This window comes from Sphingosinicella sp. (assembly GCF_052388015.1).
Taxonomy (GTDB): Bacteria; Pseudomonadota; Alphaproteobacteria; order Sphingomonadales; family Sphingomonadaceae; genus Allosphingosinicella.
On the sequence record NZ_JBQTIN010000118.1, the window covers coordinates 1 to 53,723 of the forward strand.

57 protein-coding genes, 1 tRNA gene and 1 pseudogene (1 of these 59 running past the window's edge) are annotated in these 53,723 nt (G+C 68.8%); 24 read left to right on the forward strand and 35 right to left on the reverse strand.

Annotation, left to right across the window (positions count from 1 at the left end; genetic code table 11):
• Positions 1-38: 38 nt before the first annotated feature.
• Together ACT4N3_RS09765 and ACT4N3_RS09770 are read right to left on the reverse strand one after the other, a co-directional pair.
• The gene (locus ACT4N3_RS09765; protein WP_444855029.1) at positions 39-446 is read right to left on the reverse strand and encodes a VOC family protein; all 408 of its coding nucleotides are present in this window, start codon (positions 444-446) and stop codon (positions 39-41) included.
• On the reverse strand, positions 443-958 hold the full coding sequence (locus ACT4N3_RS09770; protein ID WP_444855030.1) for a helix-turn-helix domain-containing protein: 516 nt from the start codon (positions 956-958) through the stop codon (positions 443-445). The genes ACT4N3_RS09765 and ACT4N3_RS09770 overlap by 4 nt, the downstream gene beginning before the upstream one ends.
• A gap of 190 nt (positions 959-1,148) precedes the next feature.
• Here ACT4N3_RS09770 and ACT4N3_RS09775 point away from each other — a divergent pair, with 190 nt between their 5' ends.
• Positions 1,149-1,688, forward strand: coding sequence for a 2'-5' RNA ligase family protein (locus tag ACT4N3_RS09775; RefSeq protein WP_444855031.1), 540 nt, complete (start codon positions 1,149-1,151; stop codon positions 1,686-1,688).
• Here the strand turns inward: ACT4N3_RS09775 and ung are convergent.
• The gene (gene ung, locus ACT4N3_RS09780; RefSeq protein ID WP_444855032.1) at positions 1,677-2,369 is read right to left on the reverse strand and encodes a uracil-DNA glycosylase; all 693 of its coding nucleotides are present in this window, start codon (positions 2,367-2,369) and stop codon (positions 1,677-1,679) included. The genes ACT4N3_RS09775 and ung overlap by 12 nt on opposite strands.
• A complete protein-coding gene (locus tag ACT4N3_RS09785; RefSeq protein WP_444855033.1) occupies positions 2,369-3,013 on the reverse strand; it encodes a peptidylprolyl isomerase in 645 nt (214 codons plus the stop codon). Before ACT4N3_RS09785 ends, ung begins: the two co-directional genes overlap by 1 nt.
• A gap of 103 nt (positions 3,014-3,116) precedes the next feature.
• On the opposite strand from ACT4N3_RS09785, the gene ACT4N3_RS09790 reads away from it, so the two are divergent.
• Positions 3,117-3,959 (forward strand): TIGR00266 family protein, encoded by an 843-nt coding sequence (locus tag ACT4N3_RS09790; RefSeq protein ID WP_444855034.1) that lies wholly within the window; start codon positions 3,117-3,119, stop codon positions 3,957-3,959.
• Between the two features lie 11 nt (positions 3,960-3,970).
• On the opposite strand, the gene ACT4N3_RS09795 is transcribed toward ACT4N3_RS09790, so the two are convergent.
• Positions 3,971-5,410 (reverse strand): S41 family peptidase, encoded by a 1,440-nt coding sequence (locus ACT4N3_RS09795; RefSeq protein WP_444855035.1) that lies wholly within the window; start codon positions 5,408-5,410, stop codon positions 3,971-3,973.
• 114 nt (positions 5,411-5,524) lie between these two features.
• On the opposite strand from ACT4N3_RS09795, the gene ACT4N3_RS09800 reads away from it, so the two are divergent.
• Both ACT4N3_RS09800 and ACT4N3_RS09805 read left to right on the forward strand, forming a co-directional pair.
• Complete coding sequence (locus ACT4N3_RS09800; RefSeq protein WP_444855036.1) at positions 5,525-6,043, forward strand: hypothetical protein; 519 nt, start codon at positions 5,525-5,527, stop codon at positions 6,041-6,043.
• 7 nt (positions 6,044-6,050) lie between these two features.
• Positions 6,051-6,656, forward strand: a complete 606-nt coding sequence (locus tag ACT4N3_RS09805) for a DUF6445 family protein (protein WP_444855037.1) — start codon at positions 6,051-6,053, stop codon at positions 6,654-6,656.
• Between the two features lie 52 nt (positions 6,657-6,708).
• On the opposite strand, the gene ACT4N3_RS09810 is transcribed toward ACT4N3_RS09805, so the two are convergent.
• Positions 6,709-6,996 carry a hypothetical protein gene (locus ACT4N3_RS09810; RefSeq protein WP_444855038.1) on the reverse strand — a complete coding sequence of 96 codons (288 nt, stop codon included), beginning with the start codon at positions 6,994-6,996 and terminating at the stop codon, positions 6,709-6,711.
• Between the two features lie 110 nt (positions 6,997-7,106).
• Entirely contained in the window at positions 7,107-7,652 is a 546-nt protein-coding gene (locus ACT4N3_RS09815) for a peroxiredoxin (RefSeq protein WP_444855039.1), read from the reverse strand.
• Between the two features lie 171 nt (positions 7,653-7,823).
• Between ACT4N3_RS09815 and ACT4N3_RS09820 the strand changes: the two genes are divergently transcribed.
• From ACT4N3_RS09820 to ACT4N3_RS09830, 3 genes are all read left to right on the forward strand, one after another.
• Complete coding sequence (locus ACT4N3_RS09820) at positions 7,824-9,206, forward strand: glycosyl transferase family protein (RefSeq protein WP_444855040.1); 1,383 nt, start codon at positions 7,824-7,826, stop codon at positions 9,204-9,206.
• Positions 9,203-10,252, forward strand: coding sequence for a hypothetical protein (locus ACT4N3_RS09825; RefSeq protein WP_444855041.1), 1,050 nt, complete (start codon positions 9,203-9,205; stop codon positions 10,250-10,252). Before ACT4N3_RS09820 ends, ACT4N3_RS09825 begins: the two co-directional genes overlap by 4 nt.
• 62 nt (positions 10,253-10,314) lie before the next feature.
• Positions 10,315-12,093, forward strand: coding sequence for an ABC transporter transmembrane domain-containing protein (locus tag ACT4N3_RS09830; protein ID WP_444855042.1), 1,779 nt, complete (start codon positions 10,315-10,317; stop codon positions 12,091-12,093).
• Positions 12,094-12,318: 225 nt separating this feature from the next.
• On the opposite strand, the gene ACT4N3_RS09835 is transcribed toward ACT4N3_RS09830, so the two are convergent.
• From ACT4N3_RS09835 to ACT4N3_RS09850, 4 genes are all read right to left on the reverse strand, one after another.
• Entirely contained in the window at positions 12,319-12,747 is a 429-nt protein-coding gene (locus ACT4N3_RS09835; RefSeq protein ID WP_444855043.1) for an ExbD/TolR family protein, read from the reverse strand.
• 29 nt (positions 12,748-12,776) lie between these two features.
• On the reverse strand, positions 12,777-13,259 hold the full coding sequence (locus ACT4N3_RS09840; protein ID WP_444855044.1) for an ExbD/TolR family protein: 483 nt from the start codon (positions 13,257-13,259) through the stop codon (positions 12,777-12,779).
• Between the two features lie 95 nt (positions 13,260-13,354).
• Positions 13,355-14,146 (reverse strand): MotA/TolQ/ExbB proton channel family protein, encoded by a 792-nt coding sequence (locus ACT4N3_RS09845; RefSeq protein WP_444855045.1) that lies wholly within the window; start codon positions 14,144-14,146, stop codon positions 13,355-13,357.
• Between the two features lie 38 nt (positions 14,147-14,184).
• Complete coding sequence (locus tag ACT4N3_RS09850; protein WP_444855046.1) at positions 14,185-14,835, reverse strand: energy transducer TonB; 651 nt, start codon at positions 14,833-14,835, stop codon at positions 14,185-14,187.
• 235 nt (positions 14,836-15,070) lie between these two features.
• Here ACT4N3_RS09850 and ACT4N3_RS09855 point away from each other — a divergent pair, with 235 nt between their 5' ends.
• A complete protein-coding gene (locus tag ACT4N3_RS09855; protein ID WP_444855047.1) occupies positions 15,071-15,910 on the forward strand; it encodes a hypothetical protein in 840 nt (279 codons plus the stop codon).
• Here the strand turns inward: ACT4N3_RS09855 and ACT4N3_RS09860 are convergent.
• The gene (locus tag ACT4N3_RS09860) at positions 15,907-16,311 is read right to left on the reverse strand and encodes a dihydroneopterin aldolase (RefSeq protein ID WP_444855048.1); all 405 of its coding nucleotides are present in this window, start codon (positions 16,309-16,311) and stop codon (positions 15,907-15,909) included. The genes ACT4N3_RS09855 and ACT4N3_RS09860 overlap by 4 nt on opposite strands.
• Complete coding sequence (locus tag ACT4N3_RS09865) at positions 16,308-17,057, reverse strand: SDR family NAD(P)-dependent oxidoreductase (protein ID WP_444855049.1); 750 nt, start codon at positions 17,055-17,057, stop codon at positions 16,308-16,310. The genes ACT4N3_RS09860 and ACT4N3_RS09865 overlap by 4 nt, the downstream gene beginning before the upstream one ends.
• A gap of 55 nt (positions 17,058-17,112) precedes the next feature.
• On the opposite strand from ACT4N3_RS09865, the gene ACT4N3_RS09870 reads away from it, so the two are divergent.
• The 3 genes from ACT4N3_RS09870 to ACT4N3_RS09880 are packed head-to-tail and all read left to right on the forward strand — an operon-like array spanning position 17,113 to position 19,489.
• On the forward strand, positions 17,113-17,685 hold the full coding sequence (locus tag ACT4N3_RS09870; RefSeq protein ID WP_444855050.1) for a DUF1285 domain-containing protein: 573 nt from the start codon (positions 17,113-17,115) through the stop codon (positions 17,683-17,685).
• Complete coding sequence (locus tag ACT4N3_RS09875; RefSeq protein ID WP_444855051.1) at positions 17,682-18,284, forward strand: CoA pyrophosphatase; 603 nt, start codon at positions 17,682-17,684, stop codon at positions 18,282-18,284. The genes ACT4N3_RS09870 and ACT4N3_RS09875 overlap by 4 nt, the downstream gene beginning before the upstream one ends.
• Positions 18,281-19,489, forward strand: coding sequence for a CCA tRNA nucleotidyltransferase (locus tag ACT4N3_RS09880; RefSeq protein ID WP_444855052.1), 1,209 nt, complete (start codon positions 18,281-18,283; stop codon positions 19,487-19,489). The genes ACT4N3_RS09875 and ACT4N3_RS09880 overlap by 4 nt, the downstream gene beginning before the upstream one ends.
• Here the strand turns inward: ACT4N3_RS09880 and ACT4N3_RS09885 are convergent.
• From ACT4N3_RS09885 to ACT4N3_RS09895, 3 genes are read right to left on the reverse strand one after another with little or no spacing between them, the layout of a single operon-like run.
• A complete protein-coding gene (locus tag ACT4N3_RS09885; RefSeq protein ID WP_444855053.1) occupies positions 19,465-21,234 on the reverse strand; it encodes a putative bifunctional diguanylate cyclase/phosphodiesterase in 1,770 nt (589 codons plus the stop codon). The two genes, ACT4N3_RS09880 and ACT4N3_RS09885, sit on opposite strands and share 25 nt — an antisense overlap.
• Before the next feature lie 60 nt (positions 21,235-21,294).
• The gene (parC, locus tag ACT4N3_RS09890) at positions 21,295-23,547 is read right to left on the reverse strand and encodes a DNA topoisomerase IV subunit A (RefSeq protein WP_444855054.1); all 2,253 of its coding nucleotides are present in this window, start codon (positions 23,545-23,547) and stop codon (positions 21,295-21,297) included.
• A gap of 41 nt (positions 23,548-23,588) precedes the next feature.
• Complete coding sequence (locus ACT4N3_RS09895; protein WP_444855055.1) at positions 23,589-24,143, reverse strand: hypothetical protein; 555 nt, start codon at positions 24,141-24,143, stop codon at positions 23,589-23,591.
• Between the two features lie 97 nt (positions 24,144-24,240).
• On the opposite strand from ACT4N3_RS09895, the gene ACT4N3_RS09900 reads away from it, so the two are divergent.
• Complete coding sequence (locus ACT4N3_RS09900; protein WP_444855056.1) at positions 24,241-25,152, forward strand: hypothetical protein; 912 nt, start codon at positions 24,241-24,243, stop codon at positions 25,150-25,152.
• On the opposite strand, the gene ACT4N3_RS09905 is transcribed toward ACT4N3_RS09900, so the two are convergent.
• Positions 25,085-26,041, reverse strand: a complete 957-nt coding sequence (locus ACT4N3_RS09905; protein WP_444855057.1) for a LysR substrate-binding domain-containing protein — start codon at positions 26,039-26,041, stop codon at positions 25,085-25,087. The two genes, ACT4N3_RS09900 and ACT4N3_RS09905, sit on opposite strands and share 68 nt — an antisense overlap.
• Before the next feature lie 117 nt (positions 26,042-26,158).
• Between ACT4N3_RS09905 and ACT4N3_RS09910 the strand changes: the two genes are divergently transcribed.
• The 3 genes from ACT4N3_RS09910 (at position 26,159) to kynU (ending at position 28,695) form a co-directional block, all read left to right on the forward strand.
• Positions 26,159-26,353, forward strand: coding sequence for a hypothetical protein (locus tag ACT4N3_RS09910; RefSeq protein WP_444855058.1), 195 nt, complete (start codon positions 26,159-26,161; stop codon positions 26,351-26,353).
• Between the two features lie 195 nt (positions 26,354-26,548).
• Positions 26,549-27,472, forward strand: coding sequence for an alpha/beta hydrolase family protein (locus ACT4N3_RS09915; RefSeq protein ID WP_444855059.1), 924 nt, complete (start codon positions 26,549-26,551; stop codon positions 27,470-27,472).
• Complete coding sequence (gene kynU / locus ACT4N3_RS09920; RefSeq protein WP_444855060.1) at positions 27,469-28,695, forward strand: kynureninase; 1,227 nt, start codon at positions 27,469-27,471, stop codon at positions 28,693-28,695. The genes ACT4N3_RS09915 and kynU overlap by 4 nt, the downstream gene beginning before the upstream one ends.
• Here the strand turns inward: kynU and ACT4N3_RS09925 are convergent.
• Positions 28,688-29,035 (reverse strand): hypothetical protein, encoded by a 348-nt coding sequence (locus tag ACT4N3_RS09925; protein ID WP_444855061.1) that lies wholly within the window; start codon positions 29,033-29,035, stop codon positions 28,688-28,690. The two genes, kynU and ACT4N3_RS09925, sit on opposite strands and share 8 nt — an antisense overlap.
• 111 nt (positions 29,036-29,146) lie before the next feature.
• On the opposite strand from ACT4N3_RS09925, the gene purC reads away from it, so the two are divergent.
• Together purC and ACT4N3_RS09935 are read left to right on the forward strand one after the other, a co-directional pair.
• Positions 29,147-29,926 (forward strand): phosphoribosylaminoimidazolesuccinocarboxamide synthase, encoded by a 780-nt coding sequence (gene purC / locus ACT4N3_RS09930; RefSeq protein ID WP_444855062.1) that lies wholly within the window; start codon positions 29,147-29,149, stop codon positions 29,924-29,926.
• 17 nt (positions 29,927-29,943) lie between these two features.
• Positions 29,944-30,876 carry a cation diffusion facilitator family transporter gene (locus tag ACT4N3_RS09935; protein WP_444855063.1) on the forward strand — a complete coding sequence of 311 codons (933 nt, stop codon included), beginning with the start codon at positions 29,944-29,946 and terminating at the stop codon, positions 30,874-30,876.
• A 12-nt stretch (positions 30,877-30,888) separates the two neighbouring features.
• Here the strand turns inward: ACT4N3_RS09935 and ACT4N3_RS09940 are convergent, their stop codons facing one another.
• Positions 30,889-31,416: a dihydrofolate reductase family protein gene (locus tag ACT4N3_RS09940; protein WP_444855064.1), complete on the reverse strand. Its 528-nt coding sequence runs from the start codon at positions 31,414-31,416 to the stop codon at positions 30,889-30,891.
• An 89-nt stretch (positions 31,417-31,505) separates the two neighbouring features.
• Between ACT4N3_RS09940 and ACT4N3_RS09945 the strand changes: the two genes are divergently transcribed.
• A complete protein-coding gene (locus ACT4N3_RS09945; RefSeq protein ID WP_444855065.1) occupies positions 31,506-32,093 on the forward strand; it encodes a TetR/AcrR family transcriptional regulator in 588 nt (195 codons plus the stop codon).
• Positions 32,094-32,173: 80 nt separating this feature from the next.
• Here the strand turns inward: ACT4N3_RS09945 and ACT4N3_RS09950 are convergent, their stop codons facing one another.
• Positions 32,174-33,313 (reverse strand): M23 family metallopeptidase, encoded by a 1,140-nt coding sequence (locus ACT4N3_RS09950; protein ID WP_444855066.1) that lies wholly within the window; start codon positions 33,311-33,313, stop codon positions 32,174-32,176.
• Positions 33,314-33,451: 138 nt separating this feature from the next.
• A complete protein-coding gene (locus tag ACT4N3_RS09955; RefSeq protein WP_444855067.1) occupies positions 33,452-34,255 on the reverse strand; it encodes a ferritin-like domain-containing protein in 804 nt (267 codons plus the stop codon).
• A gap of 116 nt (positions 34,256-34,371) precedes the next feature.
• On the opposite strand from ACT4N3_RS09955, the gene ACT4N3_RS09960 reads away from it, so the two are divergent.
• The gene (locus tag ACT4N3_RS09960; protein WP_444855068.1) at positions 34,372-34,758 is read left to right on the forward strand and encodes a hypothetical protein; all 387 of its coding nucleotides are present in this window, start codon (positions 34,372-34,374) and stop codon (positions 34,756-34,758) included.
• A gap of 2 nt (positions 34,759-34,760) precedes the next feature.
• Here the strand turns inward: ACT4N3_RS09960 and ACT4N3_RS09965 are convergent, their stop codons facing one another.
• From ACT4N3_RS09965 to ACT4N3_RS09975, 3 genes and pseudogenes are all read right to left on the reverse strand, one after another.
• Positions 34,761-35,411, reverse strand: coding sequence for a hypothetical protein (locus ACT4N3_RS09965; protein ID WP_444855069.1), 651 nt, complete (start codon positions 35,409-35,411; stop codon positions 34,761-34,763).
• Positions 35,371-35,835 (reverse strand): annotated as a pseudogene (locus ACT4N3_RS09970) (peroxiredoxin). Before ACT4N3_RS09970 ends, ACT4N3_RS09965 begins: the two are co-directional and overlap by 41 nt.
• Positions 35,836-35,845: 10 nt before the next feature.
• On the reverse strand, positions 35,846-38,524 hold the full coding sequence (locus ACT4N3_RS09975) for a bifunctional [glutamine synthetase] adenylyltransferase/[glutamine synthetase]-adenylyl-L-tyrosine phosphorylase (protein WP_444855070.1): 2,679 nt from the start codon (positions 38,522-38,524) through the stop codon (positions 35,846-35,848).
• Positions 38,525-38,612: 88 nt separating this feature from the next.
• On the opposite strand from ACT4N3_RS09975, the gene ACT4N3_RS09980 reads away from it, so the two are divergent.
• Positions 38,613-38,780 (forward strand): hypothetical protein, encoded by a 168-nt coding sequence (locus tag ACT4N3_RS09980; protein ID WP_444855071.1) that lies wholly within the window; start codon positions 38,613-38,615, stop codon positions 38,778-38,780.
• 16 nt (positions 38,781-38,796) lie between these two features.
• Here the strand turns inward: ACT4N3_RS09980 and ACT4N3_RS09985 are convergent, their stop codons facing one another.
• The 3 genes from ACT4N3_RS09985 to ACT4N3_RS09995 form a co-directional block, all read right to left on the reverse strand.
• Positions 38,797-39,465, reverse strand: a complete 669-nt coding sequence (locus ACT4N3_RS09985) for a sigma-70 family RNA polymerase sigma factor (protein WP_444855072.1) — start codon at positions 39,463-39,465, stop codon at positions 38,797-38,799.
• A 66-nt stretch (positions 39,466-39,531) separates the two neighbouring features.
• Complete coding sequence (locus ACT4N3_RS09990; RefSeq protein ID WP_444855073.1) at positions 39,532-39,672, reverse strand: hypothetical protein; 141 nt, start codon at positions 39,670-39,672, stop codon at positions 39,532-39,534.
• A 66-nt stretch (positions 39,673-39,738) separates the two neighbouring features.
• Positions 39,739-40,530: a response regulator gene (locus ACT4N3_RS09995; protein ID WP_444855074.1), complete on the reverse strand. Its 792-nt coding sequence runs from the start codon at positions 40,528-40,530 to the stop codon at positions 39,739-39,741.
• 294 nt (positions 40,531-40,824) lie between these two features.
• On the opposite strand from ACT4N3_RS09995, the gene ACT4N3_RS10000 reads away from it, so the two are divergent.
• The gene (locus tag ACT4N3_RS10000) at positions 40,825-40,980 is read left to right on the forward strand and encodes a NepR family anti-sigma factor (RefSeq protein WP_444855075.1); all 156 of its coding nucleotides are present in this window, start codon (positions 40,825-40,827) and stop codon (positions 40,978-40,980) included.
• A 29-nt stretch (positions 40,981-41,009) separates the two neighbouring features.
• Positions 41,010-42,605, forward strand: coding sequence for a sensor histidine kinase (locus tag ACT4N3_RS10005; protein ID WP_444855076.1), 1,596 nt, complete (start codon positions 41,010-41,012; stop codon positions 42,603-42,605).
• 188 nt (positions 42,606-42,793) lie between these two features.
• Here the strand turns inward: ACT4N3_RS10005 and metH are convergent, their stop codons facing one another.
• The 7 genes from metH to ACT4N3_RS10040 form a co-directional block, all read right to left on the reverse strand.
• Positions 42,794-45,454, reverse strand: a complete 2,661-nt coding sequence (gene metH / locus ACT4N3_RS10010; RefSeq protein WP_444855085.1) for a methionine synthase — start codon at positions 45,452-45,454, stop codon at positions 42,794-42,796.
• Positions 45,455-45,544: 90 nt separating this feature from the next.
• Positions 45,545-46,591, reverse strand: a complete 1,047-nt coding sequence (locus tag ACT4N3_RS10015; RefSeq protein WP_444855077.1) for a homocysteine S-methyltransferase family protein — start codon at positions 46,589-46,591, stop codon at positions 45,545-45,547.
• Positions 46,588-47,523, reverse strand: coding sequence for a methylenetetrahydrofolate reductase (metF, locus tag ACT4N3_RS10020; RefSeq protein WP_444855078.1), 936 nt, complete (start codon positions 47,521-47,523; stop codon positions 46,588-46,590). Before metF ends, ACT4N3_RS10015 begins: the two co-directional genes overlap by 4 nt.
• Positions 47,520-48,473, reverse strand: a complete 954-nt coding sequence (locus ACT4N3_RS10025; protein ID WP_444855079.1) for an ArsR/SmtB family transcription factor — start codon at positions 48,471-48,473, stop codon at positions 47,520-47,522. The genes metF and ACT4N3_RS10025 overlap by 4 nt, the downstream gene beginning before the upstream one ends.
• A gap of 47 nt (positions 48,474-48,520) precedes the next feature.
• The gene (locus tag ACT4N3_RS10030; RefSeq protein WP_444855080.1) at positions 48,521-49,252 is read right to left on the reverse strand and encodes an extensin-like domain-containing protein; all 732 of its coding nucleotides are present in this window, start codon (positions 49,250-49,252) and stop codon (positions 48,521-48,523) included.
• 1 nt (position 49,253) lies between these two features.
• Positions 49,254-50,018: an NUDIX domain-containing protein gene (locus tag ACT4N3_RS10035; RefSeq protein WP_444855081.1), complete on the reverse strand. Its 765-nt coding sequence runs from the start codon at positions 50,016-50,018 to the stop codon at positions 49,254-49,256.
• Between the two features lie 93 nt (positions 50,019-50,111).
• A tRNA-Ala gene (locus ACT4N3_RS10040) sits at positions 50,112-50,187 on the reverse strand.
• A gap of 173 nt (positions 50,188-50,360) precedes the next feature.
• Between ACT4N3_RS10040 and ACT4N3_RS10045 the strand changes: the two genes are divergently transcribed.
• Together ACT4N3_RS10045 and ACT4N3_RS10050 are read left to right on the forward strand one after the other, a co-directional pair.
• On the forward strand, positions 50,361-51,146 hold the full coding sequence (locus ACT4N3_RS10045) for a DUF2171 domain-containing protein (protein ID WP_444855082.1): 786 nt from the start codon (positions 50,361-50,363) through the stop codon (positions 51,144-51,146).
• A 152-nt stretch (positions 51,147-51,298) separates the two neighbouring features.
• Entirely contained in the window at positions 51,299-52,288 is a 990-nt protein-coding gene (locus ACT4N3_RS10050; RefSeq protein ID WP_444855083.1) for an NADP-dependent oxidoreductase, read from the forward strand.
• On the opposite strand, the gene ACT4N3_RS10055 is transcribed toward ACT4N3_RS10050, so the two are convergent.
• A protein-coding gene (locus tag ACT4N3_RS10055; RefSeq protein ID WP_444855084.1) for an amidohydrolase family protein crosses the window boundary here: on the reverse strand, positions 52,285-53,723 show its 3' portion. It continues 127 nt past the right edge of the window; 1,439 of the gene's 1,566 nt are visible here — the last part of the coding sequence; its start codon lies beyond the right edge, outside the window; the stop codon is at positions 52,285-52,287. The genes ACT4N3_RS10050 and ACT4N3_RS10055 overlap by 4 nt on opposite strands.

The window sequence follows — 53,723 nt, forward strand, 5'->3', positions numbered from 1 at the left end:
TCAACGGAACCTCCTCTCGCATGAGTGTTGCGCACCGCTCAGCGGCGCGACTGAATCATCTTCCAGCCGTTGCCCGACGGGTCGCGGAAGCCGGCGTCGACATTGCCGTAGCGATCGATCGGCTCCTGCGTGAACTCGACGCCCAGGCCGCGCATCCGCGCATAAGCGCCGCGGCAGTCGTCGACGTCGAGCACCAGCGGCGGCATCGCACCCTTCGCCACCATCTCCTTCAGGCTCTGCGCCGTCGCCGCGTCGAGCGTCGGCGGGCCCGGCGTGAACAGGCCGAGCTGGAAGCTTGGCTGGTCCGGGTGCTGCACCGTCAACCAGCGAAAGTCGCCGTTTCGCACGTCCGTGTGGACACGGAAGCCGAGCTTCTCGACATAGAAAACCAGCGCCTCGTCCGTATCGCGGACGTAGAGGCCGACCACTCCGACACCTTGAGTCATGGAACCTTCCTTCCTTTCCTTTGGTTCGGCCCCTTGATATTTGCCCCTTCCCGTCGCCGCTTCTCCAAAACTGCGATATTCAGGTCCGGCCGGTGCGCGGCGCGAAGGATGCAGGCCGGTACCGGCGCCAGCACCTGCCCGGCCACCTTCTCGCGTGCCCGCAGTTCGCTTGGGCTTTCGCCGGTCACGTCGCGGAAGATCCGTCCGAACGTGCCCAGGCTGTTCCAGCCGGTGTGGAACGCTATCTCGGTGATCGCGAGCTCGGTGTCGCGGAGCAGCGTCTTCGCCCGCTCGATCCGCCGCGTCAGCAGGTACCGGTGCGGCGGCAGGCCGAAAGCCTGCTTGAACGATCGCGCGAAATGAGCCTCGGAAACGCCGCTCACCCGCGCCAGCCGCGGGATCGGCCATTCCTCGTCCGAGGCCGCGTCCATCCGGTCCTTGGCGCGCAGCAGCCGGCGCAGCAGCGCCGGGTCCTGGCCTTTCCTTGACTCGATGGATGGTTTGTCGGGCATCGTCGCCCGACACGAATATACGCCCGCCCGGAGCGCGCAATGCCCCGGCCCTGTCGCCCGCGCGGCTAGCCACTTCGTCCGCCATTGGGCTAGGCTCGGGGCCGGCTAGCGAACCGGGCAAGTTATTTTGGCATAGACATGCACCCCAGAAGAACATAATAAGAACATTCGTGCGAGTCGGAGGCCGGCCATGGATGTTCTTCACCGCTATTTCTTCGCCTTGCAGCCGCCCGAAAGCCTTGCCCGCCGCGCCGCGACCCTGCGCGACGCCTTCGCGGAGAATGGCGGCATCGTCCGCAGCGAGCGGCTGCACGTGACGCTCGGCATCACGGACGATTATGCGGAGCGGCCGGCGCCAGTGGTCGATCGCCTGCTCGCGATCGGCGAAGCGATCGATGCGGAGCCCTTCGTGGTGGCGCTCGATCGCCTGTCCGGCTGCGGCCGCACGATCGCGCTGCGGCCGAGCCGGACGCCGCCTGGTCTGACCGCGCTGCAGCGGCAGATCGACACGCAGATGCGCTACTGGAATGTTCGCCGGCCCGGCTGGACGTTCAATCCGCACATGACGCTCGTCTATCGGCCGCATCAGGAATTCCTGCGGCCGATCGAGGCGTTGGTCTGGGAAGCGACCGAGCTGGTGCTGGTCCACAGCCTCGTCGGCCGGACGCAGCACACCGCGCTCGGCCGTTGGCCGCTGCGGCGGCGACAGATGGAGCTGTCAGGAGTCTAGAGGCGGCAGCGCCCAGTCGATCGGCGGCAGGCCGTTTCTTTCGAGGAAGGCGTTGGCCTTCGAGAAATGGCGGCACCCGAAGAAGCCGTTATGGGCCGACAGCGGCGACGGGTGGGCGCATTTGAGCACGAGGTGCTTGCGCTGATCGACGAACGCCGCCTTGCGCTGGGCGTGACTGCCCCAGAGCAGGAAGACGACCGGCTCCTCCTTCGCATTGACCAGCCGGATCACGTCGTCGGTGAAGCCTTCCCAGCCCCGGCCCTGATGCGATGCGGCGCGGCCCATCTCGACGGTCAGCACCGCGTTGAGCAGCAGCACGCCCTGCTTCGCCCAATGCTCCAGGAAACCGTGCCGTGCCGGCGGGGTGCCGAGATCGCTTTCCATCTCCTTGTAGATGTTGACGAGGCTGGGCGGCAGCCGCGTGCCGGGGCGGACCGAGAAGCAGAGGCCATGCGCCTGGCCCGGCCCGTGATAGGGGTCCTGGCCCAGGACCACCACCCGCACCTTGTCGAGGGGAGTCAGATCGAGGGCGCGGAACCACTCGCTTCCGGCCGGAAAGATGCGCTTGCCGGCCGTCTTCTCGGCGACGAGGAACTCCTTGAGCGCCTTCATCCGCGGCTGCGCGAACGTGTCGCGCAGCGGCTCCAGCCAGCTCTGCTCGAGGCGGATCGCGTCCGCCACTAATCCGCCCGCGTCGCGCGCACGATCCGGACCGGCGCCCGGATCATCTGACCGCGCATCGCGCCGCGGCCGGCATTGGGCACCGTCTCCGCCGCCAGGATACGGCGCACGACGTCCATGCCCTCGGTCACCCGGCCGAACACGGCGAAGCCGGGATTGCCGCGCCGTGCGTCCATTTGCGGCATCGGATCGGTGATGATGAAGAACTCGCCCGTCGCCTGCCCCGGCTCGGTCTGCGCCATCGAGATCGCGCCGGCGACGTGGCGCAGCCCGGTCTGGCTGGTCGGCTCATGCGCGATCGGCGGCAGCACCCGGCGAATCTGGCGCCTTACCCCGCCCTGGATGAAGCCGCGCCCGTTCGCGCCCTCGGTTCGGGCGGCACGATAGAAGCTGATGCCGTCCAGCCGGTGCTCGTCGACATAGCGGACGAAATTGGCGGTCGTGACCGGGGCATGGGCGTGATCGAGCGCCAGCACGATCGCGCCCAGTTCGGTTTCCAGCCGGACTCGCACCGCGTCGCCCAGCGGCGCGGCCTTCGGCGCTACCGTTATTCGGTTGGCGCCGGCCGCATTGTTCGCGGTCGGAGCGTCGCCGCAGCCGCAGAGCGCGGCACAAGCCGCGAGGACGATCAGGCCGCGAATCATGGCGCCAGCCTAGTCGGCGCCAGCCTTCTGCGAAACCGCGCTGGACCCCCGCTCGTCGCGCGCTAAACCTGCGCCCACATTTCGCCAGTGAAGGAACCGAGCCATGTCATCCACCCCTTGGGGCGCACCGCAGAGCCACGGCCGGCAGGCCGGCGTCGCCGACGACATCGACTATGAAATCAAGGGCCAGGACCTGCAGTTCGTCGAGATCGAGCTCGATCCCGGCGAGAGCGCGGTCGCGGAGGCGGGGTCGATGGTCTGGAAGGACGCGACGGTCGAGATGACGACGGTGTTCGGCGACGGCACCGGCCAGGAGGGCGGCTTCATGGGCAAATTGCTCGGCGCCGGCAAAAGGCTGGTGACGGGCGAGAGCCTGTTCACCACCGTCTTCACCCATCGCGGGTCCGGCAAGGCGCGGGTCGCGTTCGGCGCGCCGGTGCCAGGGGCGATCCTGCCGATCAAGCTTGCGGATTTGGGCGGCACCCTGATCTGCCAGAAGGACGCTTTCCTCGCCGCCGCCAAGGGCGTGACGATCGGCATCGCGTTCCAGCGCAAGATCCTCACCGGCCTGTTCGGCGGCGAAGGCTTCATCATGCAGAAGCTCGACGGCGACGGCTGGGTGTTCGTGCAGATGGGCGGCACGGTGATCGCCCGCGACCTCGCGCCCGGTGAGGAGCTCCACGTCGACACCGGCTGCGTCGCCGCCTTCACCCCCTCGATCAATTTCGACGTGGTCGGCGTCGGCGGCGTGAAGAGCGCTTTGTTCGGCGGCGAGGGGCTGTTCTTTGCGCGCCTCACAGGCCCTGGCCGTGTCTGGATTCAGTCCCTCCCCTTCGCCCGCCTCGCGGGAAGGATGCTGGCGGCAGCGATGCCCGCCGGCGGCGGCAATCGCGGCGAGGGCTCGATCCTGGGCCCGCTCGGCGGCCTCATTCAGGGCAACAGCTGACGCTCGCGAGCTCAAAACAGCCCCGGCACCTCGCGTTGCGCGACGGCCGGGCGCTCCGGCGTCAGCAGTGTCAGCTGGCCTTCCCGCGCCGACTGGGCGGTCAGCCCGCCTGCGGTCACCGGCGCGCAGGGCCGCCCGGCGAGGAAATCGAGCGCCCGGGCGACCGACGATTCACGCGCGTCGCCGAGCGGGAAGGCGAGATCGTCGCTCGCGGCGCAGCTCGCGCCGACGAAGCCGGCGAGGCCGTCATAATAAGCGCCCTGCCGCGCCGCATTCTCGGTCGCGAAGGCGACGACGCGCAAACGGTCGTCGCACTGGGTGCGATCGAGGCCGATCTGGCCGACCGGCTTGCCATAGGTATTGGTCCCGATCAGCGCCGCATTGGTCTGCAGATAGGGGATGAATGAATTGATCACGAGCTCGCTCGCGCTCGCGGTGCTGCCCGTGCCGATGAACGCGACCCGGGTCGGCGCGACCGATTGCGGCTGCGGCCGGAACAGACGGGTGCTGTTGTTCGACGCCTTCTCGGCCCGGAAGGTGGTGAAAGCGAAGACCTCGGAGGTCGAGCGGTTGCGGCCGAGCAGGTCGCCCATCAATTCGGCGATCGAGACCAGGCCGCCGCCATTATAGCGGAAATCGACGATGACGTCGGTGATGCCCGCGGCGCGGAACTGGGCGAAGGCGTTGCGCAGCGCCGGATCGGCGCTGTCGATGAAGGTGCGCAAATTGACATAGCCGACCTGCCGCCCGCCATCGTTGATCACCTGAGCGCCGTAGCGCGACGAGACCGGCGTCAGGCTGTAATCGGCCTTGGTAACGCTGACGTCGCGCGTCCCCGCGGCATCGCGGATGCGCAGCAGCCGGGTGACGCCGGCATTGCTCGGCCCGATCGCGTTGGTGATGCCCGCCGCCCCCTCCGCCGCGATGATCGCATCGACGGTGCGCAGGTCCGCGAGGCTGGTGCCGATGGCGAGGATCTCGGTGCCACGATCGATGCCGGCCGCGAGCGCCGGCGCCCCTTCGAACGCCTCGGCGATGAACAGGCGGCGCGCCACCGTGTCGGTCGAAAGACGAACGCCAAAACCGGCACTGGAGCCGGAGTTGAAGAACGCGTTCTCCTCGGCGATCGAGGTGATGTAGGTGAAGAAACGGTCGCGGCGCTGCGCGCGCGCGGTGGCGGTCAGCGCGTCGATATAGGCCTGGACCGTTGGATAAGGCGTTGGATCGAGGGCCGCCGGCAGCGTCTCCGGGAACAGATACCATTCGCGCATCTGCGCCGCGGCCCAGTTCTGCCGGTCGAGCAATGAGCAGGTCGCCGGCGTGGTGCCGGTGCCGGAGCCTCCTGCCGATGCGCCTCCCCCGCCGCCGCCACCCCCGCCGCCGCAACTCGCCAGCAGCGCGACGATGCCGAGCGCCGCGCCCAGCTTCCGGAAAATCCCGCTTCTTTCCATAGCGTCAGAGGCTTAACCCGATTCCATAACGCTGTCAGGCGCAAAAGCATGCGCCAAGATTGACGGCTACCCGTGACACGCATCATGTGGCTACCAGAGAACGGGAGCCGACGCATGGCCGATACGAGCACCTGCACCACGCGATCCTGCGGCACCGTCACGCCGGGGATCGTCGACAAATGCCCGACCTGCGGCGGGCGCGTGCAGACTTCGCGCCGCATCAGGATGCTCGGCTGGGCTTCGATCGCCTGCGGCCTCTTCCTCATCGGCCTCATGGGCTACATCACTTCGGCCATGTACCCGACGCTGGCCAATCCCGGCGCCCCGATCGGCGGCGACCGCTGGACCGGCACCGCCGAGCAGGCGCGGATGGCGCTGAATCTCTTCTACCTGGTGATTGGCTTCGGCGTGCTCGCGGCCGCGGCCGGCGTATGGATGGTCGTCACCGGACGGCGGCACATCGCGATCACAATCGTTACCCTGCTCACCGCCGGCGTGCTCATCTTCCAGACCTGGGAGACGACCGCGGCGCTCAAGAACAGCCAGCGGGCCGAGGAGCCGCGCCGCATCGTCCAGCCGCCGCCGATGGCGCCGGTCAATTTGGGCGCGCCCGCGCCCGACAAACCGCAATGAAGCGGCGATGCTGCCCGCCTTCCTGTTCATCGACGATTTCCTGACCGATCCGATGGCGGCGCGGCAGGCGGCGCTCGCTCTGGACTACGATCCGGCGTTCAAGGAGGGCAATTATCCCGGCCTGTTGTCGACCCAACCGCTGCCCGTTCCCGGCCTCGACGAGGCGGTCGGCGGGGTCATCGGCCGCAAGGTGATGCCGCAGCCGGGAACGACCCACCAGCATTGCCGGCTGACCCTGGCCGGCGACAAGGGTATCTCCGGGGTCCATATCGACCCCTGCTTCTATTCCGGCATCCTCTATCTTTCGCTCCCCGAACATTGTCGCGGCGGCACCGATTTCTTCCGCCACCGCCGCACCGGACTGGACCGCGCGCCGGCCGACATGATGGGCGCGCTGAAGGCCGGCTATCCCGATCCCAACGCCCTGATCGAGGATGTCGTGAACGGCGACACGCTGAAGCCCGCGCGCTGGGAGAAGAGCTTCACCGCGCCGATGCGCTACAACCGGTTGATCCTGTTCAGCCCCTGGCTGTTCCACAATTCGGCGCCCGGATTCGGCAAGACGCCCGAGACCGGGCGACTGGTCCACCTGATGTTCTTCGCCGCCGGATAGAGAAAGGGCGCCCCTCGCGGAGCGCCCTTCCGTGCTCGAAAACGCGAGCGGCTTACATGCCGTTCGTGTCGGCCGTGCCGGCACCGCCGCCCGACGGCGCGGATTCGACCCGGTCGGCGCGGTTCTCGGCCGCGGAGACGATGTTGGAGGCCTGGCTTTGCAGCGCGTTGGCCTGGTTCTGGGCCGCGCTCATCGCGTTGGCGGCCTGGTTCTGCAGCGCGGCGGCCTGGTTCTCCGCCTCCGAACGAATATTGGCGGCCTTGTTGTCGGCCGGGCCGCGCGAGCAGCCGGCAAGCGCGATCAGGCCGACGGCCGCGAAGGCCAGGTGCGAAACTCTCATGCGGATTACTCCTCCCTGTTGTCCCCGTGCCGGCCTGCAAGGCGCACGCCGACGACCGCCGCTGCTCGCGCCGATCCCCGTCTCAATCCCCGAGCGCGGCTTCGGTTCCCTCAACGCCGGCGCCGGCTCGCCTGGTAGCGGCGGACTGCGGCGAGCGTGCTGGTCACATGCTCGCGCCAGTCGAGATCGCTGTGCGCGTAGATGATCCGGCCGTTGGGCGCGATCACATAAGAGGTGCGGTTGGTCATCGTCGCTCCCTCGCGCAGGCGCACGTCATAAGCGGTGATCGTCTCCGGGGTCGCGGTCGCGACCGGGAAGGCGTTGCGGCATTCCTCGACCGAGAAGCGGCGCAGCGTCTCGTAATCGTCCGCCGACAGGCCGATCAGCCGCGCCCCGGCGCGGCGGAACTGCGCCGCCGCCTGGCTGAAGGCCCGCGCCTCCAGCGTGCAGCCCTGGGTGAAGGCGCGGGGATAGAAATAGACGACGACCGGGCCGCGGGCGAGCAGCTCGGAGAGGCGCACCCGGAACGGCCGGCCGGCGAGTGCGCCGGTGGCGGTGAACTCGGGCGCCGTCGTGCCTTCGCGCAGCGCGGGGACAGCGGCGGTTGGGGTCAAAGCGAAAGCGGCGGCGAGAACGAGAGCGGCGAGGCGGCGCATGGCGAGTCTCCTGATCGAGGCCGGCGACGTTAGTCCCGAAACCCCCGCTTCGCCAGCGTCGCGCCGTGACCGAATTCGGGACCGGAAGGCAGAAGGGTTGTCGATTCCCGGGTTGCCAAACCTATGCTCCGCAGTGGATGGAACATCCTCCGTTCCGGAGGGGGGACGCGGATGGGGGCGATCGACCTGTTGTTCGAGGCGCTGCAGCTCGTCTTGCGCGAAGCGAGCCTGTTCGCTGCCTTTGGCTTCGTGGTGCTGGGCATTGGCGATCTTGTCATCGACGCCGCCTGGCTGATGCTGGCGATCCGGCGCGCGTTCCGCCCGAACGACCGGCCACGCGTCGCCACCAACCTCCCGCCGGCGAGGCAGCCGGGCCGGTTCGCCGTCTTCGTGCCGGCCTGGGACGAGGCGGAGGTGATCGGCGGCATGCTGCGTCACGCCCTCGCGGCGTTCGGCGGCGGCGATTATCGTATCTATGTCGGCTGCTATCCCAACGATCCGGCGACGATCGCGGCGGTGCGAGCGGTCGCCGATCCGCGCGTCCGGCTGGTCGTCGGACCGAGCGCGGGGCCGACCAGCAAGGCCGACTGCCTGAACCGGCTCTGGGCGCGGATGATCGCGGACGAAACAGCCGAGGGTTTCCGCTTCAAGGCGGTGGTGCTGCACGATGCGGAAGACATCGTTCATTCGGCCGAGCTTCCGCTCTTCGACAGCCTGATCGAGCGGTTCGATCTCGTCCAGTTGCCCGTCGTGCCGCTTATCGACAGAAGGTCGCGCTGGATCGGCGGCCACTATCTCGACGAGTTCGCCGAGGCGCACGGCAAGGAAATGGTGGTGCGGGCGGCCCTTAGGGTCGGGCTGCCGTCGGCCGGCGTCGGCTGCGCGCTCGACCGCGACGCACTGGCCGCGATCGCGGCGGCGCGCGGCGCGCCGTTCGACCCCGACAGCCTCACCGAGGATTATGAGCTCGGCCTTCGCTTTCGCGAGGCAGGACGCACGGCGACCTTCGTCAGGTTGCCGGCCGCGAATGGCCGGGCGGTGGTGGCGACCAAGGGATATTTCCCCACGTCGCTCGATGCGGCGGTCGCGCAGAAGGCGCGCTGGATGAGCGGCATCGCGCTGTCGGGATGGGATCGGCTCGGCTGGCGCGGCGGACTTGCCGAGCGGTGGATGCGATTGCGCGACCGCCAATCAGTGATCGCCGCCTTGCTGCTCGCCGCCGCCTATCTCGCCATTCTGTGCGGCGGCCTGCTGGCGCTCGTCGGTCTTGGCACCGAGCGCGAGATGCAGCCGTTTTCTGATACGTTCCTGCTGCTCGCGACTTTGGCGACGGGCCTGTTGCTCTGGCGGCTGGCAGTGCGCTTCTTCTTCGTCGCGCGCGACCATGGATGGCGGGAGGCGTGGCGCTCGCCATTCCGCGCGATGGTGGGCAATGCGATCGCCATTCTCGCCGCGGTGCGTGCGCTGAGCCGCTACAACGCGCACCGCCGCACCGGCCATTCGATCTGGGACAAAACGGCCCACGCTTTCCCGGCGCAGGTGCCGGCCGAATGAAGGAAGGCGCGCCGGTCCGTTTTCTCATTCTGTTGGTCGGCGGATGGACCTGCCTTCGCATCGCGACGCTTGCCGCCGGCTGGTGGGGCGAGGCGGCCCCGCCATCCTCGTCGCCCCTCGAACTGGCCGATCCGACGGCGACGACGGCTCTCGTCGCTGCACGCGCCGCAACAGCCGACGCAGTCCCCTCCAAGTCAGACGTCCCGTCGGCGACTTCATTCCGTTTGCACCAGCACGCTGCACTCCCGCCCCCCGCCTTGGCAAGCAACCGCGCAATGAGCCTGCCGACGCGCATGCCTTTTCACCAGTCGGAAGCAGTGCCGGCCTCGCCTCCGCAACGGCGCGAAGAGCTGCATGCAGGGCGCCCGATTTCCGTCGCGCAAACGGCGCCATCCGCATCGAGCGAGGCGCCGATCCCCACCCGACGCTGGTCTGGCTCGGCCTGGCTGCTGGCCCGGCGCGAAGGCGGGGTCGCGCTCGCGCCGCGCGGGACGCTGGGCGGCAGTCAGGCCGGCGCGCGGCTGCTTTACCGGCTGAATGACGACGCATCGCGGCCGCTGGCGTTGAGCGTCCGCGCCTATGTTCCGATCCGTCGCGCCACGGGGGCCGAAGCGGCCATCGGGTTCGACTGGCGGCCGATCGCGCGCGCGCCGATCCACCTGCTCGTCGAGCGCCGCCAGCGCCTCGGTCGCGAAGGACGCTCGACATTCTCGCTCACTGTCTATGGCGGCGGCTCGGCCGACCTCGGGCGAGGCTGGCGGCTCGAGGGCTACGCCCAGACGGGCGTCGTCGGCGCGCGTTCGCGCGACGGCTTCGTGGACGGCTCGGTTCGGCTGTCGCATCGCATCGGCCCAGTCGAAGGCGGCGGCGGGCTCTGGGGGGCAGCTCAGCCTGGCGCCTCGCGGCTGGACATCGGCCCGCACGTCAGCCTGCCGATCCGCGCGCACGGCGCATCCCTCCGGCTGTCGGCCGAATATCGCTTCCGCATCGCCGGGGACGCCGTCCCTTCTTCGGGCCCGGCCCTCACCCTCGGCGCGGATTTCTAGTCCCGGACGAGGCGCTGGAGGGCGCCATTGAGCATGCCCTCCCCGGCTGCTAGGCGGGCTGCATGGCGAAGGGGTCGAGCGACGAGGCGCCGCGGGGGCGGATCGCGAACCTGCTCGTCGTCTGGCGCTACGCGCTCAAATACAAGCTCACGATCCTCGGCGCGGGCGTCGCCCTGCTCCTCGCCGCCGGCGCGACGCTCGCCATTCCGGACGGGTTCCGCCGCCTGATCGATGCGGCCTTCGCGAACGGCGACGCCGCGGCGATCAATCCGATGTTCCGCTATCTGCTCGCCATGGTGGTCCTGCTCGGGTTCGCCACCGCGCTTCGCTTCTATTTCGTCTCGATGCTGGGCGAGAAGGTCGTCGCCGACATCCGCGTGGCGGTGCACGACAATATGCTCCGGCTGGAGCCGCGCTTCTTCGAGGAGAACCGGCCGTCGGAGATCGCCTCGCGCATCACGTCCGACACCGCGGTGATCGAGATGGTGGTGGGCTCGACCGTCTCGCAGGCGCTGCGCAACCTCGTCTTGGGCATTGGCGGCATCCTCTATCTCTTCACGCTGGCGCCGGTCATGACGCTCGGCCTGATCGTCGGCATCCCGGTGATCGTCATCCCGGTCGTGCTGCTCGGCCGGCGGGTGCGCGCCATTTCGCGCCGCAGCCAGGACCGGATCGCCGATCTGGGCACGATCGTCGCCGAAACGCTCGGCGCGATGAAGATCGTCCAGGCCTTCGGCCAGGAGCAGCGCGAGAGCGGCCGCTTCCGCGACGCGGTCGCGCGCACCTTCGCCACCGCCAAGCGGCGCATCGCGTTGCGCGCGGTCATGACGGGCGTGGTGATCGCGCTCGTCTTCGGCTCGATCACCCTGCTGATGCGCCAGGCGGCGGTCGACGTCTCCCAGGGCACCCTGAGCGGCGGCACCGTCGCCGCCTTCGTGATCACCGGCGCGCTGGTGGCGAGCGCGTTCGGCTCGCTGACCGAGGTCTATGGCGAATTGCTGCGCGGCGCCGGCGCGGCCGGGCGGATCGCCGAGCTGATGGCGGAGCGGCCGGGCATCACCGCGCCGGCGCATCCCGCATCATTGCCGGTCGCCGGCCGGGGCGCGCTGGAGTTCGATCGGGTCAGCTTCCGCTACCCGACCCGGCCCGACATCAGCGCGCTGCACGAGTTCAGCCTTTCGGTCGCGCCCGGCGAGCTGCTCGCGGTCGTCGGCCCATCCGGGGCGGGCAAAACGACCCTCTTCCAGCTCGCGTTGCGCTTCTACGACCCTCAAGTGGGAAGCGTGCGGCTCGACGGCGTCGATCTGCGCAGCGCCGACCCGGCCGAGGTGCGGACGCGGATCGCGATGGTGCCGCAGGAGACGATGATCTTCGCCGCCTCGGCGCGCGACAATCTGCGCTACGGCCGCTGGGATGCGAGCGACGACGAGCTCTGGGCGGCGGCCGAGGCGGCGAACGCGGCCGAGTTCCTGCATCGCCTGCCGGAGGGGCTCGACACCTATCTCGGCGAGGGCGGCGCGCGCCTTTCCGGAGGCCAGCGGCAGCGGGTCGCGATCGCCCGGGCGCTGCTCCGCGACGCGCCGCTGCTGCTGCTCGACGAGGCGACCTCCGCGCTCGACGCCGAGAGCGAGCGGCTGGTCCAGGCTTCGCTCGAGCGTCTGTTCGAGGGCCGCACGACGATCGTCATCGCGCACCGTCTCGCCACCGTCCGACGCGCCGACCGCATCATCGTGATGGAGCAGGGCCAGATCGTCGAAGAGGGCGACCATGACGCGCTCAACCGGGGCGGCGGGCTCTATGCGCGGCTCGCCCGCCTCCAGTTCGAAGGCATAGCCGCCTAGAGAGGCTGGCCCGGGCGGACCGAAGAATTGGAGTCATCCCGGCGAAAGCCGGGATCCATGGACACCGACCTCTTTTGGAGCGCGCCGATGTGGTCGCCCAGACGGACAATCCCGAGTTTATGGGTCCCGGCTTTCGCCGGGATGACTCCGGATCGGGCGCCGGTGGTCGACACAACGAAAAAGGGCGGCCCGATGGACAGCCCCTTCGCTTCGATCCCGACGGGATCAGAAGTTGGTGTAGCGCTCGTTGCCGATGAAGCCCATCGCGGTGATGTTCGCGCGCTTGGTCACAGCGAGCACTTCGTCCACCTGCTCGTAGCGCGCTTCCGGATCGGGGGCGAGGTGGAGCTCCGGCACCGGCCGCAACGTCGTCGTGTAGTCGAGATACTGGCGCAGCCGGACCAGATCGATCGGTGTGCCGTTCCACAGCACCGCGTTGTTGGGCATGATGTTGATCGTGTTCTTGACCGGATCGATCGGCGGCGGCGGCTGGTTTTCCTGGTTCTGCGGCAGGTCCAGCTTCACCGCATGGGTCTGGACCGGGATCGTGATGATGAACATGATGAGAAGGACCAGCATGACGTCGATGAGCGGCGTCGTGTTGATGTCCATCATCGGTTCTGCCGATTCGGGATTGAGGACCGATGCGCTCATGAGAAGAAAACTCCTACCTTAATCCCGTGTCAGAAGCGGACGCCGCCGCGCGGCGGCGGCTCGGAAATGAAGGCGACCCGGGCGAAGCCGGCCCGCTGCACGGCGTTGATCGCGCCGCCGACGCAGCGCCAGGGCGTATTGATGTCGCCGCGGATATGCGCCTCCGGCAGATTGTCCGTGGTCATGTTCTGGGCGCCGCCCATGCGCTCGATCTCGGCCTCCAGGGCGAGCACCGCCCGCTGGGTCAGCGTCTCGGAAGACACCCGCGTGAGTTCCCAATAGACCTCGCACTGGCCGTTCACCGCCCGCACCGTCAGGCTGACATTCTCCGGCCGAGTGGTCGTCACCTCGAAGTCGACCTTGGGCAGGTTTACCGGGATCGTCTGCAGCACGACGGGAACGGCGATGAGGAAGATGATCAGCAGCACCAGCATGACGTCCACGAGAGGCGTCGTGTTGATGTCGGACATCGGGACATCTTCGTCTGAATGTTCGCCGACCTGCATTGCCATGATTCAGATTCCTATCGTGACAGTCTTCGCCCCGCCGGTGCGGGCGGGAGAGGCGGCGGACGCGCCCGGCAGCAGGCGCGTCCGCCGTATCAGCTTCAGGCCTTGGGAGCCGTCGTCGCCGCCGCGCCGCCGGTGGTGGCGGCGCCGGCCGCCGCCGCGGGGCGCGCCGGAGCCGCGCTGCGCGCCGGAGCGGCTGCCGCCGGCTTCACCGCGCCGCCCGAAGCCATATAACCATGGATGTCGGTGGCGAAGCGCAGCAGGTTCTCGCCGATCACCTTGTTGCGGCGCATCAGCCAGTTGTACTGCATGACCGCCGGCACCGCGACGGCGAGGCCGAGCGCGGTCATGATCAGTGCCTCGCCGACCGGGCCGGCGACGGCGTCGATCGACGCCTGGCCGGACGAGCCGATGCGGATGAGGGCGCGATAGATGCCGACGACGGTGCCGAACAGACCGACGAACGGCGCGGTCGAGCCGACGGTCGCGAGCAGCGACAGGCCGGTCGACAGCTTGGCGGTGATCGCCGCCTGGCTGCGTTGCAGGCTGGCCGCCACCCATTCATGCTGATCGACCGGGTCGGTCAGCTTGTTGTGCTGCTCTTCGGCGAGCAGGCCGTCGTCGACGACCTGGCGATAGGCGCCGTTCTTCTGCAGCTTGTTCGCGCCGTCGCGCAGATTGGGTGAGCCCCAGAAGACGCTGCGCACGCGCTTGCCCTCGTTGATGATCTTCTGCTGCTCGATCACCTTGGTGAAGAAGACGTACCACGACGCCACGGACATGATGACCATGATGCCGAAGGTGATCTGGGCGATCAGGCCGCCCTGTTCGAGCGCGGCCATCAGGCCATAAGGGTTTTCGCCCGCTGCTGCTGGTGTCGGTGCTGCCATTGTAGTTCCCTCTCAGTAGAAGTGCGTTGACGGTTCGATCAATTGCTCGGGAGCACCCAGCGGATGCGGGTGGTCGCGCTATCTGTGGTCGGGTTCCCGGAGCTGTCCCGCGCCGGCGTGAAGCGGGCCCGGCGGCGCAGGATGTTGCATGTCGCCGCATCAAGCGTTGCAGAGCCGCTGGACGACGTAACCGAGCAATCGGTGACCCGGCCGTCCGTGCCGACGGTGAGCCGCACGGCGGTCGTGCCCTGCTCCTCGTTGCGCTGCGCCGCGGCGGGATAGTCCGCATCCGAGAAATAAGAAGCGAGATTCGAGCGGGCGCGCGCCGGCTCGACCCGCACCGGCGCGGGCGGCGGAGGCGGCGCCGGCACGACGATCGGGGGCGGCGGCGCCGGCGGCAGTGGCGGCTGAATCACGACCGGCGACGGCGCCGGCGTCGGCAGGCGGACCAGCGGCGGCGGCGCGGTCACCGGCGGCGGCGGCACCTGCTTGGGCTGCTCGGGCGGCGGCTCCTCGGGCGGTGGTGCCTCTTCCTGCACCTCGAACGTCTTGAGATCCTCGGCCGCCTGCTTGACGAACTTGTAGGCGAGGCCGGTCACGAACGCGTAGCCGAGCAGCGCGTGGAGGATGGCCACCAGGATGATGGACCAAATCCGGCCGGGGGTCATTCCCTGATCAACGTATGACATTAATCAGCCGCGCTCCCTCTCACTGCCTGGCCCCGTCGTACACGACAACGCTGCGGCCGGTTTACGGTTCATCCCATGGCACACCATGGGCGAGGCCGGTTGCTCTATCGTGACGGTTCCGTCCAGGCAATCCTTCTCTCTTGCGCTTCATGGCACGGCTCGATTTGCGCCGCAATCCAAGGTTAATGCAGGCGTCGATAGCGAGCCGCCGAACGGACACGAGAGGAAGAGTTTGATGCCACGATCGGGCCAGGCGGCCATTGCAGCTCTGCTCCTTCTCCTGGGCCAAGCGGCTGAATCGCAACCGGTTTCGCCGCCCGTCGGACCAACCTACGCCGATCTTGCCGACCTTGCCGTGACGGCGCCGATCGCCGCCCACGTCCGCATCGCGCGGGTCGACCGGCTGCGCGCGGAGGAGGCGGCCAGCGCCCCGGCTGGCCATCGCCGCTTCCTCGTCGACGCCGATATCGTGGCACTGATTCGCGGCGCCCAGGGCATGCCGGCGCGAATCCGCTACCTCGTCGACCTGCCCAACGACGCGCGCGGCCGGCCGGCGGATTTGCGGCGGCGGAGCGAATGGCTGCTGCTCGCGTCGCGCTCGCCGGTGCGGCCGGAAGAGCTGCGCCTCGTCGCCCCCGACGCCCAGCTGCCGTACAGCGCCGAGCTCGCGGAGCGGCTCCGCGCTATTCTGCGCGAATCGAACGCGGCGACGGCGGCGCCGCGAATCACGGGCATCGGCCGCGCCTTCCACGTCCCCGGCTCGCTCCCCGGCGAAAGCGAGACCCAGTTCTTCCTCCAGACCGCGAACAACCGGCCGATCTCGATCTCGGTGCTGCGGCGGCCGAACGAGCCGCCGCGCTGGGGCGTTTCGCTGACCGAGGTGATCGACGAGGCGGCGCCGTCGCCGGCGCGCGACACCCTGCTCTGGTATCGGCTGGCCTGCAGCCTGCCGGCGCAGCTGCCGCGGGCCAGCCTCAGCGAGGCGAGCGCCGAGGAGGGGCGCGCGATCGAGGCGGATTATCGGTTCGTGATGGAGACTCTGGGCCGCTGTCAGCGCAACCGGCGTCCCGCCTAGAAGCTTGCCAGCTCGACGCCGACCCCGGCGCAATCGGGATAAATGTCCGGCTTGCGCGCCGCGACGCGCAGCGCCGTCACCCCGCGCCGCGCCGCGACCAGGTCGTAGATCTCCCGCACCACCGTCTCCTGCAGGTTGAAGCGACGGTCGGCGACCAACGCGCCAATCTCCGTGCGCAGGAAATCATAATCCCAGGCGCTCGTCTGGTCGTCGGCGGCGGCGAACGCGGCCTCGTCGACCCAGACCTCGACCGTGACCAGCAGCCGCTGCGGGTTGCCGATCTCGAACTCGTGAAAGCCGATATCGAGGTTGAGGGCATAATCCTCGAGCACGATCTTGCGCGTTTTCGGGCGCAGCCGGTCGGGCACAAGACCGTCGAGACGGCGGACAATATCGGTCATTTGGGCTCCAGGAACTGAACATCGCGGGCGAGCGACAGGAAGCGTTGGCCGCCATCGAGGGTGATGACCTGGCCGGTCAGGGTGGGCGTCGCGATGATGAAGCGCAAGGCAGCGACGATTTCATCAACCTCGACACCGCGGCCGAGCGCATTGAGGCCGTGGACCTCCTTGAAATTCTCCCGGCTCTGCGGCCCCGAGACCAGGGTCACCGTCGGCGCGATGCCGCAAACCCGGATGCGCGGCGCGAACGCGCGGGCCGTGAGCTCGGTGAGGCCGGCGAGGCCGAACTTGGAGACGGTGTAGCTGAAATAGTCGGGATTGGGCGCGGCGAGCTTGGCGTCCAGCATGTTGACGATCAGGCCGCGGTCGGCCCGCGCGGCGAAAGCCTGGCTGAGCAAGGCCGGCGCACGCAGGTTGACGTCGAGATGGGTGTCCCAGCTCTCCACGGTGAAATCGCCGACCTGGTCCAGCACAAAGCGCGACGCATTGTTCACCAGCAGCATCGGCGGCGGCAACCCGTCCAGCGCCGCCATGATCGTCCCAGTCGCGCCGGGGTCGGCGAGTTCAGCGGCGACCACGGAGCCGCCGATCTCGGCGGCGAGCGCCTCGGCCTCGGCGCGGCCGCGATTGTAGTGGATCAGCACGTGCCAGCCGTCGGCGGCGAGCGCGCGCGACAAGGCCGCGCCGATCCGCTTCGCGCCGCCGGTGACGATCGCCGTGCGCGGTCCTTCGAACTCGCTCGCCATGGCAGGCGGTTAGCGCGGCGCTTTGCGCAAGGCCAGCGCGCGGTTTAGATGCCCTGTGCCGGAAACCCAGCCCCCGCCCGCCGACCTCGCCGGTCTTGGTCTCGCCGAGATTGCCCGGCTCGCCGCGGAACGCCGGCTGCCGCCGGTCGAGAAGTGGCACCCGATCCATTGCGGCGACAGCGCGATGCGGATCGCGCGCGACGGCACCTGGTATCATGAAGGCAGCCCGATCGGCCGGCCGGCGATGGTGCGCCTGTTCTCGACCATCCTCAGGCGCCAGGCCGACGGCTCCCATGTGCTGGTGACGCCGATCGAAAAGCTCGACATCGCGGTCGAGGACGCACCCTTCATAGCGGTGGAGCTGAAGAGCGAAGGCTCGGGGCGGGAACGCGCTCTCGCCTTCCGTCTCAATACCGGCGATCTGGTCGTCGCCGGGCCGGACCATGAGCTGCGCTTCGAGGCGCAGGGCGACGGGCCGCATCCCTATCTCCACGTTAGGGCCGGTCTGGAGGCACTGGTCGCACGGCCGGTTTATTATGAGCTCGCGGCGCTGGCGCTCGACGAAGGCGGGAATCCGCCCGGCCTGTGGAGCGGCGGCCTGTTCTTTCCGCTGGAAGGCGACGCATGAGCCTGGTCGAGTCCTTGCGCGACGCTCTGGCCGGGCGACACGACGCGGCGCCCGAACTGATCGGCGGCGACGTGCTGGAAGGCGAGGAGCCGGGTGCCGGCCCGATCACGCCTGCGGCCGTGCTGGTCGCGATCGTCGACCGGCCCGACCCGACGGTCATCCTGACCCTGAGGCCCGAGACGATGCGCAAGCATCCCGGCCAGGTGAGCTTCCCGGGCGGCCGCATCGACCCCGGCGACGACGGACCGGTGGCGGCGGCGCTGCGCGAGGCGGAGGAGGAAATCGGCCTGCCGCCCGCCGCGGTCGAATTGATCGGCCTTGCCGACCGCTACCGCACGATCACAGGCTTCGAAGTCACGCCGGTCGTCGGCCTCGTCGCGCCGGATTTGCCGCTCAGGCCCAATCCGCACGAGGTCGCGGACCTGTTCGAAGCGCCGCTCCGCCATTTGCTCGATCCCGCCCATCACGTGATGCGCAGCGCGATGTGGCGCGGTCGCGAGCGGCATTATTATGAGATCGATTATGAGGGGCGGCGGATCTGGGGCGCGACGGCGGCGATGATCGTCAACCTGACCCGGCGGCTGGAGCCGGCGGCATGACGATGACCTTGCCCGACGCCGAATGGCGGCACTGGCCGGGGATGGACCGGCTGCTTGCCGCGCTCGATGCGTCCGCCGGCGAGACCCGCTTCGTCGGCGGCTGCGTCCGCGACGCGCTGCTCGGCATCGAGGTCAGCGACGTCGATCTCGCCACCCGTCTCGCGCCGGACGAGGTCATCGCCCGGCTGGGCAAGGCGCGGATCAAGGCGGTGCCGACCGGCATCGCCCACGGTACGGTCACCGCGGTGATCCACGGCCGGCCGGTGCAGGTGACGACGCTGCGCCGCGACATCGAGACCTTCGGCCGCCGCGCCACGGTCGCTTTCACCGACGATTGGCGCGAGGATGCGGCGAGGCGCGACTTCACGATCAATGCGCTTAGCGCCGAGCCGGAGAGCGGCGCGATTCACGATTATTTCAGCGGCCTTGCCGATATCGCGGCGCGGCGGGTGCGTTTCATCGGCGATCCCTTGCCGCGCATCGCCGAGGATCATCTGCGTATCCTGCGCTTCTTCCGCTTCCACGCCCGCTTCGGCGCGGGTACGCCAGATGCCGCCGGCACCGATGCCTGTGCCGCACGCGCCAACGATTTGATGGCCCTGTCGCGCGAGCGGATCGCGGACGAACTGCTGAAGCTGCTCGCTTTGCCCGATCCGGCGCCAACCGTCGCCCTGATGATAAAGCGCGGCATATTGAAGCCGGTCGTACCCGAAATCGCCTCCACCGACCGTCTGGCCCGCCTCGTTGCGCACGAGCGCGCCGCCGATCAGCCGCCGCACCCTATCCGTCGCCTCGCCGCTCTTCTTCCGAGCGATGCGGAAACAGCAAGCGCGATCGGGACCCGGTTGCGCCTTTCCAAGACCTATCGCGCGCGACTGATTGGCGCGCTCGCCGAATCGCCCGCCGCCCCGCGCGAAGCCGCCTATCGCTTCGGCACCGCCGTCGCGATCGACCAGCTGCTGCTGTCGGATCGAAACGCGTCAGCGATCGCCGCAGCGGTCGCGGACCTAACGGTTTGGAGCCCGCCCAAGCTGCCGATCAAAGGCGGCGCGATCGTCGCGCGCGGCATCGGCGAGGGGCCGGAGGTGGCGCGGCTGATGCGGGCAGTGGAGAAAAACTGGATCGCCGAGGGCTTCCCGGATCGAAGGCGGGTCGACGCGATCGCCGACGAGGTGGTCGCTCAGGCGCTCCGCTCGCGCCAATAAGCGAAAGCCGTGTCGGCGGTCATCGGCTCGGCATAGTGGAACCCCTGGCCATAGGTGCAGCCCATCGCGCAGAGCGCATCGGTCAAATCGGCGCTCTGGATGCCCTCGGCGGTGGTTTCCATGCCGAGCGCCGAGGCGAGCGAGAGGATCGCGCCGACGATCGCGTGGCTGTCCTGGTCCCGGAGCATGTCGGTGACGAAGCGCTGGTCGATCTTCAGCACGTCGATCGGCAATGTCTGCAGCGAGGCGAGGCTGGTGAAGCCGCTGCCGAAATCGTCCATCGCGATCCGGACGTCGAACCGCTTCAGCGCGCCGAGCGCCTGGGCGACCCGCTTCGGATCGTGGATGATCGCGCTTTCGGTGAGCTCCAGGGTAAAACGATCGCCGGTGACCCCGGCATTGGCGAGTGCCGCAGACAAGGCGGCGGCGACGTCGTCGCGACTGATCTGGATCGGCGACAGATTGACGCTCATATTGAGCGGCAATTTGGCATTGGCGGCACGATCCCAGTCCGCCAGCGTTTGCGCCGCGCGGTCCAGCGCCCAGCGGCCGAGCTGGACGATGAGTCCCGATTCCTCGGCGACGGGAATGAATTCCGAGGGAGCGATCATCTCACCGTCACGTTGCCAGCGGGCGAGCGCCTCGAAGCCGGCGATCCGTCCGCTTTTGAGCTCGATCAGAGGATGGAAGGCGAGGGTCAGCGCCTCCGCCTCGATCGCGACGCGCAATTCCGTCTCGATGCTGAACCTGCGACGCGCGACCTGAGCCTCGGTCGGCTCATACACCTGCGTCACGCCTTCCTGCTTGGATCGCTTCAAGGCGAACTGGGCGTTGCGCAGCACCTCGTCGGCGGACATGACGCCCAGCGACAGCATCGCGCAGCCGATCGCGCAATCGACCCGGATCTCCAGGTCGGAAAGGCGGAACGGCAGGGTCAGCACGGTCTTGATCCGTTCGGCGGCGCGCAGCGCGTCCGAAATGCCGCGATCGAGCCGCATCAAAATGCCGAACTCATCGCCGGAGGTGCGGGCGAGCATGTCGGTCGGGCGCAGCGCCGAGACAAGCCGGCGGGCGAAGGTGATCAGCAGTTCGTCGCCGGCCATCGCGCCCATCGATTCGTTGACCCGGCTAAAGCGGGTCATGTCGACGGCGAGCACCGCAAAAGCGCCTTCGCGGAAATTGGGGTCGGCGAGGACGGCGTCGACCTGCTCGTTGAAGGCGAAGCGGTTGGGCAGGCCGGTCAGGCTGTCGCGCAGCATCTCCGAGCGCAGGCTCTTCTCGGTCTCGACTTGCGCCGTCTTGTCGATCAACGAGAGCAGGAAGCGCTGGGGCTGCCCCTCAAGCCGCTTCAGACGGGAAAAGCGAACCGTGAAATGACGGCCGGCGACGCTGCGGCCGTCGGGCGTATCGAACTGATGCGCGGATTCGCCGCCGCGCAGGAAGGCGGCGAGGCGGATCGCGATCGGACCGGCGGCGAGGATCGGCACCTGCGCGAGCTGGCGATCACCCAGCCGCTCGTCCCACTCGGCGATCAGCCGGAAATGATCGTTCGCGCATTCGATATAGGAGCCGTTCTCCTCGTCGCGCGTGATCATCGCCGCGGCGATCGGCAGCGCGTCGAGATAGGACTGGCGGGCGCTTTCGAGGATATTTTCGAGCGCGGGCGCAATCGCGGCGGCGCCGTCCTGATCGGACTCGCCGCGAGAAGCCGTGATGTCACGCTTGGGGCGCGCGCCGGACTGCATGGACGAGGGGTTAAATGAACAGGGTTAACGAGCCGTTGAGAAATCGGCGGATGGCAGCATTCAGAACCGGTTGTCGCGTGGAAAGCCGATGGGCGCCGGCCGGCCGGCGGCGGCGCGGGCGGTCTGCCACAGCTTCATCTCGCTTTCCGTGCGGGTCCGGCCGCTCTCGCCGCCTTGTCGCCAGGACAGGCCCGCAGCGAGGTTGAAGCCGGTCGCATCGGAGAGGCCGCCCTGCCGGTAGCGCTGCAGCTGAACGCCCTGGCCGCGGCCCATTTCGGGTAGATTGTCCTCGATCGGAAAGGCGACGAGCTTGCGGTTGTCGCCGATGACCGCCACCCAATCGTCGTCCGGCGCAAGCGGACGCACGACCTTGAGCTTTTGCCCCGCCCGCAGATTGACCACCTGCTTGCCCTTGCGCGTTTCGGCGACCGCGCCCGCCGACGGGGTGAGGAAGCCGCGCCCGTCCGAAGAGGCGAGCAGCAGTTTTTCCGCCGCGCCGGCGCGGAGCAAGGCGACGACATTCCCCTCCCCTTCGATGTCGATCATAGCCTTGACCGGCTCGCCGAAGCCGCGTCCGCCGGGGAGGCGATCGGCGGCCAGCGTGTAGAAACGCCCGTCCGAAGAGGCGATCAGGATCTTGTCGGTGGTGTGGGCGTGGAGCAGCGGCAAAGCGAGGGCATCGCCTTCCTTGAACTTCAGGCCCGCCGCCTCGCCGGCTTCGACATGACCCTTCATCGCCCGGATCCAGCCGCGCTGCGACAGGATGACGGTAACCGGCTCGCGCTCGATCATCGCCTCCAGCGGGATCTCCCGCGCCGGCGCCGCTTCCTCGATGCCGGTGCGGCGGGCGCCGATCGCGGTCCATTCGCCGTAGCGCGACTTGAGCGCCTTGAGGTCCCGTTTGAGGCGACTCTTCTGCAACTGGTCCGAGCCGACCAGCGTTTCGAGATCGCGCCGCTCCGCCTCGAGATCCGCCTGCTCCTTCCTGAGCTGCATCTCCTCCAGCCGCCGCAACTGGCGCAGCCGCATGTTGAGGATCGCCTCGGCCTGGCGGTCGGTGAGGCCGAATTCGGCGGTCATCACCGGCTTGGGCTCGTCCTCGGTGCGGATGATCTCGATCACCCGGTCGAGGTTGAGGAAGGCGAGGATATAGCCTTCGACCAGCTCCAGCCGCTCGGCGATCCTGGCGAGCCGATGCTCCGAGCGGCGGACCAGCACCGCGATCTGGAACTTCAGCCATTGCCGCAGCACCGCCTTCAGCCCCAGCACCCGCGGCACGCGGTCCGCGTCCAGCACATTGAGGTTCAAGGGCACCCGCGCCTCGAGGTCGGTCAGCCTGAACAGGCTGTCCATCAGCACGCCCGGATCGACGGCGCGGCTGCGCGGCTCCAGCACGATCCGCATCTCCTCGGCGGATTCGTCGCGGACGTCGGCGAGGATCGGCAGCTTCCTCTCGCCGATCAGCGCCGCGATCTGCTCGATCAGTTTCCCTTTGGCGACCTGATAGGGGATTTCGGTGACGACAATCGTCCAGCTGCCCTGCGACCCCTTCTCGATGCTCCACCGCGCCCGCACGCGGAACGCGCCCTTGCCGCTTTCATAAGCGGCGCGGATCACTTCGGGGGGATCGACGACCACGCCGCCGGTCGGGAAGTCCGGCCCCTTCACGCACTCCAGCAATTGCTCGGTCGAAACCGGCGCGACCCGTTCCTTTTCGTCGATCAGCAGGAAGGCGGCGTCGATAAGCTCGCTGACATTGTGCGGCGGGATGCTGGTCGCCATGCCCACCGCGATGCCGCTGGCGCCGTTGGCGAGCAGGTTGGGGAACAGGCCAGGGAAGACCTCCGGCTCCTCCTCCTCGCCATTATAGGTGGGGCGAAAATCGACCGTGCCCTCGTCGAGGCCGGCCATCAGCTCGCCGGCCGCCGCGGTCAGCCGCGCCTCGGTGTAACGCATCGCCGCGGCATTATCGCCATCGACATTGCCGAAATTGCCCTGGCCGTCGACGAGCGGATAGCGGAGCGAGAAGTCCTGGGCGAGGCGGACCATCGCGTCATAGACCGATTGATCGCCATGCGGGTGGTATTTGCCGATCACGTCGCCGACGACGCGGGCGCATTTCTTGTAGGCCGAGGCGGGATCGAGCCGCAGCAGCCGCATCGCCCAGAGCAGCCGGCGGTGGACCGGCTTCAGCCCGTCGCGCAGATCGGGGAGCGACCGGGCGGTGATCGTCGAGAGGGCATAGACCAGATAACGCTGGGAGAGCGCGTCGTCGAAAGGATGATCGACGACGGCGTCGAATTCGTCACTCATGGAAAAGCGTTAGCAGCGCGGATTCGGCGAGGCGAGCGGGATCAGCGCCGCCCGTTGAGATTGCGATCGGCGAACATCGATTTCATCGCCTCGGCCTGCCCGGCCATTTCGAGATAGATGAAGACGATGTCCTCGGCTCTGTCCGGCCGCTGGCCGGTCACGCCCTGAGCCCGAACCCGGGCGACCAGCTGCTCGAACGACGGCGGCGAGCCGCCGGCCGCCACCATACCGCCGTCGAGGAAGGACAGGTCGACATTCTGGGCGGCGTAGCGGCGGCGCATGTCCTCGCGCCCCAGCTGGGCGAGGACGTAATGCTGCGCCATATCGCGCTGGGTCGCCGTCCAGCGGCCGGCGTCGGCGCAGCGCGGCAGGGCGGCCAGGATCGCATCGAGCGCCGTGCCGCCCCGTTGCTCGCCGTCGGCGGGTGCATCGGTCAGGCGCTGCGACGCGGCCGGGCCGGCAAGCGCGCGTTGCGCGGCGGTCACGCCCTCGAACAGGCAGGTGAAGGGCGCATCGGACGGCGCCGCGGCAGGTTGCGCGCGGAGCGGCGGCATCATCGTAATGGCCAGAGCCGCGACCAGGAGGAGCCGTTTCATCGGCGCAACCTAACAGCCGCTCGCGGACTTCGCGAGACGGCTCTTGCAATTCTCTACCAAACTGGTAGCGTTACATTGTTACATAGAGGAGGCCGCCATGCGCCGGGTCGTCTGTTTCGCCGCTCTGGGTCTTGCCGCCTGCGGGCAGGCGCCACAGCGATCGGAAGCGCCCTCCCCCTCGATGCGCGCGCCGCGATATGAAGGCGGCAACGCGACAGCGCCGGCGGCCGAGTCGCGGCAGGCCGGGCCCGATGTCTCCCCCACCGCCGCGCCGGGCGTCGCCTTCAACTATCGCTATTCCTTCCGCCTCCCGGCCGAGCGGATCGCCGCGGTGCAGGAGCGCCACGCCGCGACCTGCGAGGCGCTCGGCGTCCGCCGCTGCCGGATCACCGGCATGCTCTACCGCGTCGTCGGCGAGAACGACGTCGAGGCGATGCTGAGTTTCCAGCTCGATCCCGCCATCGCCCGCCGCTTCGGCCGCGCCGGCGTCGAAGCCGTCACCCAGGCGGAAGGGATGCTGACCGAGAGCCTGATCACCGGCGAAGATGTCGGCGTCCAGCGCACCAGCCGCGATCTCGCGCAGATGCGCGAGGAATTGCGCGGGCTCGAAGCGCAGCTCGGCCGCGGCGATCTCCCGCCCGACGAACGGGCGCGGATTGAGGCCGAGATGCGCGATCTGCGCGCCCAGATCGACAACGCTCAGAATGTGCGGGCCGATCAGGAGGAAATGCTGGCGACGACGCCGATGACGTTCAACTACGGCTCCGGCCAGTTCGCGCCGGGCGAGCAGCGGCCGTCGCTCAGCGTCGCGCTCGACCGCGCCGTCAACGGCTTCCTCTACGGCGGCACCCTGCTGCTGGTGATCCTGATCACGCTGCTGCCCTGGGTGGCGGCGGGCCTCATCGTCTGGGCGCTGGTTGCCTTCGTCCGGCGGCGCTGGTTCAGGCGGCCGACGCCCGCGACGGATGGCGGTGAACCTCCAGCATCGACGCCGGCATCATTGGCTTGAGCGCGGCGAGGTCGCGCCGGACCTCGGCGAGCAGCCAGTCGCGGAAGCGCTTGATCTTGGGGACGTTGCGCCGCTGCTCGGCGTAAACGAGCCAATAGCCCCAGCCGCGCGACGAAAGCTGGTCGAACGGGCAGACCAGCCGCCCCTCGGCGATATCGTTGCGCCAGAAGAAGGGGGTGAGCATCGCCATTCCCTGCCCCGCCATCGCGGCATGGCCCTCATGCGCCTGGTAGCCGAGGCGGATGCCGCGCGGCGTCTCGTCCGGGATCGTCACCCCGGCATCGCGCAGCCACACCGCCCACCACGGATCCTCCGGCCCGATCCGGGGAACCTTCAGGAGGTCTTCCGGGGTGAGCGAACCGCCGTGGCGTTCGAGGAAGGCCGGGCTGCACATCGGCGTGAAGAAGACCTGGAACAGCAGGTCGGCGCACAGGCCCGGCCATTCGCCCATGCCGGTGCGCACCCCGATATCGACCTCCTCGCCGGCGAAATCGGCAAGCCCGTCGTCGGTCAGCAGGCGGACCGCCATTTCCGGGTTGGCCATTTGGAACGCGCCGAGCCGCCAGGCGAACCAGGTGTTGGCGAATGTATAGGAGGTGGTGATGTTCAGCGCCTTCTCGTCCTCCGCCCGGAGCGACGCGAAGGCGCCGTCCAGCGTGTCGAAGGCGCGGCCGACCTCCGTCGCCACTCTTCGCCCCGGATCGGTCAGCGCCACGCGCCTTTTCTCGCGCCGGAACAGGGACACGTTCAGCCGTTCTTCCAATAGTTTTATTTGATAGCTGACCGCCGCCTGGGTCATCCCCAGCTCGGCCGCGGCCTTGGTGAAATTCTCGTGACGCGCGGCGGATTCGAACACGCGCACGGCGGTGAGGGGCGGCAATTGGCGCATCGCGCATTCATAAGCCAGTTTAATCACCGATGTCGAGACTTTGGTTGGCGGAAAACGTCCGGAGAGCGCACATCACGGGCATCGAGAACCAAGCGAAAGACACGAAAGGAGCCCGCCATGCGTGACGAAATGTTCAGCCGCGATTGGGTCGACAATCACGAGGCCTTCTCGGCCGATCTCGGCCGCGGCCTCGACGCCCTCGGCGCCCGCCTCAGCCGCTTCCTCTCCTGGGACGGCACCATCGCCCACCTCGCCGCTTTGATCCTGTCGGCGGCGATCACCACCCTCACCTTCAACGGCACCGCGGCCTGACGCGTTGCTTCAGGAGACTGTCATGACCAACAGGCTTTCACCTCTCGCCCGCTTCTGGCGCGAAGTGTCCTTCTCCCTCCGCGTGCTGAATCGCATGCAGTTCAGCGCGCCCTGGCGCCGCGACGCGAAGGGCTGCTAGGGGCCCGCTCCCTGCCCTGATTGCCCTCCCCGCGTCGCCGGTGCATGAGCGGCAGCGTGATCGGCCTCAAAGCCATTGCGCTGCCGCTCTTTGCGGGGCTAGCCGCCTTCGCGATGAACAGTGACGCCCAGCCTCCCTCACCTTCCGCGCCCGGCCGCCTGCTGACCTGGCCCGATCTGCTGGGTCGCGCGCGTCCCTCTCCATCCACGACCATCTCATACGGCGCGGACCCGCTCCAGGTCGTCGACCTTTGGCTGCCCGAAGGCCGAGGGCCGCACCCCACCGTGTTGATGGTCCATGGCGGCTGCTGGCAGACGGAGATCGCCGACCGGACGATCATGAACTGGATCGCCGACGATCTCACGCGGCACGGCTATGCGGTGTGGAACATCGACTATCGCGGCGTCGATCGCGGCGGCGGCTATCCCGGCACCTTCGAGGACGCGGCGGCGGCGGCGGATGCGTTGCGCACGAATGCGGCGCGCCACCGGCTCGACATCTCCCGCCTGGTCGCGATCGGCCACAGCGCCGGCGGCCATCTCGCGCTCTGGCTTGCCGGACGGCGCCGGCTTCCCGCTGGCTCGCCGCTGCGCACCGCCAATCCCCTGCCGATCCGTTCGGTGATCAGCCTCGGCGGCCTGCCCGACCTCGAGGAGGCCGCCCGCTCCCGCAATGGTTGCGGCAACGAGGTGGTTATCCGGCTCGTCGGCAACGCGCTGCCCGGGCGGCGCGACCCCTTCACCGACACGTCCGTTCCGCGCCTCGCCCCGCTCGGCGTCCCGCAGATACTGATCAACGGCATGCAGGACCGGATCATCCCGACGACTTATGCCGAAGGCTATGCGCGGCCGATGCGGGCGGCGGGCGACGATGTCCGGGTGCGGATGATCGACGCGACGGGCCATGTCGAGCTGGTCGCGCCCGAAACCGCCGCCTGGGCCGCCGCGGTCGAGGAGATCCGCCGGGCCTGGCGCCGGTGAGCGTCACCCTCGCCGACGCCGAGGCGCGCGACGCCGCCGATCCTTTGCTCAACCTGCGCGGCCGCTTCGACCTGCCGGAGGGCGTCATCTATCTCGACGGCAATTCGCTCGGCCCGTTGCCGAAAGGCGTGGCCGAACGCGTCGCGGCCGTGGTCAGCGAGGAATGGGGCGGCGACCTGATCCGCGGCTGGAACGCCCGCGACTGGATCGGCGCGCCGCAGCGCGTCGGGGCGATGATCGCGCCGCTGATCGGGGCGAAGCCGCATGAGGTGATCGTCGCCGACTCGACGACCGTGAATCTGTTCAAGCTCGTCACCGCCGCCGCCGCGCTGGCGCCCGAACGATCCGTCATCCTGACCGAGGCCGGCAATTTCCGCACCGACCTTTATGTCGCCGAGGGGGCCGCCAATTTGCTGGGGAGACGGTTCGAAGCGCGGGCGCGCGACGAGGTCGAGGGCGCGATCGGCCCGGGCACCAGCCTGCTCCTGCTCACCCATGTCCATTACCGGACCGGTGCCCGCTTCGACATGGCCGGACTCACCGCCCGCGCCCGCGACACCGGCGCGCTGACGCTCTGGGACTTGAGCCACAGCGCCGGCGCGGTGCCGCTCGATTTGGGCCGCGACGGCGTCGAGCTCGCGGTCGGCTGCGGCTACAAATATCTCAATGGCGGGCCCGGCGCGCCGGCCTTCCTCTACGTCGCCGAACATCTGCAGGAGCGGCTGATGCCGGCGCTGCGCGGCTGGATGGGCCATGAAGCGCCCTTCGCCTTCGACGACGACTATCGCCCCGCCCCCGGCCTCGACCGCTTCCTGGTCGGCACGCCGCCGATCCTCGGCATCGCGGCGCTGGAAGCGGCGCTCGACGCCTATCGCGGCGTCGCGATGGACGCGGTCTGGGCCAAGTCGGTGGCCTTGTTCGACCTGTTCCGCGCGCTGATGGCCGAGCGTTGCCCCGACTTCACCTGCATCACGCCGCAGGAGCCGGAACTGCGCGGCAGCCACATCTCCTTCGCCCATCCGCATGCGTTCGAGATTTGCCAGGCCTTGATCGCCGAGGGCGTGATCGGCGATTTCCGCTCGCCGGACGTCCTCCGGCTCGGCCTGACGCCGCTCTATCTCGGTTTTGCCGATATCTGGCGCGCGGTCGACATCCTCGGCGACATCATGGGCGAAGCCCGCTGGCGCGATCCGGCCTTCGCGGTGCGCGGCAAGGTCACCTGACCCGCGGCCAGCGCAGGGTCGCGGCCAGCGCGAGCACGGCGAGCACCGCCCCGCTGTCCGCCACCCAGTCCATGAACTCCGAGCTGCGGTGCAGGATCGGGATCATCTGCAGGAATTCGATCAGCGCCCCGAATCCCGACAGCGCCAGCGCCTGCGCCCAGCGCCGCGCGCGCGGATAAGCCGCCACCGCCATCGCGGTCAGCACGAGGAAGGCGATGATATGCTGGACCTTGTCGCCCGGCGCGCCCTCGAAATGCGGCGACCGGGGGTTGAGCGCAAAGCCGAGCGCGACGACGAGCGCGACCCAGAAAATCAGGCGCATGATGGTTTCGCGGCGCATGTCCCGCCCTGCCGCCTGTCGCCCAGGATCGCAAGCGGCGGCGTTTGCCCTGGCACCGCGCCTCCCGTATAGAGCCGCTTCCCTCGCCACCCCGCAGCCGGAGGCTCGCTGATGTCCCGCCGCCGACTCGTCTATGAAGGCAAGGCCAAGATCCTCTACGAGGGGCCGGAGCCCGGCACCCTGATCCAGTATTTCAAGGACGACGCGACCGCGTTCAACGCCCAGAAGAAGGGCTCGATCGCCGGCAAGGGCGTGCTCAACAACCGCATTTCCGAGCATATCTTCACCCTGCTCGGCCAGCTCGGCATCCCGACCCATTTCATCCGCCGCCTCAACATGCGCGAGCAATTGATCCGCCAGGTCGAGATCATCCCGATCGAGGTGGTGGTCCGCAATGTCGCCGCCGGCACGATCTCGACCCGGCTCGGGCTGGAGGAAGGCACCCAGCTGCCGCGCACGATCCTCGAATATTTTTACAAGGACGACGCGCTCGGCGATCCGATGATCGCCGACGAGCATATCGCCGCCTTCGGCTGGGCGACCCAGGACGAGATGACCGAGATCGCCGACATGGCGATAAGGGTGAACGATTTCCTCTGCGGGCTGTTCGCGGGGATCGGCATCCGCCTCGTCGATTTCAAGCTGGAATTTGGCCGGATCTGGGAGAATGAGTTTGCCCGGATCATCCTTGCCGACGAGATCAGCCCCGACGGCTGCCGCCTCTGGGACATGGAATCGGGCGAGAAGCTCGACAAGGACCGCTTCCGCCGCGACCTCGGCGGCGAGGCCGAGGCCTATCAGGAGGTCGCCCGCCGGCTCGGCCTGCTGAAGGGGGACGACGCCAATATGGTGCTCGACCTGGAGCAGCACCGGGCGAAGCGGGGCAAGTGACGCGCGAGGGCTGAGCCGTGGCGCACGCTCATTCGCACGGCGATCATCACCACGGCCCCGGCGGCCACCATCATCACACGCCGCCGGCCGATTTCTCCTGGGCATTCGCGGCCGGCATCGCGCTCAATCTCGGCTTCGTCGCGATCGAGACCGCTTACGGCTTCTGGGCCAATTCGATGGCCCTGCTCGCCGACGCCGGCCACAATCTGTCGGACGTGCTCGGGCTGGTCGTCGCCTGGATCGGCGCGGCGCTTGCCCGCCGGCCGGCGTCGCGGCGGTTCAGCTACGGCTTTCGCGCCGCGACCATCCTCGCCGCATTGGCCAACGCCGTCATCCTGATCGTCGCGGTCGCCTTCATCGCCTATCACGCCGTCGTCCGGCTGCTCATTCCCGACGTCGTTGAGGCCGGCACGGTGATGGCGGTTGCCGCGATCGGCATTCTCGTCAACGGCGCGACCGCCTTGATGTTCGCGCGCGGGCGCAAGGCCGACCTCAACATCCGCGGCGCCTATCTCCACATGCTCGCCGACGCTTTGGTCTCCGCCGGCGTCGTCGGCGCCGGCCTGCTGATCCTGACCACCGGCTGGGTCTGGGTCGATCCGGTCGCCAGCCTGATCGTCGCCGCGATCATCCTCGTCGCCTCGGTCGATCTCTTGCGCGAATCGGTGACGATGGCGCTGGCTGGCGTGCCGCGTTCGATCGATCCGGATGAGGTCGAGGGGCATCTCGCCGCATTGCCCGGCGTGGCGCGCATCCACGACCTTCATATCTGGCCGATGAGCACCACCGAATATGCGCTGACCGCCCATCTCGTCATGCCGGGCGGCTTTCCGGGCGACGCCTTCCTCGCCACATGCGCGCACGGCATCGCGCATGATTTCGGCATCGGCCATTCGACCTTCCAGATCGAGACCGGCGAGGACTGCGCCCAGGCCGGCCACGCGCACTGAGCGCAACGGATACTAGCTGCTGCCCGCCGCATAGCGGAGGAACACACACCCCCTTTCGATCGGCCGGGCCTCGATGAGGCGAAGCTCGGCGCGCCGCGCCATCGGCGGGAACATCGGCACGCCGCCACCGAGCAGGATCGGATGGACGTTGAGGCCGATCTCGTCGACGACGCCGCCGTCGATCAATGCCGCGCCAAGCTCCCCGCCGCCCATGACGATGATATCGCCTCCGGGCTGCTGCTTCAGCCCGCGCACAAATGCCGCCGCGTCCTCGCCCACGAGCTCGGCGCCGTCCGGGGCTTCGGTCATCTTACGCGAGAAGATATAGGTCGTCAGCTTCGATGAGCCGCCGCCTCCGCCGCCGGACTTCGCCGCGAATTCGTAGGTCTTGCGGCCCATCAGGATCGTATCGACGCCCCGCCAGCTTTCGGCGCTGATCCGCTTGGCATCGTCGCTCCATAGCAGCCAGTCGAGCGCCTCATCGGGGCCAGCGAGAAATCCGTCCAGGCTCACTGCCGCGCCATAGGTTGCCTTACGCACAGCCAAGCTCCCTTGCCTGTCATTGCCCAACGCGTTACTGAATCGAGATGTAGAAACTTACTAAATCATCGTTTAGGAATGTCAAGCCCATGTGCGCCCGCCCCCGCCGCGTCAGCGACGAGCAGATTTTCGAGGCCGCCCTGCGGGCCATGGACCGGCTTCCACCCTCCGAACTGACGCTGACGGCGATCGGCGACGACGCCGGCCTCACGGCGAGTGCGCTGGTCCAGCGTTTCGGCTCCAAGCGGGCGCTCCTTCTCGCGCTCGCGCGAAGCGGCGCGGAGGCCGGGCCCGGCGAGGCGGAGCGCCTGCTCGGACTGCATGGTTCACCGCTCAAGGCGATCGCCGCTTATGCCGAATGCATGGGCCAGCACGCCCGGTCGCCTGCCTCGTTCCAGCGGGGGCTCGCCTATCTGCAGCAGGATCTCGCCGATCCCGAGCTGCGCGCTTTGCTGGCGCGACAGATGGACGGCAACCGCGCCGCGCTCGTCGCGATCCTTTCCGCGGCGCGGAACGCGGGCGAACTGAAACCGCAGGCCGAACCGGAACGTCTGGCGCCGATGATCGAGGCGCTCATCGCCGGCGGCATGATCAGCTGGGCCTACCGCGCGACCGGCTCGGCCTCGGACATTGTGGCGGTGCTGCTGCGCGATCTTCTTGCGCCCTATCGCCCTTAGGGCGCCGGCGGGCATGGCGCGCCCAAGAAAAGGCCCGCCGTTGCCGGCGAGGCCTTTCCACGAGGTAACGGGGTGATCTCCTAGCGCTGCGCCGCCGGAGCCGCGCTGCCGCCGTTCGGCCCGCCGATCGCGACCGGGGCGAGGCCCTGGCCACCGACGCGGCGCTGCAAAGCGACCAAAGTCGTGCTCGACTGCATGAAGGGAACCGGGTTGACGGCGCGGCCGTCGATGCGGACTTCGTAATGGAGGTGGCTGCCGGTCGAGCGGCCAGTCGAGCCCATCAGGCCGATCAGCTGACCGCGGCGGACGCGGGTGCCGGCTTCGACGAGGCGGCGCGACATATGGCCGTAGCGGGTCTGGATGCCCTGGCCGTGATTGACCTCGACGAGATTGCCATAGCCGCCATTGTTCCATTCGGAGCGGCCGACGATGCCATCGGCGGTGGCGTAGATCGGCGTGCCGAGCGGACCGGCGAGATCGATGCCGCCATGCATCCGGGCGCCGCGATTGAACGGATCGGAACGGACGCCATAGCCACTGGTGAAATTGACCGAGCGCTCGATCGGGCGGGCGGAAGGAATGGCGATCACCGCCTGCTCAAGCTGCTCCATCCGCCGCCAGCTGGCGAACAGCTCGCGGAAGCGGGGATCGGCATTGCCCGGCTCGGCGACCGGCTCTTCCGGGCCGCCCATACCGGTATAGGCGCTGACAACCTCGGCCGGATCGAGGCCGATGCCGCGCAATTGCTGCGCGGTCCGGTTGTAACGCGCCGTGGCGAGGCCGCGGGCGCGCTCGGCGAGCTGGGCCTGCATCGCGTCGACCCGGGCATAAGGCTCGGTGGCCGGGCTGCGCGCCGCGGCCTGGGCCGGCAGCATCGCCGCGACCTGCTCGGGATTGGCGTCGCCGGTGAGGATCGAGGCCAGGAAGGCCTGGCGGCGCTCCAGCAAGGCGGCATGGGTGCGGGTCTGCTCGCGCATGGTGGCGACGTCCCGCTCCATGCTGGCCAGCTGGGCCTGCATCCGGGCGACGTCGCTGTTCATGGCCGCGATCGTGCCGATCGTGGCGAAGGTCGACCAGGCGAGCAAAACAAAGGCGGCGAAAACCGCCGCCATCTGCACCTTCGAGCCGATCTTCAGGCGGCGAAGGCTGATCCCGTCATGAAGGAAAATATCGCGCGGGCGGAAAAAGGACTGGAACTTCCCCGCAAAACCCACGTTCATCTCGTTCGTCATCATTATCCCCGGTCAGCCCCTTTCGGAGCCGGCTCGGTCACGCATGGCGACCGCGTTGAAATTCTGGGCTTTGCCCCGCTCGAAACGACGCTCGGATTACCCACCCCAAACTCTGCGGGCAGAATGTTAAGCAAATCCGGAGCCGGCAACCCCGGCCAGCCATTCGCGGGGCAGACCGGCTTCGTCGCGCGCCGAGTCGTTGAACGGCGGCTTAACCGCCCCACGGAAATAACGCCGCACCAGCTCCGGCCAGACGGTAACCGGCGACAGCTGGCGGGATTCGCACACGTCCCGGAACCAGCGCACGCCCGCGGCCACGTGCCGGATTTCGTCGCGATAGATTCGCCCCAGGATCGCGGCCGAGCGCCGGTCGCCGGCGCGCTCGAACGATGCGATGGTCGCCGGCGTCACGTCGAGCCCGCGCGCCTCCAGCACCATCGGCACGACGGCAAGCCGGGCGGCGATATCGTGGCGCGTCCCGTCCGCCGCTTCCCACCGTCCGCCATGCGCCGGCAGCGCGCCATAAGCCGAACCGAGGGCGCGGAGCCGGCGGTCGAGCAAGGCGAAGTGCATCGCCTCGTCGGCACCGACGCCGATCCAGTCGTCGATGAACGTCCGCGGCATATTCGCGCCAAACCGCCCCGCCATGTCAAAGGCGAGGTCGATCGCGTTATACTCGATATGGGCGAGCGCGTGGAGCAAAGCGATCCGGCTACGCTCGGAGCCGCCCTTGCCGCGCTTCGGCATCCGGTTGGGCGGCAGCAGTTCGGGCCGATCGGGACGCGCCGGCGCCTCCGGCATCGTCGCATCAAACGCATGAGCGAGCTCGCCCCGCCGCCAGGCGCGCGCGACCGCGCGGGCGGTTTTCACCTTCGCGCGCGGCTCGGCGACGCGCAGCACAATACGGCAGGCGGCGGCGATCGAGCCCATGCCCTGCCCTCTGGCCCGCCCCGGCGCCAACCGCCAGCCCGGCGTTCGCCCTCATTCTTGCGACGGCGGGCGACATGACGTGCGGTGCGCGGACCCGGGGCGGCTAAGCGCGCGCGATGGGATCGATTCGGCGCGAGATCGTCGTCCATGCGGCGGACGATTGGGTGTGGGCGGCGCTGTGCGACTTTGGCGCGGTGGCCGGCCTGTTCCCCGGCGTGCTCACGGATTCGCGGGCGGAAGGCGACGGCCGGGTGGTGACGTTCGCCGATGGCCAGAAGGTTCGTGAGCGGATCGTCGACGTGGACGATGCCGCGCCGGATCGTCTATTCGGCCCAGGCCGAAGGCTTCGCCCACCACAATGCGTCGATGCAGATCGTGCCCGAAGCGGGCGGTGCCAGCCGCTTGGTCTGGATCAGCGACTTCCTGCCGACGATGCGCGCGCCGCGATCGAGCCGCTGATCGATGCAGGCACGGCCGCGTTCGCAAAGCGCTGGAACGGCTGACCCTATTTCCCGTCGTCGCTATCGTCGGTCAGCACGACGTCGTTCCGGGCATAAAAGGGGCGCTCGCGATTCTCGGCGGCCGGGCGCTCGCGCACGACCTCGTCCTCCGACACGCGATAGCTGGAGTAGCGCCGGACCTCCTCGAGCGCCGCGCGGCGTGCCGCCGCGTCCTCGAGCCGCTGCAGATAGCCGGCGTCGATCGCCTGCCGCTCGCGCGCCTCGTCGCGCGCCCGTTCCTCTCGGCTGCCGAAATAGGGCGCGCTCGCCGCATAGACGCCCGCTTCGGTGGGCATGGCCGGCGGCGCGAAGGTGCAGCCGACGCAGTCGACCGCCCGCGCCCGCTGGCCCTGGGTGAAGCCGTAGAGCTGCTCGTAGCGGTTTGGGATCACCGTCGGCGCATTCGGATCGACCGCCGTGCCGCGATCGCGCGGATGCAAGGCGGCGCCCTGAAAATAGAGCGGGTTGATCTGCGAGATCGCGCTGTTGCCCAGCGACACGCCGAAGATCACGGCCACCACGCCGCCGGCGCCGAGCGCGATCAGGGATGCGGGACTGACCATGCGCCGAGGAACGTGGCGGACCGCGCCCGGTTCCGCCGGCAGGTAGATGATTCTAGGGGAGCGCCGCCGCCGCAGCGAGAACCTCTTCGGCATGGCCGGGCACCCTTACCTTGCGCCAGATGCGGCTGATCACGCCGTCACGGTTAACGAGGAAGGTCGCCCGGTCAATCCCCATATATTTGCGGCCGTACATCGATTTTTCGACCCAGGTGCCGAAGGCCTCGCAGACCGCGCCGGTCGCGTCGGTCGCGAGCCGGACCTTGAGGTCATATTTGTCGGTGAACTTGGCGTGCTTTACCGGGCTGTCCTTGGAGACGCCGAGGATCCAGGTCCCCTCCTTCTCGAATTCCTCGGCCAAAGCGGTGAACGCCTAGGCCTCGGCGGTACAGCCGGTCGTGTCGTCCTTGGGGTAGAAATAGAGGACGAACTTCTGGCCGGCGAAATCGGCCGGGCTGAACGTGCCACCATCCATGCCGGTGAGCGCGACGTCCGGAACCTTGTCGCCTTCTTGCAGCATCGAAGCCTCCTCAGCCGGCGACCGCGCGCCACAGCTCCCTGACGCTCTGCCGCGCGGCGGCGTAGCGCGCAAGCAGCTCGTCCCAATCGGCAGCGCCACACGCTTTGGCGACCAGCGCGCGCGAGGCTGCCGGCGGTTCGGCAGAATCCGGCGCGACCAGCCGCATCACGACCAGCATGTCGTGAAGCAGCCGGTAGTGGGCGTCCATTTCGGACGGGACAAGTCCAACTGCGATCAGGGCCCCCAGCGCGTCCGGGAAATGCGGCACCAGCCCCGCGTGCCGCGTGAGCTGCAATGTCTGGACGGCGAATTCCAGGTCGACGAGGCCGCCGTCGATCAGCTTGACGTCGAGCGGGCCGCGCGGCCGCTTGTGACGGGCGACCTCCGAGCGCATCCGCGCCGCGTCGGCGCGCGTCGGCACGGGATCGCGCCGGGTCCGCAGGATGGCGGCCATGCCCTCGGCCAGCATGTCCAGCGCCGCCTCCGGCCCGAATACCGGCCGCGCGCGGGTGAGCGCCATATGCTCGAAGGTCCAGGCGCTTGCCCGCTGATAGGCGAGGAAGGTGTCGATGGAGACGGCGAGCATTCCGTCGGCACCCGAGGGCCGCAGTCTTGTGTCCACCTCGTAAAGCGGTCCGGCGGCGGTGGCGACGCTCAGCGCGGCGCTGACCCGCGGCGCGAGCCGGTTGAAATAATCGGTCGCGCGGAGCGGCTTCGCCCCGTCGGACGAGGCCTCGTGATCGCCGCTGAACAGATAGATGAGATCGAGGTCCGACGCATGGGTGAGCGCGCCGCCGCCGAGCCGCCCCATCGCCAGGATCGCGAGCTCCGCCGCCGGCACGCGGCCGTGCACGCGCTCGAACTCGGCGATGGTGGCGGTCGCGAGCACCTGGATCGCGGCCTCGGCGACCCGCGCATAGCCCTGGGCCGCATCGCCGGGCCGGTTCTTGCCGAGCACGATCTGCGCGCCCAGCGCGAAGCGCGCCTCGTTCACCCGCCGCCGCACCCGGTCGAGCACCAGCTGATAATCCTCATCCGCCCGGTCCGAGCGGCCGAACAACTCGGCCAGCGAGCCGACCGGCGGCATGGCCGAGAAGGCGCGGGCGTCGATCAGGCCGTCGAGCAGCTCCGGGCGACGGCCGAGCTGGTCGGCCAGCGCCGGGGCGTGGCTGAGGATCGCGCCGAGATGCTCGGTGAGGCCGGGCCGGGCGGCGAGCAGGCGGTAGAAATTGACCCCCGACGGCAGCCGCTCGATCACATCCTCGAAGCGGTTCATCGCTCGCGCCGGATCGGGCGCCGCGGCGAAGGCATCGACCAGCACCGGCAGCATCGCTTCGAACGCCTCCCGCGCCGAGGCGGTTCGCAGCGAGCGCGCCTTGCCGCCGCGCCAGCCCTCGATCCGGAGGCGCGCCAAGGCCGGGTCCGCCATGCCCGCCGCCGCGAGCGTCTGCTCCAGCGCCGCCGGACTGGCCGGCAGCCGCCGCTCGCCGCCGGCGCCCAGCGTGTCGTAAAGCGCGCCCACCCGCTCGACATGGGGCCGCAGCAGCGCGATCAGGTCGCCGCCGCCGGCCAGGCCGTGCAGCCGTGCGACATTGTCGAGCGCCGCGGCATCGGCGGGCAGGGCATGGGTCTGCCGGTCGTCGACCATCTGGAGCCGATGTTCGATCGTGCGCAGAATCCGGTATGCCTCGGTCAGCGCGGCGGCCTCCTCGGCGGCGACGCGACCCGCCTCCGCCAGCGCGGCCAGCGCCGCGACCGTCGAGGCCGATCTCAGCTCCGGGTCCCTTCCGCCATGGATGAGCTGGTGGATCTGGGCGAAGAACTCGATCTCGCGGATCCCGCCCCGGCCGCGCTTCAGATCGTAGCCGGGGCCGAACGCCTGCCCTTGCGCATAATGGTCGCGGATGCGCCGGGTGAGCGCCTGCACCTCCTCGATAGCGCCGAAATCGAGGCTGCGCCGCCAGACGAAGGGATGGATGGCGTCGAGGAAATCCCCGCCCAGCGCCATGTCGCCGGCCGCGGCCCGGGCGCGGATGAAGGCGGCGCGCTCCCAGGGCAAGGCGGAGGATTCGTAATAAGAGATCGCCGCCTCGACCGGCAGGGCGATCGGCGTCACTTCCGGCGACGGGCGCAGGCGCAAATCGACCCGGAAGGCATAGCCGTCCGCGGTTCGCTGCTGCAGCAGTTCGGTGACCCGCTGGCCGATCCGGAGCGCCGCCTGGCCCGGCTCCTCGCGGGCGGACCGACGCGGGAGGGTCTCGGGGTCGTAGAGATAGATGAGATCGACGTCGGACGAATAATTGAGCTCGCGCCCGCCCAGCTTGCCGAGCGCGATCACCGCGAAGCCACGCTGCGCCTCATCCGGCGTGCGCTCCGCGATCGCCGCGCCGACCGCCCGGTCGAGCGTCCGGTCGGCGAGGTTCGACAGGGCCAGCGTCACCTCTTCCAGCGGCATCAGCCCGGCAAGGTCGGCGATCGCCAGCGCGAGCGCATGGGCCGATCGCTCGCGCCGGAGTGCCGCCATCACATCGCCGTCCGGTCCCTGCCCCGCGGCGGCCAGCGCGCGGCCGAGATTGCCCGCCTCCAAAGCCGCCGCGACCGGCCCGCCACGGTCGAGCAGGTCGCGCAGGAAAGGCGAATGCGCGCGCGCCCTGGCGAGTGCTTCGACAAGGCCGACTGTTGCATTCATGCCGCAATGCCTACGCCGGTCCGTTTCTTTCACGCAACAGATGCAACTACGCCCGCTGATCCACGTTAATTCCAACGTGGAGAAACTGGTGTTGATCGACGAGGCGATGAGACGCGAAATGCCGCGACGGTTCGTGAGGGTGGCGAGGCCTGCTTTGCACGCCGGCTTGGGCAATGCCTTGCGTCAGGCCTACGACCTCAACGGGGCGTCGCGCGATCTTTCGTCGTTCGACGATCTGCTCGCGCGCCTCGGCTGAGCCGCGCGACGACGCGTCAATCCTCCTCCGCCTCGTCCTCTCCCCTGGCGACGTAGCCGCGGCTCAACTCGTCGACCTCCCCCATGATGCTGGCGAGCGGCGAGCCGCCGCTCGCCGCATGGCCGCGCCGCGAGGGGAGCTTGCCGCTGACGAGGAGCGCCTCCAGCGCGACCCGGCCGCGCGCCACCCGGCTCTTGATCGTGCCGACCGCGCAATCGCAGATCTGCGCCGCTTCCTCATAAGCGAAACCGCCCGCGCCGACGAGGATCAGCGCCTCGCGCTGCGGCTGCGGCAGGTGCATCAGCGCCCGATGCATGTCGGCCAGCTCGATCTGCTTGTCCTGGTTCGCCGGCGCGGCGAGAATCTTGGAGGCGGTGAGCTCGTCCCATTCACCCTTGAAGCGGGCGCGGCGCATCTGGCTGAGGAACAGGTTCCTGAGGATGATGAAGGTCCAGGCCCGCATGTTGGTGCCGGCCTGGAAGCGTTTGCGCGCCGCCCAGGCCTTGAGCAAGGTCTCCTGGACGAGGTCGTCGGCGAGGTCGCGGCTGCCGGAGAGCGAGCGGCCGAAGGCGCGCAAATGGGGTATCACCTGGGCGAGCTCGTGCTTGAATTCGTCGTCGGGCAGCGGCGCCCAGTCGGCCGGCGCGCGCCGCTCGTCGTCCGCCTCCGCTTTCCCGCCCGTCATTCAGTTCAGCCTTTCCCGCGCGCGCATCGCCGCGCACGCGCGCCCTTCGCCGCATCGGCGCCGGGCTCAGTTCCAGATGAGATAGATAAGGAAGAAAAGCAGAATGACGAGGCCCAGTCCCCAGCCGAGCACATAGCGCGTGACGTGGGGGGTGCTGCCGGCGCGGGCGCGCGTCGTGCTGATATGGGTTTCCTCGTCCTGGTTCATTGAGACGCTCGTCGAGTTCCCTTCGTTACAGCCCGGCAACGCTTGCCGCGTTGCGCCGGTTCCCGATCAGGCTGGAACCGTCGCCGCGTCGAAGAACAAGGCCTGGGCGATCGCCGCCTTCACCGTCGAGGGCTGGAACGGCTTGGTGATCAGGAAGGTCGGTTCCGGCCGCTCACCGGTCAACAGCCGCTCCGGGAAGGCGGTGATGAAGATGACCGGCACCGTAAACTCGCCGAGAATGTCCTTCACCGCGTCAATGCCCGAGCTGTCGTCGGCGAGCTGGATGTCGGCGAGGACGAGGCCCGGCCGGTTGTCCATCGCCTGCTGCACCGCCTCGTCGCGGGTCACGGCCACGCCGGTGACATTGTGGCCGAGGTCGCGGACGATCGTCTCGATGTCCATCGCGATGATCGGCTCGTCCTCGATGATCAGCACGTCGGCGCGGGTCTGGCGCTCGATCTCGGCGATCGCCTCCGCGACCAGAGTCTCGACCTCGGCCGGCGTCGCATCGATCAGATAGGCCGCATCCTCCGGCGAAAAGCCTTCCATCGCGGTCAGCAGCAGCGCCTGGCGCGACAGCGGCGTGATCCGCGACAGCCGCGCCTGGGCGATGCTCGCCGCCCCGTCGCCGGTGTCGCCGGCCTGCTCCTCGATATTGGCCGACGACCAGATCGCATGGAAGGTGCGATAGAGGCCGAGCCGGGGATCGACGTCGCGCGGAAAATCGTCCGGCGCGGCGACGATCGCCTCGAGCGTCGCGCGGACGAAATTGTCGCCATGCGCCTGGCTGCCGGTCAGCGCCCGCGCATAGCGGCGCAGAAAGGGCAGATGGGGCTTCAGCGCGTCACCAAGCGACATAGGATGCAACTCCTCAAGGTCCCGAGCGGTATTGAGAGTGCGACCGGCCGATTGCAACCCCGTGGGGCGCTCGTTCCGGCCGGCGTCTCGCGCAACGAAATGTCGCGTTTCCCCGCATGTGTCCGGAGGTGGAACAATCGTCGGACTTTTTTGTTTCCTTGGCCACGCGGGGCAACTAATCGAGGCCGCCGTGCTTATGCGTCTGTGTGGTGACGACGGCTCGACCGACTCTCCTTCAGCGGACGGGTTCGAAGGCTGCGGGGCGCGGCGCCAATGGCCGCGAGGGGTTAGGATTTGATCAAGTCGCGCGATGACAAGGGTTCCGGCCGGCCGCCGCGCGCACCGAAGGGCGGGCGAGATGTCGGGGCGGCGCTCAAGAAGGCTTATGAAGGCGCGCTGCGCGAGGACATTCCCGCCGATCTGCTCGACCTGCTCCGCAAGCTCGATTGACGCGCAGCGGTGAGGACCCGCGGCCGGCCATGAGCAGCCCGCGCTTCGCCGACCGGATCGCCGCCCGCTGGGCGGCGCTTTCAACCGGGATCAAGATGTTTGTGATCCTGAGCCTCGGCTTGCTGCCGCTCGGGGTGATCGCGATCGCCGCCTCGATGCGGAACGCCGAGGGCAATCGCTCGCGCGGCGAGGCGGACGCGACGGCGATGCTCGCGGTGCACGTGCAGCGGCTGACGCTGCCCCTGGCGCGGCACAGCCTCACGATCCGCGCCGCCCGCGACGCGATCATCGCCGCGGGCGCGCCGCCCGAGCGCGCCTGCGCGCGGACGCTCGACCGGCTCAGCCGCCTGCCCGGGAGTGGCGGCCGCTACGCGTTGTTCGGCGAGGGCGGCGATCTCAAATGCCTGTCGCCGGGCTTTCGGGTGCCGGCCATTCCGCGCGCCGCCGGCGAGGCCGGGCGCGTGGAGATCACGCCCGACGGCGAGTTGCTGCGCATCTTCCTCTACGATCCGGCCGGTGCGCCCGAAGGGGTGGTCGAGTTCCCGCGCACCACGCTCGCGGCGCTGGTGAACACGCCGCCGCTGCCGGGAGAATTCGGTGTCGAGCTGGTCCAGGGGCCGCGGGAGATGCCGCTTCGCACCGGGCGGCCGGGCGGCGTGCTGGCCGAGGAAATCGTCGTCACCCACCCGCTCGCTAACGGCCAGTATGAGCTTCGCGTCCACGCCTCGGTCCGGCCGCTGACCGCGAGCGACTTGCTCATCATCATGACGCCGGTGCTGATGTGGCTCTGGGCCTCGGCGATCGGCTGGTTCCTCGTCCAGCGCCTGTTGCTCCAGCCGTTGAAGCAGATCGAGCGCGCGATTTCCGCCTATCGCCCCGGCGACGCCGCGTTGAGCCTGCCCAGGGTGCGCAGCCCGGCACACGAGATCACCGCCCTGGGCCAGGCGTTCGACACGATGACCCGGACCGTTGCCCGGCACGAGGCGGACCTCGAGGCGGGGCTGGAGCGCCAGCGGCGGCTGGTGCGCGAGGTCCATCACCGCGTGAAGAACAACCTCCAGGTCGTCGCCTCCCTGCTCAACATTCATTCGCGCGGCGCCACCGACGAGTCGGCGACCTCGGCCTATGCCGCGATCCAGCGGCGGGTGGACGCGCTCGCCGTCGTCCACCGCAATCATTTTGCCGAGCTGGAGGAGAACCGCGGCGTCGCGCTGCGCCCGTTGGTCTCGGAGCTCGCTGCCAATCTGCGCGCCTCCGCGCCGACGCGGGGCGCAGCGATGCAGATCCGGCTTGACGTCGATCCGTCCCACGTCAGCCAGGACGTCGCGGTTTCGGTCGCCTTTCTGATCACCGAGATCGTCGAGTTCGGCATGCTGTGCGGCGCGACGACCGTGTCGATCTCGGTCGAGCGCGGCGCCCCGGCCACGGCGCGGCTGGCGATCGAGATGGACGGCCCGGCGGAGGGCGGGCCGTGCGACGAGACGCTGATCAACCGGTTCGACCGGATCATCACCGGCCTCGCCCGCCAACTGCGCGCTCCGCTCGAACGCGAGCCGAAGCGCGGCCTCTACGCCATCGACCTGCCGGTGATCGGCGATGCGGATGAGGAGACGGAACCGGCGTGACCGCGCGCGGCGCGGCGTCGTCGCCTAGACCGGTACGGGCGCGAGCGCGACGACCAGACTGGCGACCAGGACGAGGAAGGCGAGCCGAACCATGCGGGCACGGCTGGACTGCGCCGGACCGGAAGTCGAGGGCGGAACGGGGTTAACAGAATCGTCGCCCTGAAATGGGACGATGGGCGAGCTGAACCTTAGTCGAGATTGGGCCGCAGCCAGCGTTCCGCCTGCTCGACGCTGACGCCGCGGCGGGCGGCATAATCCTCGAGCTGGTCGCGGCCGATCCGGGCGACGCCGAAATAGTCGCTGTCGCGATGGCCGAAATAGAAGCCCGACACCGCAGAGGTCGGCAGCATCGCGAAATTCTCGGTCAGCGTGACGCCGGCCGGCCCCTCATTCGCCCCCTCGCCGCTCAGCATGTCGAACAGGATCGGCTTCAGGCTGTGATCCGGGCAGGCCGGATAGCCCGGCGCCGGGCGAATGCCGGCATAGGTCTCGCGGATCAGGTCGGCATTGGTGAAATGCTCGTCCGGCGCATAGCCCCAGATCGAGTTGCGGACATGGGCGTGAAGCGTCTCGGCGAAGCTTTCCGCCAGCCGGTCGCTCAGCGCCTTCAACAGGATGTCGGAATAATCGTCGGTCTGCGCCTTGAAGCGCGCGAGATGCGTCTCGATGCCGTGGATGCCGACCGCGAAGCCGCCGATCCAGTCCTCTTGTGCGGGATCGATGAAATCGGCGAGGCACATATTGGCCCGGCCCTCGCGCTTCTTCACCTGCTGGCGAAGGAAGGCGAGCTTCGTCTCATCGTTGCGCGCCAGCACGAAGATGTCGTCGCCTTCGCGGCGGCAGCGCCACAGGCCCACCGTCGCGCGCGCCGTCAGCCAATGCTCGGCGATGATCTTGTCGAGCATCGCCTGCGCGTCGGCGAACAGGCTCCGCGCGCTTTCGCCGACAATCGGATCGTCGAGGATCGCCGGATAGTTGCCGGCCAGCTCCCAGGCGCGGAAGAAGGGCGTCCAGTCGATGCCGTCGCGAAGCTCGCGCAGCGGCCAGTCGTTGAAGCTCTGCACGCCCGGCCGCTGCGGCGGCGGCGCCTTGCCGGCCGGATCGTAGACGAAGCCGTTGGCGCGCGCTTCGGCCAGTGTCGCCAGCTCGTTCTGCCCCTTGTTGGCGCGGGCGACGCGGACAGCCTCGTAATCCTCTGCGGTCTTGGCGACGAGCGGCGCCTTCTGCGTGTCCGACACGAGGCTGGAGGCGACGCCGACGGCGCGGCTGGCGTCGAGGACGTGGATCACCGGCCCCTTATAGGCCGGATCGATCCTGAGCGCGGTGTGGACCTTGCTCGTCGTCGCACCGCCGATCAGCAGCGGCATGGTCATCGTCTCGCGCTGCATCTCCTCGGCCACCGTCACCATTTCGTCGAGCGACGGGGTGATGAGCCCGGAGAGGCCGATCATGTCGGCCTGATTGTCGTTCGCGGCCTTCAATATGTCCTGCCAGGGCACCATCACGCCCAGATCGATGATCTCGAAGCCGTTGCACTGGAGGACGACGCCGACGATGTTCTTGCCGATATCGTGGACGTCGCCCTTCACGGTGGCCATCACGACCCGGCCCTTGCCCTTGCTGTTCTCGTCCTTCTCGGCCTCGATATAGGGCAGCAAATGGGCGACCGCCTTCTTCATCACCCGGGCGGACTTCACCACCTGCGGCAGGAACATCTTGCCCGATCCGAACAGGTCGCCGACGACGTTCATGCCGTCCATCAGCGGACCTTCGATGACGTGGATCGGCCGCTCGGCCTTCAGCCGGCACTCTTCGGTGTCCTCGACGACAAAGGCATCGATGCCCTTGACCAGCGCATGTTCCAGCCGCTTCTCGACCTCCCAGCCGCGCCATTCCGCCTCGGCCTTTTCGCGCACCGGATCGGAGCCGAGATATTGCTCGGCCAGCGTGACGAGCCGCTCGGTCGCGTCCCCCCCGTTTTTGGGCAGACGGTTGAGCACCACGTCCTCGCATGCCTCGCGCAGCGCCGGGTCGATCGTGTCATAGACGTCGAGCTGGCCGGCATTGACGATCGCCATGTCGAGCCCGGCCGGGATCGCATGGTAGAGGAAGATCGAGTGCATCGCCCGGCGCACTGGCTCGTTGCCGCGGAACGAGAAGCTGAGGTTCGAGAGGCCGCCGGAAATATGCGCGCCCGGGCAGCGCTGGCGGATTACCCTGCACGCCTCGATGAAATCGACGGCGTAATTGCGATGCTCCTCGATTCCCGTGGCGACCGCGAAGATGTTGGGATCGAAGATGATGTCCTCGGGCGGGAAGCCGTCGGCAACGAGCAGGTCGTAGGCGCGGGCGCAGATTTCGACCTTGCGCGCTTTCGTGTCCGCCTGGCCGGTCTCGTCGAATGCCATGACGACGACCGCGGCGCCATAGTCGCGAACCTTTCGCGCGAGGCGCAGGAACTCCGCCTCGCCTTCCTTCATGCTGATCGAATTGACGATCGGCTTGCCGGACACGCATTTGAGCCCCGCCTCGATCACCGCCCATTTAGAGCTGTCGACCATCACCGGCACCCGGGCGATGTCGGGCTCGGCGGCGATCAGCTTGAGGTAAGTGGTCATCGCCAGCTCGGCGTCGAGCAGGCCCTCGTCCATGTTGACGTCGATCACCTGCGCGCCGTTCTCGACCTGTTGGCGCGCGACCTCGACCGCGGCCGGATAATCCCCGGCCATCACCAGTTTCTTGAACCGGGCGGAACCGGTGACGTTGGTGCGCTCGCCGATATTGACGAACGTCGCGCGCCGCTCTCCCTCTCCCGCTTGCGGGAGAGGGCTGGGGTGAGGGTCTGTCAGCGCATCAGCCACGAGAGATTCCGAATTCAAGAAGGATAAGAAATAGACGCTCACCCCTAACCCTCTCCCGCGTGCGGGAGAGGGGAAGTTTCAGGCGGCGAGCGTCATCGGCTCGAGCCCGGCGAGGCGGGTGGCGCGCGGCGGGGTCGGGATCCTGCGCGGCGCGAAGCCCGCCACTGCCTTCGCCATCGCGGCGATATGCGCCGGGGTGGAACCGCAGCAGCCGCCGATGATGTTGACCCAGCCGGCCTCTGCCCATTCCTTGAGCAAGGCCGCGGTCTGCTCGGGCAGCTCGTCATATTCGCCGAGCTCGTTCGGCAAGCCCGCGTTCGGATAGGCCATGATCAAAGTGTCGGCGACACCCGACAGGGACTGGACGTGCGGCCGCAATTGCTGCGCGCCGAACGAGCAGTTGAGCCCGATCGTCACCGGATCGGCATGGCGCACCGTGTGCCAGAAGGCCTCGACCGTATGGCCGGAGAGATTGCGCCCCGACAGGTCGGTCAGCGTCATCGAGATCATCAGCGGCACCTCGCGGCCGAGCCCCGCCGCCGCTTCCTTCGCCGCCATGATGCCGGCCTTGGCGTTCAGCGTGTCGAAGATCGTCTCGATCAGGATGAAGTCCGCACCGCCCTCGAGCAGCGCGTCGGTCTGCTCGCGATAGACGGCCTTCAGCGTGTCGAAATCGATCTCGCGAAAGCCGGGATCGTTGACGTCGGGCGAGAGCGAAAGCGTTTTGTTGGTCGGCCCGATCGCGCCGGCGACGAAGCGCGGGCGGCCGTCTTTCGCCTCGAAATCGTCCACCGCCGCGCGGGCGATCCGGGCTGAGGCGCGGTTGATGTCGGCGACGAGATGCTCGGCGCCATAATCGGCCTGGCTGATCCGGTTGGCGCTGAAGGTGTTGGTCGAAACGATGTCCGAGCCCGCCGTGAGATAGTCGCGGGTGATCGCGTCCACCACGTCCGGCCGGGTGATCGCCAGGATGTCGTTATTGCCTTTCTGGTCGCGGGCGAGATCGAGGGTCCCGCGATAATCGGCCTCGGTCAGCTTGCGGTTCTGGATCTCGGTTCCGAACGCGCCGTCGGTGAGCAGGATGCGTGTCCTGGCGGCCGCCTTCAGTCGCTCGCGCGCGCTCATGCTGCCTGCTCCTTGCTCTTGCCGGTGGGCCGCATGCCGAGCAGGTGGCAGATCGCGTAGCTCAGTTCGGCCCGGTTCAGGGTGTAGAAGTGGAAATGGCGCACGCCCTCGCCGTAGAGTCGGGCGCAGAGTTCCGCCGCCACCGTCGCCGCAACCAGTTTGCGGGCGTCCGGCAGATCGTCCAGCCCCTCGAACAGCCGGTCCATCCAGGGCGGGATTGCGGCGCCGCACTGGGCCGCGAACTTGCGGGTCTGGGCGACGTTGGAAACCGGCAGGATGCCCGGCACGATCTCGGCGTCGATCCCCGCCGCTGCCGCCTCGTCGCGGAAGCGAAGGAAGCAATCCGGGGAGAAGAAGAACTGGGTGATCGCCCGGTCGGCGCCGGCATCGACCTTGCGCCTGAGATTGTCGAGATCGGCGATGCGGGTGACCGAATCCGGATGGCACTCGGGATAGGCCGCGACGGAAATCTCGAACGGCGCGATGCGCTTCAGCCCCGCGACCAACTCCTCGGCATTGGCATAGCCGCCCGCCGGCGACTGGAAGCGCGTGCCCGGCTCGGGCGGGTCGCCACGCAACGCGACGATATGGCGCACCCCGGCGTCCCAGTAATCGCGGGCGACCGCGTCGATCTCCTCACGGGTCGCGGCGACGCAGGTGAGGTGCGCGGCGGCGGTGAGGCTCGTCTCGCGGACGATCCGCTCGACCGTCGCGTGGGTGCGCTCCCGGGTCGAGCCGCCGGCGCCATAGGTCACCGAGACGAAGCGAGGGGCGAGCGGCGCCAGCGTCTGGATCGACTCCCAGAGCACCTGCTCCATCTTCTCAGTCTTCGGCGGGAAGAATTCGAAGCTGACCGCGATGTCGCCCGCCGCGTCCTCGAACAAGGGGCGCGGATTGCGGGCGGCGCGGGTCAAGGCAGGCGCGGCGGTCATGCGACCTCCCGGATGCGTGTCGCCGGCTGCGCGCCGAGCCAGATCGTGACGGTGAGCTCGCCACCCTTGAGATGCTCGAACACCTCGCCCTCCAGCCCGGCCGCTTCGAGCCAGCCGAGCACCGCCTCGTCGCCGAAACCAAGCCGGGCATGGGCGTCGCGGCTGCGCAGCTCCTCGCGCTCGTGCGGCGCGAAATCGGCGATCAGCAGCCGCCCGCCGGGGCCGATCAGCCGCGCCGCCTCCGCCACCGCGGCGGCGGGGTTGTGCGCATAATGCAGCACCTGGTGCAGGATCACCGTGTCCGCCGCGCCGGAGACGAGCGGCAGCGCGTACATATCTCCCTGCCGCAATTCGGCGCTGAGTCCGGCCTGGGCGAGTTTCACCCGGGCGAGCCGCAGCATCTCCGGCGATCGGTCGACGCCCAGCGCATGCTCGGCGGCGGGCGCGAACAATTCGATCATCCGGCCGGTACCGGTGCCGATGTCGATCAGCCGGCCGAGCGGCGCGCCGGCCAATGCCCGGCCGATCGCCGCCTCGACTTCGCTTTCCGCGACATGGAGCGAGCGCAAAGCGTCCCAATGGCCGGCATGAACCGCGAAATAGCGCTCGGCGGCCGCGGCCCGGTCGGCGCGGACCGCGGCAAGGCGGGCGGCGTCGGCGGCGACCCACTGGTTCGCGCCGTCCAGCGCCTCCCAGCGCTCGATCAGCTGGAACAGGGGCTCGATCCGCTCCCGCGCGCCGAGGCTGACGAACACCCAGCTCCCCTCCTTGCGCCGCTCGGCAAGGCCGGCGTCGACGAGGATACGGACGTGGCGGCTGACCCTGGGCTGGCTCTGCCCCAGCACCTGCGCGATCTCGCCCACCGACAGCTCCATCGCCCCGAGCAGCGCGAGGATGCGCAGCCGGGTCGGATCGGCCAGAGCGGCGAAGATGGCGGAGGTCGTAGCCATATGTGGATATAAAGATATCTTTATATCCGGGTCAAGCTAAGTTGCGGTTAACGGCAGGCGCGCCAGCCGAGCGACCCGCGATCCGCCTGATCGAGATGGAGATGATCGCGGTGAGCGTCGTTGTAGTCGGGCGACAGCACGGTCGCGAACAGGCGGCAGGCGCCGTCGCGGGCCTCGCGCAGGAAACGCGCTTCCGGGTCGTCGCCCGTCCAGTCCGCCACCACCCGGACCCGCCGGCCATCGGCGAGCGTAAAGCCGGCGACGTCGATCGCGTTGGCGCCGGCATGCTCGCTCCACGCGCCTTCGTCGCGGCCGTAGAGGCGGCGGCAGTTGTAGCTGCCGAAATGGTCGATCGCCGCCACGCTGGTGCCGAGATGGCGCCGCGCGGCGGGCTGGACGACATGCCATTCCCACAAGGCGAGCGCGGCGGCGACCGGGCAGCTCGTGCCCAGATCGGCCGGCCGCCAGCCGATCCGCGTCGATCCGCCGGAGCCAAGGCGAACCGCGTCGGCATAACCGCATTGCGGCCCGTCGCGGCGCGGCGGCAAGGCGGTGAAGGCGATCCCGGCCCGCTCCATCAGCGCCCGGCAGCGCGGCGCATCGTCCCGTAGCGCCGCCAGCTTGCGCCCCGTGAACAGCCCAATCGGCTGGCCGAGATCGAGCTCGGTCCAAGGCAGATCTTCGGGATGGGCGCGGCCATAAGCGTAGAGCAGCAGCCCGCCGACTACGAGCAATCCAAGAACTACTAACCAGACGATGATCCGCCGCGCGCGCCGCATCTCAGCGGCGCCGCGCGGTTTCCAGCGGCTCGGACGTCACCGGATAGCCGATCCCTTCCGGGATGCAGACGTGCGGCGCGCCGTCCCGGACCTCGACCCAGGGCGTGATCGTCTCGACCGGGTGGCGGGCGGCGTCGGCCCGCGCCTCGGCGATCGAGGCGAAGCGCGCCAGGCGCTCCAGATTGCGCCGGGTCGGGAAGATGGCGTGGGCGCGTCCGGCGTGGATCTCGGCGAGAATGTCGGCCGCGCCCGCCCAGAGCGACCGCACGGCTTCCGCCTCGGCCAGCTCCGCCTCGGCGGCGTCGGCGTCCGCCTCCGCGATGAAGAAGAGCGTGTCGAAGCGCCGCGTCTCGCGGAAATTGGGCAGCCAGCGCGCGAACGGCGTGAGCCGGGCGAGATCGAGCGACAGGCCCCGCCCCGCCAGCGCATCTGGCAGCGCTGCTCCGCCGGCCAGCGCCGCTCGAACGATCGCCGCATCCTCGTCCGACGCGGCCGGACTCACAGCCGGCAGGATGCCGGTCTCCTCGATCGTCTCCCGGATCGCCGCGATCCGCGCCGCCGCGTCGGCGAAGGTCGGAAAGCCGGCGGCCGCCGCCTCGTCCTCCGGATCGATCCGCCCGCCCGGAAACACCAAAGCTCCTGCGGCGAAGGCCATCTCGGCATGCCGCTCGGTCATCAGGATTTCTGGCGCCCCATCGGCCCGGTCGCGCATCAGGATCAAAGTCGCGGCGGGAATGGCGGGCGGGAGGGGCTCGGCTTCGTCCATGCTGCCTGAACCGCCTCAATCAGGATTTGCGCGCCAGCCCGTTGGATGCCCCTGTCAGGCTGGCCTGCCAGCCGTAGCCCGAAGGGCAAAGGCTGGTGGAGCTGAGGGGAATCGAACCCCTGACCTCTGCAGTGCGATTGCAGCGCTCTCCCATCTGAGCTACAGCCCCGCGCCTCGGGAGCGCCCAGATAGCGATGGCCGCGGCGCGATGCAATGGCGCGCCTTTTTGTGCTTTCGACGACCCGCTCGGCCCGCCCGACGAAGCACTGCAACCCTCGGAACAGCGGCGCTTTTCCCTTCGTTCTGACCATGGATCGACCGATCCGGCGAAGGAGATTTCTGATGGCTTACGACAATCATCTTTCCGGTCGCGGACGCGGCGAGCGATGGCGCGACGAGGAGCACGAGGCGCGCTGGCAGGGCGATGACAGCTTCGGCGCCGGCTGGGGCAACCAGACCGCCGAATTCCATCCGGCCGACGAGGAGGAGCGCCGCACTTTCGGCCATCGCCGTCCCCGCCATGACCGACGTTCGGATATCGGCGCCGGCGGGCCGGGCTTCGCCCCCGATTTCGCCGGCCCCCTCCCCGGCCGGGCCGAGTTCGGCCGCCAGCGCAATGTCGGCTACCTCTCGGCGCCGTCGCGCTACGGGTTCGCGCCCGGCGATCGCGACCCGCATTATGCCGAGTGGCGCGATCGGCAGATCGCCGCGCTCGATCGCGACTATGACGAGTATCGGCGCGAGAACCAGTCGCGCTTCGACCGCGAGTTCGGCGCCTGGCGCGACAAGCGCGGGCGGCAGCGCGAGGCGCTCGAACGGGTGACCGAGCATATGGAAGTGCTGGGCTCGGACGGCCAGCATGTCGGCACGGTCGACAAGGTTCGCGGCGACAGCGTCATCCTGACCAGGAACGACGCGGCCGCTGGCGGCGTCCATCATTCCATCCCCTGCGGCTGGATCGAGGAGGTCGGCGACAAGGTGACGCTCAACCTCGGCGCCGACGACGCGAAGGAGCGCTGGCGGACCGAAAGCCGCAACCGCGCCTTGTTCGAGCGCGAGGATTCCGGAAGCCGCGGGCCGCACATGCTGAACCGCGCCTTCTCCGGCACCTATCCCGAAGAGCGTTGACAAGAGGCCACCCCCAACCCCTCCACGAAGACGTGGAGGGGGCGTGGCTCAGAGTCACTCCCTCTCCAGCCATTGCTGGAGGGGCTGGGGGTGGCGATTTTTGACTCCGCCACGCAAAGCCACGAAGGTCGGTTGCAAGGGAGGACCTGAAGATGAGCAACCGCGCCTGGCATCTCGCGTCGCGTCCGCAGGGTCTTCCGACCCCGGCGAATTTCGAGCTGAAGGAGGCGCCGCTGCCGGACCTTCAGGACGGGTGGCTGAAGGTCAGGAACGACTGGCTCTCGGTCGACCCTTACATGCGCGGCCGGATGAACGACGTGAAGAGCTACACGCCGCCCTTCCAGATCGGCGAGCCGATGTCGGGCGGCGCGGTCGGCACCGTCGTCGAGAGTCGCTCGCCCGCGTTTCAGGAAGGCGATCAGGTCCTCCACATGGCCGGCTGGCGCGAGACTGCGGCCGGCCCGGCCGAGAACTTCAACAAGCTGCCGCCGATGGGGATCGCGCCGCATCATTTCCTCGGCAATCTCGGCCTCACTGGCGGCACCGCTTATTTCGGCCTGCTACGGGTCGCGGCGGCGAAGGAAGGGGATGTCGTGTTCGTCTCGGCCGCGGCGGGCGCGGTCGGCTCGGCGGTTGTCCAGATCGCCAAGGCCAGAGGCATGACGGTGATCGGCTCGGCCGGCGGCGCCGACAAATGCGCCTGGGTGAAGGAGCTCGGGGCGGACGCGACGATCGACTACAAAGCCGGCCCGGTCCTGAAGCAGCTCAATGAAGTGGCGCCCAAGGGAATCGACGTCTATTTCGACAATGTCGGGGGCGATCATCTCGACGCCGCCTTCGCGACGGCACGGCAGAATGCCCGCTTCGCGATCTGCGGCATGATCGACGACTATAACAGCGGGTCGAACCACGCCTTCCGTTACGTCATGCGGATCATCGCCGCCCGGATCATGCTGAAGGGCTTCATCTACCTCGATTTCCTGGGCGAGATGGGTGAGTTCTACCGCGAGATGGGCGGCCTGATCGCGGCCGGCAAGCTCACGTCGCGCGAGACGATCCGCTTGGGGCTCGAAGCCGCGCCGCAGGCCTTCCTCGACCTGTTCAGCGGCGGCAACACCGGCAAGATGCTGGTCCGCCTCTAGCGGATGCCGACCCAGCCCCGCGCCGCCGCCGTCAGCCGGGTGGGATCGTAACCGGCGCCGTTCGAGAACACGAAGCGGACGTTGCGAACGTCCTCGATCCGGGTCGAGGGATCGCCGCGCACGACGATCAAATCCGCTTCCTTGCCCGCGACGACCGTGCCGGTGCGCTCGGCGATGCCGAGGAAGGTGGCGCCGTTCAGCGTCGCGATCCGGATCGCCTCCAGCGGGGTGAAGCCGGCCGCGACCAGCAGTTCGACGCCGCGTTGCAGCCCGTCGCCGGCGATCACGCAGCCGTTTCCGGTGGGATCGGAGCCGACCAGCAGGGTGCCGCCCGAGCGGGCGAAGGCGAGTTCGAACGCCATTTCGCGCTGGTAGAGGGGCCGGAACGGGTCGCCCGGCGCCGCCGCGGTCTGGCGGCGCTGGGCCAGGCAATTGTCGCGCGAATGGGCCGCCATCGCGATCAGGGCCTCGGGCCGCGGCGGCGGGCTCGCGGCGGTGAACTGCTCCAGCACCGCCAGTGTCGAGGTGATCGCGACCCGGTGCTCGCGGAGCGTCGCGAACAAGGCCTGCGCGGCCGGCGCCTCCGGCGTCGTGACATGGCTGAGCCCGGAAAAGGGGTTCTGCGGGCAGACGTCCGGCTGCCGGTTCGGGATGAAATCGGTCGCGACGACGAAACCGTGCTCCAGATTGTCGATGCCGATCGCCGCCGCCTCGGCGAAGCTGGTCGCGCAGAGATGGCCGGTGACAGGCAGATTCCTCGCATGCGCCGCGGTGACGATCGCGGTCAGCTCCTCGCGCGTCGCCTGCATATAGGCCTTGAACGACGTCGCCCCCGCCCCGGCCCAATAGTCGACTGCCGCGCGCATCCGCTCTGGCCCGCGCTCCTCGCTGATCTCCGGCAGGCCGCCCGCGCGACCCAGATAGGGTGCGGTGGCATGGACTTCGGGCCCGGCCCTTTGCCCGGCGGCGATGTAAGCGCTCATGTTGATGTCGGTCTGGCCGGCGACCGATCCCGCCGTGCGGATCGTCGTCGCCCCCGCGGCCAGATAGAGCAGCGGGAAGCTGTGGCTCATCTGAAGGAAGGCCGGGCCCGTCGCCGGGTCGACCGCCGCCGTGTAGAAGAGATGCTCGTGCATCCCGACCCAGCCGGGCAGCACGCTGTGGCCGGCAAGGTCGATCACCCGCGCGCCCCGGGGCGGCGGTGTCGAGGCGGCCGGGCCGATCGCGGCGATGCGGCCGTCGGCGCCGATCAGGATCGTCTGGTCCTCGCGCGCCGGCGCGCCGGTGCCGTCGATCACGCGGACATGAGTCAGCGCGATCGATCCCGGCTCGACCGAGACGAAGGCGTGCACCTGCGGCGAAAGCTCGACGCGCGCCGGCAGGGGCGTCGGCGGCATGACAGCGCGGACCGCTTCGATCGGTGGTGTCTCAGGCG

Bases quoted from the DNA above. Each gene is read 5' to 3' on its own strand.
- ACT4N3_RS09995 (WP_444855074.1), bottom strand. From the start codon at position 40,530: ATGTCGCTTGGTGACGCGCTGAAGCCCCATCTGCCCTTTCTGCGCCGC.
- ACT4N3_RS09835 (WP_444855043.1), bottom strand. From the start codon at position 12,747: ATGAGCGCATCGGTCCTCAATCCCGAATCGGCAGAACCGATGATGGAC.
- ACT4N3_RS09885 (WP_444855053.1), bottom strand. From the start codon at position 21,234: ATGCAGTCCGGCGCGCGCCCCAAGCGTGACATCACGGCTTCTCGCGGC.
- ACT4N3_RS09775 (WP_444855031.1), top strand. From the start codon at position 1,149: ATGGATGTTCTTCACCGCTATTTCTTCGCCTTGCAGCCGCCCGAAAGC.
- ACT4N3_RS09785 (WP_444855033.1), bottom strand. From the start codon at position 3,013: ATGATTCGCGGCCTGATCGTCCTCGCGGCTTGTGCCGCGCTCTGCGGC.
- ACT4N3_RS09855 (WP_444855047.1), top strand. From the start codon at position 15,071: ATGCCACGATCGGGCCAGGCGGCCATTGCAGCTCTGCTCCTTCTCCTG.
- ACT4N3_RS09790 (WP_444855034.1), top strand. From the start codon at position 3,117: ATGTCATCCACCCCTTGGGGCGCACCGCAGAGCCACGGCCGGCAGGCC.
- ACT4N3_RS09795 (WP_444855035.1), bottom strand. From the start codon at position 5,410: ATGGAAAGAAGCGGGATTTTCCGGAAGCTGGGCGCGGCGCTCGGCATC.
- ACT4N3_RS09825 (WP_444855041.1), top strand. From the start codon at position 9,203: ATGAAGGAAGGCGCGCCGGTCCGTTTTCTCATTCTGTTGGTCGGCGGA.
- ACT4N3_RS09820 (WP_444855040.1), top strand. From the start codon at position 7,824: ATGGGGGCGATCGACCTGTTGTTCGAGGCGCTGCAGCTCGTCTTGCGC.
- ACT4N3_RS09800 (WP_444855036.1), top strand. From the start codon at position 5,525: ATGGCCGATACGAGCACCTGCACCACGCGATCCTGCGGCACCGTCACG.
- ACT4N3_RS10050 (WP_444855083.1), top strand. From the start codon at position 51,299: ATGAGCAACCGCGCCTGGCATCTCGCGTCGCGTCCGCAGGGTCTTCCG.
- ACT4N3_RS09910 (WP_444855058.1), top strand. From the start codon at position 26,159: ATGCGTGACGAAATGTTCAGCCGCGATTGGGTCGACAATCACGAGGCC.
- ACT4N3_RS09925 (WP_444855061.1), bottom strand. From the start codon at position 29,035: ATGCGCCGCGAAACCATCATGCGCCTGATTTTCTGGGTCGCGCTCGTC.
- purC (WP_444855062.1), top strand. From the start codon at position 29,147: ATGTCCCGCCGCCGACTCGTCTATGAAGGCAAGGCCAAGATCCTCTAC.
- parC (WP_444855054.1), bottom strand. From the start codon at position 23,547: ATGAGTGACGAATTCGACGCCGTCGTCGATCATCCTTTCGACGACGCG.
- ACT4N3_RS09985 (WP_444855072.1), bottom strand. From the start codon at position 39,465: ATGACGGGCGGGAAAGCGGAGGCGGACGACGAGCGGCGCGCGCCGGCC.
- ACT4N3_RS09975 (WP_444855070.1), bottom strand. From the start codon at position 38,524: ATGAATGCAACAGTCGGCCTTGTCGAAGCACTCGCCAGGGCGCGCGCG.
- ACT4N3_RS09880 (WP_444855052.1), top strand. From the start codon at position 18,281: ATGACGATGACCTTGCCCGACGCCGAATGGCGGCACTGGCCGGGGATG.
- ACT4N3_RS09945 (WP_444855065.1), top strand. From the start codon at position 31,506: ATGTGCGCCCGCCCCCGCCGCGTCAGCGACGAGCAGATTTTCGAGGCC.
- ACT4N3_RS09815 (WP_444855039.1), bottom strand. From the start codon at position 7,652: ATGCGCCGCCTCGCCGCTCTCGTTCTCGCCGCCGCTTTCGCTTTGACC.
- ACT4N3_RS10025 (WP_444855079.1), bottom strand. From the start codon at position 48,473: ATGGCTACGACCTCCGCCATCTTCGCCGCTCTGGCCGATCCGACCCGG.
- ACT4N3_RS09850 (WP_444855046.1), bottom strand. From the start codon at position 14,835: ATGTCATACGTTGATCAGGGAATGACCCCCGGCCGGATTTGGTCCATC.
- ACT4N3_RS09965 (WP_444855069.1), bottom strand. From the start codon at position 35,411: ATGCCGAAGAGGTTCTCGCTGCGGCGGCGGCGCTCCCCTAGAATCATC.
- ACT4N3_RS10030 (WP_444855080.1), bottom strand. From the start codon at position 49,252: ATGCGGCGCGCGCGGCGGATCATCGTCTGGTTAGTAGTTCTTGGATTG.
- ACT4N3_RS09830 (WP_444855042.1), top strand. From the start codon at position 10,315: ATGGCGAAGGGGTCGAGCGACGAGGCGCCGCGGGGGCGGATCGCGAAC.
- ACT4N3_RS10005 (WP_444855076.1), top strand. From the start codon at position 41,010: ATGAGCAGCCCGCGCTTCGCCGACCGGATCGCCGCCCGCTGGGCGGCG.
- ACT4N3_RS09900 (WP_444855056.1), top strand. From the start codon at position 24,241: ATGCGCCGGGTCGTCTGTTTCGCCGCTCTGGGTCTTGCCGCCTGCGGG.
- ACT4N3_RS09810 (WP_444855038.1), bottom strand. From the start codon at position 6,996: ATGAGAGTTTCGCACCTGGCCTTCGCGGCCGTCGGCCTGATCGCGCTT.
- ACT4N3_RS09990 (WP_444855073.1), bottom strand. From the start codon at position 39,672: ATGAACCAGGACGAGGAAACCCATATCAGCACGACGCGCGCCCGCGCC.
- ACT4N3_RS09895 (WP_444855055.1), bottom strand. From the start codon at position 24,143: ATGAAACGGCTCCTCCTGGTCGCGGCTCTGGCCATTACGATGATGCCG.
- metF (WP_444855078.1), bottom strand. From the start codon at position 47,523: ATGACCGCCGCGCCTGCCTTGACCCGCGCCGCCCGCAATCCGCGCCCC.
- ACT4N3_RS09860 (WP_444855048.1), bottom strand. From the start codon at position 16,311: ATGACCGATATTGTCCGCCGTCTCGACGGTCTTGTGCCCGACCGGCTG.
- ACT4N3_RS09905 (WP_444855057.1), bottom strand. From the start codon at position 26,041: ATGCGCCAATTGCCGCCCCTCACCGCCGTGCGCGTGTTCGAATCCGCC.
- ACT4N3_RS09875 (WP_444855051.1), top strand. From the start codon at position 17,682: ATGAGCCTGGTCGAGTCCTTGCGCGACGCTCTGGCCGGGCGACACGAC.
- ACT4N3_RS09865 (WP_444855049.1), bottom strand. From the start codon at position 17,057: ATGGCGAGCGAGTTCGAAGGACCGCGCACGGCGATCGTCACCGGCGGC.
- ACT4N3_RS10015 (WP_444855077.1), bottom strand. From the start codon at position 46,591: ATGAGCGCGCGCGAGCGACTGAAGGCGGCCGCCAGGACACGCATCCTG.
- ACT4N3_RS09805 (WP_444855037.1), top strand. From the start codon at position 6,051: ATGCTGCCCGCCTTCCTGTTCATCGACGATTTCCTGACCGATCCGATG.
- ACT4N3_RS09845 (WP_444855045.1), bottom strand. From the start codon at position 14,146: ATGGCAGCACCGACACCAGCAGCAGCGGGCGAAAACCCTTATGGCCTG.
- ACT4N3_RS09765 (WP_444855029.1), bottom strand. From the start codon at position 446: ATGACTCAAGGTGTCGGAGTGGTCGGCCTCTACGTCCGCGATACGGAC.
- ACT4N3_RS09960 (WP_444855068.1), top strand. From the start codon at position 34,372: ATGGGATCGATTCGGCGCGAGATCGTCGTCCATGCGGCGGACGATTGG.
- ACT4N3_RS09840 (WP_444855044.1), bottom strand. From the start codon at position 13,259: ATGGCAATGCAGGTCGGCGAACATTCAGACGAAGATGTCCCGATGTCC.
- ACT4N3_RS10045 (WP_444855082.1), top strand. From the start codon at position 50,361: ATGGCTTACGACAATCATCTTTCCGGTCGCGGACGCGGCGAGCGATGG.
- ACT4N3_RS09950 (WP_444855066.1), bottom strand. From the start codon at position 33,313: ATGAACGTGGGTTTTGCGGGGAAGTTCCAGTCCTTTTTCCGCCCGCGC.
- ACT4N3_RS09955 (WP_444855067.1), bottom strand. From the start codon at position 34,255: ATGGGCTCGATCGCCGCCGCCTGCCGTATTGTGCTGCGCGTCGCCGAG.
- ACT4N3_RS09770 (WP_444855030.1), bottom strand. From the start codon at position 958: ATGCCCGACAAACCATCCATCGAGTCAAGGAAAGGCCAGGACCCGGCG.
- ACT4N3_RS10035 (WP_444855081.1), bottom strand. From the start codon at position 50,018: ATGGACGAAGCCGAGCCCCTCCCGCCCGCCATTCCCGCCGCGACTTTG.